This is a genomic window from Kitasatospora sp. NPDC056531, from assembly GCF_042794375.1.
Lineage (GTDB): Bacteria > Actinomycetota > Actinomycetes > Streptomycetales > Streptomycetaceae > Kitasatospora.
Window position 1 is genome coordinate 1 of sequence record NZ_JBHTTU010000037.1, and the last position, 55750, is coordinate 55750.

52 protein-coding genes and 6 pseudogenes (1 of these 58 cut by a window edge) are annotated in these 55750 nt (G+C 71.6%); 39 read left to right on the forward strand and 19 right to left on the reverse strand.

Annotated elements, in window-relative coordinates; translation table 11 throughout:
• The 6 genes from ACFQ87_RS26845 to ACFQ87_RS26870 form a co-directional block, all read right to left on the reverse strand.
• Positions 1 to 474 (reverse strand): transposase (locus ACFQ87_RS26845; protein ID WP_380613385.1); only part of this gene is annotated, 474 nt, incomplete at its 3' end.
• On the reverse strand, positions 452 to 1411 hold the full coding sequence (locus ACFQ87_RS26850) for a sigma-70 family RNA polymerase sigma factor (RefSeq protein WP_380613386.1): 960 nt from the start codon (positions 1409 to 1411) through the stop codon (positions 452 to 454). The genes ACFQ87_RS26850 and ACFQ87_RS26845, both read right to left, overlap by 23 nt.
• 109 nt (positions 1412 to 1520) lie before the next feature.
• Positions 1521 to 2069, reverse strand: a complete 549-nt coding sequence (locus tag ACFQ87_RS26855; RefSeq protein ID WP_380613387.1) for a CAP domain-containing protein — start codon at positions 2067 to 2069, stop codon at positions 1521 to 1523.
• A 1036-nt stretch (positions 2070 to 3105) separates the two neighbouring features.
• Positions 3106 to 3651: a CAP domain-containing protein gene (locus ACFQ87_RS26860; RefSeq protein WP_380613388.1), complete on the reverse strand. Its 546-nt coding sequence runs from the start codon at positions 3649 to 3651 to the stop codon at positions 3106 to 3108.
• A 321-nt stretch (positions 3652 to 3972) separates the two neighbouring features.
• Positions 3973 to 4881 carry an ABC transporter substrate-binding protein gene (locus ACFQ87_RS26865; protein ID WP_380613389.1) on the reverse strand — a complete coding sequence of 303 codons (909 nt, stop codon included), beginning with the start codon at positions 4879 to 4881 and terminating at the stop codon, positions 3973 to 3975.
• A gap of 91 nt (positions 4882 to 4972) precedes the next feature.
• On the reverse strand, positions 4973 to 7111 hold the full coding sequence (locus ACFQ87_RS26870; protein WP_380613390.1) for a hypothetical protein: 2139 nt from the start codon (positions 7109 to 7111) through the stop codon (positions 4973 to 4975).
• Between the two features lie 394 nt (positions 7112 to 7505).
• On the opposite strand from ACFQ87_RS26870, the gene ACFQ87_RS26875 reads away from it, so the two are divergent.
• A complete protein-coding gene (locus ACFQ87_RS26875) occupies positions 7506 to 8291 on the forward strand; it encodes an HAD family acid phosphatase (protein WP_380613391.1) in 786 nt (261 codons plus the stop codon).
• An 80-nt stretch (positions 8292 to 8371) separates the two neighbouring features.
• Here the strand turns inward: ACFQ87_RS26875 and ACFQ87_RS26880 are convergent, their stop codons facing one another.
• Positions 8372 to 8926 (reverse strand): hypothetical protein, encoded by a 555-nt coding sequence (locus ACFQ87_RS26880; RefSeq protein ID WP_380613392.1) that lies wholly within the window; start codon positions 8924 to 8926, stop codon positions 8372 to 8374.
• Between the two features lie 35 nt (positions 8927 to 8961).
• On the opposite strand from ACFQ87_RS26880, the gene ACFQ87_RS26885 reads away from it, so the two are divergent.
• The 8 genes and pseudogenes from ACFQ87_RS26885 to ACFQ87_RS26920 all read left to right on the forward strand — a co-directional run bounded on the left by ACFQ87_RS26885 (position 8962) and on the right by ACFQ87_RS26920 (position 18834).
• Positions 8962 to 9717, forward strand: a complete 756-nt coding sequence (locus tag ACFQ87_RS26885; RefSeq protein ID WP_380613393.1) for a response regulator transcription factor — start codon at positions 8962 to 8964, stop codon at positions 9715 to 9717.
• Entirely contained in the window at positions 9714 to 11120 is a 1407-nt protein-coding gene (locus ACFQ87_RS26890; RefSeq protein WP_380613394.1) for an ATP-binding protein, read from the forward strand. Before ACFQ87_RS26885 ends, ACFQ87_RS26890 begins: the two co-directional genes overlap by 4 nt.
• Positions 11121 to 11359: 239 nt before the next feature.
• Positions 11360 to 12043 (forward strand): ferric reductase-like transmembrane domain-containing protein, encoded by a 684-nt coding sequence (locus tag ACFQ87_RS26895; RefSeq protein ID WP_380613395.1) that lies wholly within the window; start codon positions 11360 to 11362, stop codon positions 12041 to 12043.
• 77 nt (positions 12044 to 12120) lie between these two features.
• Positions 12121 to 13635, forward strand: coding sequence for an FAD-dependent oxidoreductase (locus ACFQ87_RS26900; protein ID WP_380613396.1), 1515 nt, complete (start codon positions 12121 to 12123; stop codon positions 13633 to 13635).
• The gene (locus tag ACFQ87_RS26905) at positions 13632 to 13847 is read left to right on the forward strand and encodes a hypothetical protein (RefSeq protein WP_380613397.1); all 216 of its coding nucleotides are present in this window, start codon (positions 13632 to 13634) and stop codon (positions 13845 to 13847) included. Before ACFQ87_RS26900 ends, ACFQ87_RS26905 begins: the two co-directional genes overlap by 4 nt.
• A gap of 398 nt (positions 13848 to 14245) precedes the next feature.
• Positions 14246 to 15874, forward strand: coding sequence for a CAP domain-containing protein (locus tag ACFQ87_RS26910; protein ID WP_380613398.1), 1629 nt, complete (start codon positions 14246 to 14248; stop codon positions 15872 to 15874).
• Between the two features lie 496 nt (positions 15875 to 16370).
• A complete protein-coding gene (locus ACFQ87_RS26915; protein WP_380613399.1) occupies positions 16371 to 17855 on the forward strand; it encodes a nucleobase:cation symporter-2 family protein in 1485 nt (494 codons plus the stop codon).
• Between the two features lie 509 nt (positions 17856 to 18364).
• Positions 18365 to 18834 (forward strand): annotated as a pseudogene (locus ACFQ87_RS26920) (restriction endonuclease).
• Between the two features lie 176 nt (positions 18835 to 19010).
• Here the strand turns inward: ACFQ87_RS26920 and ACFQ87_RS26925 are convergent.
• A complete protein-coding gene (locus ACFQ87_RS26925; RefSeq protein WP_380613400.1) occupies positions 19011 to 20957 on the reverse strand; it encodes a hypothetical protein in 1947 nt (648 codons plus the stop codon).
• Positions 20958 to 21148: 191 nt separating this feature from the next.
• Between ACFQ87_RS26925 and ACFQ87_RS26930 the strand changes: the two are divergent.
• A pseudogene (locus ACFQ87_RS26930) lies at positions 21149 to 21316 on the forward strand (urate oxidase); the annotation flags it as partial.
• A gap of 20 nt (positions 21317 to 21336) precedes the next feature.
• On the opposite strand, the gene ACFQ87_RS26935 reads toward ACFQ87_RS26930, so the two are convergent.
• Positions 21337 to 21705 carry a hypothetical protein gene (locus ACFQ87_RS26935; RefSeq protein ID WP_380613401.1) on the reverse strand — a complete coding sequence of 123 codons (369 nt, stop codon included), beginning with the start codon at positions 21703 to 21705 and terminating at the stop codon, positions 21337 to 21339.
• A 219-nt stretch (positions 21706 to 21924) separates the two neighbouring features.
• Between ACFQ87_RS26935 and ACFQ87_RS26940 the strand changes: the two genes are divergently transcribed.
• The 7 genes from ACFQ87_RS26940 to ACFQ87_RS26970 all read left to right on the forward strand — a co-directional run bounded on the left by ACFQ87_RS26940 (position 21925) and on the right by ACFQ87_RS26970 (position 25833).
• Complete coding sequence (locus tag ACFQ87_RS26940; RefSeq protein ID WP_380613402.1) at positions 21925 to 22116, forward strand: hypothetical protein; 192 nt, start codon at positions 21925 to 21927, stop codon at positions 22114 to 22116.
• A gap of 2 nt (positions 22117 to 22118) precedes the next feature.
• Positions 22119 to 22475 carry an ArsR/SmtB family transcription factor gene (locus tag ACFQ87_RS26945; RefSeq protein ID WP_380613403.1) on the forward strand — a complete coding sequence of 119 codons (357 nt, stop codon included), beginning with the start codon at positions 22119 to 22121 and terminating at the stop codon, positions 22473 to 22475.
• 80 nt (positions 22476 to 22555) lie between these two features.
• Positions 22556 to 24181, forward strand: coding sequence for a SulP family inorganic anion transporter (locus ACFQ87_RS26950; protein WP_380613468.1), 1626 nt, complete (start codon positions 22556 to 22558; stop codon positions 24179 to 24181).
• 40 nt (positions 24182 to 24221) lie between these two features.
• Positions 24222 to 24704, forward strand: coding sequence for an ATP-binding protein (locus ACFQ87_RS26955; protein WP_380613404.1), 483 nt, complete (start codon positions 24222 to 24224; stop codon positions 24702 to 24704).
• Positions 24705 to 24725: 21 nt separating this feature from the next.
• Positions 24726 to 24905, forward strand: a complete 180-nt coding sequence (locus ACFQ87_RS26960) for a hypothetical protein (RefSeq protein WP_380613405.1) — start codon at positions 24726 to 24728, stop codon at positions 24903 to 24905.
• Positions 24902 to 25033 carry a DUF6126 family protein gene (locus ACFQ87_RS26965; RefSeq protein ID WP_380613406.1) on the forward strand — a complete coding sequence of 44 codons (132 nt, stop codon included), beginning with the start codon at positions 24902 to 24904 and terminating at the stop codon, positions 25031 to 25033. Before ACFQ87_RS26960 ends, ACFQ87_RS26965 begins: the two co-directional genes overlap by 4 nt.
• Before the next feature lie 35 nt (positions 25034 to 25068).
• Positions 25069 to 25833, forward strand: a complete 765-nt coding sequence (locus ACFQ87_RS26970) for an IclR family transcriptional regulator (protein ID WP_380613407.1) — start codon at positions 25069 to 25071, stop codon at positions 25831 to 25833.
• Positions 25834 to 25949: 116 nt separating this feature from the next.
• Here ACFQ87_RS26970 and ACFQ87_RS26975 read toward each other — a convergent pair.
• Positions 25950 to 26603, reverse strand: a pseudogene (locus tag ACFQ87_RS26975) (UDP-N-acetylmuramate dehydrogenase); the annotation flags it as partial.
• 56 nt (positions 26604 to 26659) lie between these two features.
• Positions 26660 to 27244, reverse strand: coding sequence for a DinB family protein (locus ACFQ87_RS26980; RefSeq protein ID WP_380613408.1), 585 nt, complete (start codon positions 27242 to 27244; stop codon positions 26660 to 26662).
• A gap of 5 nt (positions 27245 to 27249) precedes the next feature.
• Here ACFQ87_RS26980 and ACFQ87_RS26985 point away from each other — a divergent pair, with 5 nt between their 5' ends.
• Positions 27250 to 27378 (forward strand): hypothetical protein, encoded by a 129-nt coding sequence (locus tag ACFQ87_RS26985; RefSeq protein ID WP_380613409.1) that lies wholly within the window; start codon positions 27250 to 27252, stop codon positions 27376 to 27378.
• Positions 27379 to 27388: 10 nt separating this feature from the next.
• Here ACFQ87_RS26985 and ACFQ87_RS26990 read toward each other — a convergent pair.
• Positions 27389 to 28094, reverse strand: a pseudogene (locus tag ACFQ87_RS26990) (hypothetical protein).
• Between the two features lie 182 nt (positions 28095 to 28276).
• Between ACFQ87_RS26990 and ACFQ87_RS26995 the strand changes: the two are divergent.
• On the forward strand, positions 28277 to 28909 hold the full coding sequence (locus ACFQ87_RS26995) for a M15 family metallopeptidase (RefSeq protein ID WP_380613410.1): 633 nt from the start codon (positions 28277 to 28279) through the stop codon (positions 28907 to 28909).
• Positions 28910 to 28966: 57 nt separating this feature from the next.
• On the opposite strand, the pseudogene ACFQ87_RS27000 reads toward ACFQ87_RS26995, so the two are convergent.
• Positions 28967 to 29182: pseudogene (locus ACFQ87_RS27000) on the reverse strand (FAD-binding protein); the annotation flags it as partial.
• Positions 29183 to 29391: 209 nt separating this feature from the next.
• Positions 29392 to 29583 (reverse strand): hypothetical protein, encoded by a 192-nt coding sequence (locus ACFQ87_RS27005; protein ID WP_380613411.1) that lies wholly within the window; start codon positions 29581 to 29583, stop codon positions 29392 to 29394.
• Between the two features lie 347 nt (positions 29584 to 29930).
• Between ACFQ87_RS27005 and ACFQ87_RS27010 the strand changes: the two genes are divergently transcribed.
• The 11 genes from ACFQ87_RS27010 to ACFQ87_RS27060 all read left to right on the forward strand — a co-directional run bounded on the left by ACFQ87_RS27010 (position 29931) and on the right by ACFQ87_RS27060 (position 39466).
• The gene (locus tag ACFQ87_RS27010; RefSeq protein WP_380613469.1) at positions 29931 to 30293 is read left to right on the forward strand and encodes an STAS domain-containing protein; all 363 of its coding nucleotides are present in this window, start codon (positions 29931 to 29933) and stop codon (positions 30291 to 30293) included.
• Between the two features lie 124 nt (positions 30294 to 30417).
• Positions 30418 to 31035: a GNAT family N-acetyltransferase gene (locus tag ACFQ87_RS27015; RefSeq protein WP_380613412.1), complete on the forward strand. Its 618-nt coding sequence runs from the start codon at positions 30418 to 30420 to the stop codon at positions 31033 to 31035.
• Positions 31036 to 31190: 155 nt separating this feature from the next.
• A complete protein-coding gene (locus tag ACFQ87_RS27020; protein ID WP_380613470.1) occupies positions 31191 to 31520 on the forward strand; it encodes an ArsR/SmtB family transcription factor in 330 nt (109 codons plus the stop codon).
• A 27-nt stretch (positions 31521 to 31547) separates the two neighbouring features.
• A complete protein-coding gene (locus ACFQ87_RS27025) occupies positions 31548 to 31880 on the forward strand; it encodes an NIPSNAP family protein (RefSeq protein WP_380613413.1) in 333 nt (110 codons plus the stop codon).
• Positions 31881 to 32061: 181 nt separating this feature from the next.
• Positions 32062 to 32547 (forward strand): NADH-quinone oxidoreductase subunit B family protein, encoded by a 486-nt coding sequence (locus ACFQ87_RS27030; protein ID WP_380613414.1) that lies wholly within the window; start codon positions 32062 to 32064, stop codon positions 32545 to 32547.
• Positions 32544 to 34565, forward strand: coding sequence for a proton-conducting transporter membrane subunit (locus ACFQ87_RS27035; protein WP_380613416.1), 2022 nt, complete (start codon positions 32544 to 32546; stop codon positions 34563 to 34565). Before ACFQ87_RS27030 ends, ACFQ87_RS27035 begins: the two co-directional genes overlap by 4 nt.
• 49 nt (positions 34566 to 34614) lie before the next feature.
• Positions 34615 to 35568, forward strand: a complete 954-nt coding sequence (locus tag ACFQ87_RS27040) for a respiratory chain complex I subunit 1 family protein (protein WP_380613417.1) — start codon at positions 34615 to 34617, stop codon at positions 35566 to 35568.
• 31 nt (positions 35569 to 35599) lie between these two features.
• Entirely contained in the window at positions 35600 to 36259 is a 660-nt protein-coding gene (locus ACFQ87_RS27045) for a hypothetical protein (protein WP_380613419.1), read from the forward strand.
• On the forward strand, positions 36259 to 37746 hold the full coding sequence (locus tag ACFQ87_RS27050; RefSeq protein ID WP_380613420.1) for a proton-conducting transporter membrane subunit: 1488 nt from the start codon (positions 36259 to 36261) through the stop codon (positions 37744 to 37746). The genes ACFQ87_RS27045 and ACFQ87_RS27050 overlap by 1 nt, the downstream gene beginning before the upstream one ends.
• A 2-nt stretch (positions 37747 to 37748) precedes the next feature.
• The gene (locus ACFQ87_RS27055) at positions 37749 to 39242 is read left to right on the forward strand and encodes an NADH-quinone oxidoreductase subunit C (RefSeq protein WP_380613421.1); all 1494 of its coding nucleotides are present in this window, start codon (positions 37749 to 37751) and stop codon (positions 39240 to 39242) included.
• On the forward strand, positions 39239 to 39466 hold the full coding sequence (locus ACFQ87_RS27060; protein WP_380613422.1) for a hypothetical protein: 228 nt from the start codon (positions 39239 to 39241) through the stop codon (positions 39464 to 39466). Before ACFQ87_RS27055 ends, ACFQ87_RS27060 begins: the two co-directional genes overlap by 4 nt.
• Here ACFQ87_RS27060 and ACFQ87_RS27065 read toward each other — a convergent pair.
• Positions 39451 to 39726, reverse strand: coding sequence for a hypothetical protein (locus ACFQ87_RS27065; RefSeq protein WP_380613423.1), 276 nt, complete (start codon positions 39724 to 39726; stop codon positions 39451 to 39453). The genes ACFQ87_RS27060 and ACFQ87_RS27065 overlap by 16 nt on opposite strands.
• A gap of 203 nt (positions 39727 to 39929) precedes the next feature.
• Between ACFQ87_RS27065 and tcmP the strand changes: the two genes are divergently transcribed.
• The gene (gene tcmP, locus ACFQ87_RS27070) at positions 39930 to 41081 is read left to right on the forward strand and encodes a three-Cys-motif partner protein TcmP (protein WP_380613425.1); all 1152 of its coding nucleotides are present in this window, start codon (positions 39930 to 39932) and stop codon (positions 41079 to 41081) included.
• Here the strand turns inward: tcmP and ACFQ87_RS27075 are convergent.
• The 3 genes and pseudogenes from ACFQ87_RS27075 to ACFQ87_RS27085 form a co-directional block, all read right to left on the reverse strand.
• The gene (locus tag ACFQ87_RS27075) at positions 41071 to 41817 is read right to left on the reverse strand and encodes a DUF5131 family protein (RefSeq protein WP_380613426.1); all 747 of its coding nucleotides are present in this window, start codon (positions 41815 to 41817) and stop codon (positions 41071 to 41073) included. The genes tcmP and ACFQ87_RS27075 overlap by 11 nt on opposite strands.
• A gap of 137 nt (positions 41818 to 41954) precedes the next feature.
• On the reverse strand, positions 41955 to 43106 hold the full coding sequence (locus ACFQ87_RS27080) for a hypothetical protein (protein WP_380613428.1): 1152 nt from the start codon (positions 43104 to 43106) through the stop codon (positions 41955 to 41957).
• 221 nt (positions 43107 to 43327) lie between these two features.
• Positions 43328 to 44179 (reverse strand): annotated as a pseudogene (locus tag ACFQ87_RS27085) (tyrosine-type recombinase/integrase); the annotation flags it as partial.
• A 1231-nt stretch (positions 44180 to 45410) separates the two neighbouring features.
• Here ACFQ87_RS27085 and ACFQ87_RS27090 point away from each other — a divergent pair.
• The 8 genes from ACFQ87_RS27090 to ACFQ87_RS27125 all read left to right on the forward strand — a co-directional run bounded on the left by ACFQ87_RS27090 (position 45411) and on the right by ACFQ87_RS27125 (position 55501).
• Positions 45411 to 48131, forward strand: a complete 2721-nt coding sequence (locus ACFQ87_RS27090; RefSeq protein ID WP_380613429.1) for a BTAD domain-containing putative transcriptional regulator — start codon at positions 45411 to 45413, stop codon at positions 48129 to 48131.
• Between the two features lie 127 nt (positions 48132 to 48258).
• Positions 48259 to 48966: a DUF4232 domain-containing protein gene (locus ACFQ87_RS27095; protein WP_380613430.1), complete on the forward strand. Its 708-nt coding sequence runs from the start codon at positions 48259 to 48261 to the stop codon at positions 48964 to 48966.
• A gap of 236 nt (positions 48967 to 49202) precedes the next feature.
• On the forward strand, positions 49203 to 49940 hold the full coding sequence (locus ACFQ87_RS27100; RefSeq protein WP_380613431.1) for a helix-turn-helix domain-containing protein: 738 nt from the start codon (positions 49203 to 49205) through the stop codon (positions 49938 to 49940).
• Positions 49941 to 50009: 69 nt separating this feature from the next.
• On the forward strand, positions 50010 to 51455 hold the full coding sequence (locus ACFQ87_RS27105) for a CoA transferase (protein WP_380613432.1): 1446 nt from the start codon (positions 50010 to 50012) through the stop codon (positions 51453 to 51455).
• Between the two features lie 162 nt (positions 51456 to 51617).
• On the forward strand, positions 51618 to 52811 hold the full coding sequence (locus ACFQ87_RS27110) for a CaiB/BaiF CoA transferase family protein (protein ID WP_380613433.1): 1194 nt from the start codon (positions 51618 to 51620) through the stop codon (positions 52809 to 52811).
• 79 nt (positions 52812 to 52890) lie between these two features.
• On the forward strand, positions 52891 to 54039 hold the full coding sequence (locus ACFQ87_RS27115) for an acyl-CoA dehydrogenase family protein (RefSeq protein ID WP_380613434.1): 1149 nt from the start codon (positions 52891 to 52893) through the stop codon (positions 54037 to 54039).
• Positions 54036 to 55106 carry an acyl-CoA dehydrogenase family protein gene (locus ACFQ87_RS27120; protein WP_380613435.1) on the forward strand — a complete coding sequence of 357 codons (1071 nt, stop codon included), beginning with the start codon at positions 54036 to 54038 and terminating at the stop codon, positions 55104 to 55106. The genes ACFQ87_RS27115 and ACFQ87_RS27120 overlap by 4 nt, the downstream gene beginning before the upstream one ends.
• A gap of 224 nt (positions 55107 to 55330) precedes the next feature.
• Entirely contained in the window at positions 55331 to 55501 is a 171-nt protein-coding gene (locus ACFQ87_RS27125; RefSeq protein ID WP_380613436.1) for a hypothetical protein, read from the forward strand.
• 83 nt (positions 55502 to 55584) lie between these two features.
• Here ACFQ87_RS27125 and ACFQ87_RS27130 read toward each other — a convergent pair whose 3' ends face one another.
• On the reverse strand, positions 55585 to 55750 hold the final stretch of the coding sequence (locus ACFQ87_RS27130) for an NAD(P)/FAD-dependent oxidoreductase (protein WP_380613437.1). The gene runs 1133 nt beyond the window's last position; only the last 166 of its 1299 coding nucleotides appear in the window; the start codon falls outside the window, past its right edge; its stop codon occupies positions 55585 to 55587.

The following is a 55750-nucleotide window of genomic DNA, read 5'->3' on the forward strand; positions in this document are numbered from 1 at the left end:
CCCGTCCCGGGCGTACGTGATCGCCAGCTGGTCACGCTTGACCTGCGAGGACGGCATGCGGAAGGAGTCGATACGGGTGTCGTAGCGGCGCGACCAGCCCGGCACGTCCAGCACGGCCGCGACCCAGTGCGGGGCTGCCGCGGTCAGGGCCTGGACCGCGGCACGCACCGATTCCCCAGCCAGCTCCAGCCGGTTCAGGTCCCGCACCGCGCTGACCACGTGCGTGGAGTCGGTGCGCTGCTTGCCGCCCTCCTTGAGCAGGCCCAACTCCTTCAGCCGGGCCAGCAGCAGGTCCAGAACCCTCTCCTCCAGGCCGTGTGCGAGCACCCGGTCCCGGAACTGGGTGAGCACGGTGTGATCGAACCCGGTGTCGGCCAGGTCCAGGCCCAGCGCGTACATCCACGACAACCGGTCCCGCACCGCGTCCGCGGCCTGCCGGTCCGTCAGGTCCTCAGCGAGCTGGAACACCGTCACCAGCGCGAGTCGACCCGGGGACCAGCCCGCCGGACCGGTCTTCCCGAACGCCTGCGCGTACTCCGCATCCGGGAACAGCTCCCCGAGCCGGTCGCGCACCGCCACCGGCAACGGGACCTTCCGCCCGTAGTTCTTCGCACGCACCGCCCGCGCGACCTCGGACGCCGGCTCCGGCCACGGCTGTGGCTCCATCGACACGATCACTCCCGTCCCACGGCCGGGGAACGGAAGACAACCGGCCGCACCAGCAACCCTGCCACCCAACCCGCCCAAGATCAGCCGAATGGGCAACAGGGTCCAGTACGGCCGGCTTCCCGTCCCAGGCCGTGGTGAGTGTCGACAGTTCGGCGCATGGCGGGTCGGCGGCGAGTGCTCGCACCACCAGGCGGCCGATCTCCAGTTGTTCCTTCATCCGCTGGACCCGTACGGCGGTGTGCTGCGGTGTGAGGCTGAGGGCTGTCGCCAGTTCGGCCCGGGTGAGCTCGCCGCCGGTCTCCAGCCACCAGAGGGAGAGCAGGTCGCGCTCGTGCTCGTCCAGCCAGCGGGTGGCTTCGGCGACCTCCTTGCGCTGGCCCGTCAGGCCGAGCCGCAGGATGGTCAGGTCCACGAAGTCGGCGGCTGGATCGCCGACATGCGTCAGCTCCTGCAGACCGGGCACGGGTGCTGCCTTCCGGGCCGTCCAGCGCCGGCGGACCTCGTTCATCGCCACCGCCACCAGCCAGGACCGGAAGGAGGAGGGGTCGCGCAGCGTGTCCAGGGAGTTGACGACGCGGAGCATGGTCTCCTGCACCACGTCGTCCACGTCGGCATGGCCGTCCAGCGCGCGGCTGACGACGTTGTAGATCAGCGGCAGGTGGTCGGCTATCAACCGGTCCCGGGCCGCCGTGTCCCCTGCCTGCGCCGCGGCGACCGTCTCGCTGCCGCTTCTCTTGTTCATCAGCGTCCGACGTCCTCACCTGGGTGATCGTTCCTCCCGTGCCATGTGAGATCCCGGTGGGAGGGTGGGAATGACAGAAATCGAGCTGGCGGTGGGGCTCACCGTCCGTTCACTGGGGACGGGCGAAGTCCTCGGTCCACCAGGGCCCGTTGGCGCTGAGGTTCACGCCGACGCCGGTCTCCGTGAAGACGCAGTTCAGGATGTTGTCGCGGTGTGCGGGGCTGTTCATCCAGCCGTCCATGGCTGTGGCGGGGTCTTTCGGGCTCTCGTAGATGTTCTCGCCCCAGTTGTGCCAGCCGTATCCGGCGTTGGTTATCCGGGTTCCGGGGTCGACGCCTTCCGGGGTGTCGTGCTCGTAGTAGTTGCGGGCGGCCATGTCGTCGGAGTGTTCCTGCGCTACGGCCTGCAGCTTCGCGTTCACGGTGAGCGGCTTGCAGCCGGCCTTGGCACGTTCGGCGTTGACGGCGTCGACGATCTGCTGGGCGAACTGGGCAGCGGTACCGGTCGCCGGTGTCCCCGCGACCGGCGCGCTGTGCGTGGCGGAACTGGTGGGCTTGGGGCCCGCCGGGATCGCCGGGGCACTGCTCGCCGGGATCGCCGGAGCACTGCTCGTCGGCCTTGCCTGAGCCTTCCGAACGGTAGGCGTACTGGTCGGCATACCGGTGGGCATGCTGGTCGTCGGCGCATTCGCCGTCGGGGTCGCCGCGGCACTCGCGGTCGCAGTGACCGCCCAGCTCGGCGTACTGGTCGGCTGGGCCGAGGAAACGGACGTGACACCGGGCCCCGGCGTCAACACCCCGGCCGCGGCGGACGGCGAAGCGGACCCGCCCCCCGAGGACGCCGCAGCAGCGAGCACCCCACCCGTGACCGCGACCAACCCCACCACCCCGGCAACCGCCGCCTTCCCACGCGGCCGCCCCGCAGCCCGCCGCCGACCACGCCCACGCCCGTGCCGAGACACCCCCGACCGGCCACCTCCCGCAGCGTCCGACTCGGACACCACCGCATCGATCACCACGGTCTCGAACTCACTGCTCATGGATCCGCCTTCGCTCCTCGCCGACGCGTCGTTCACGCCGACCCCCAGGAGACCGACGAACCGGGTCCCGATAACAAAATCCGAAAAGCGGTTCTCGCACCCCAGCCCCGCCTGCTGGTCCGTCCACCGGGACCTCGTTCCACTGGCAGATCCGCGGTGACGCACCCGGCCAGGGCGACAAGGAGCGGACTGCGGCATGGAGGCGCACGGTCTGCCCCGGCCACACCTCGTGGCAGCGGTCGGGCAGACGTGCGGCGGCGGGTGGGGGATCTCCCTATGGCTGCGGCGACAAGGCCGGTGCCGGTGGCGGCAGCGTTGCGCGGCGGAACAAGACGCAGTGCCGGCGGACCAGCCCTCGCCGCCCTCTGTGATCACGACCTGCTGGTTGCGGATCAACGCCCGGCAGCACGCTGTCGGTGCCGGCCACCGCCCGCGCCCACAGCTGGCACGTGGAAGGTGCCTGGTCGTCGGGGCGGGCCGCGTGATGCGGCCGCCCCGACGGTGTGCGGCCGGCCTGGACTCAGTCGGACACCTGGTTGTGGGCCTGGGCAGGCTCCGGCTGCGACAACCTCCACCCGCCCTGTGGCTACCGTCCCTGGAGGGCTCGACGCGTAGTGACGCGCCTGGGCAGAGGCGCCGAGGCCACGGTCTCGGCCTATCGGCCGTCGGAGAAGTTGTGGACTCCCCACCAGCCGGTTTCGTCGTGGTAGATGCCGACGCCGACCTCGGTGAACGAGGGGTTGGTCTGGGCCTTGTAGTGGCCGGGGCTGTGGCGCCACATCGACTGGAACTTCTCCGCCGCCTCCTGGGCGGTCATCGAGGGGTCGCTCCACCAGACGATGTTCTCGCCGATCCAGGTCCGGGAGCCGGTCACCAGGTACTGGGAGTTGGCGCTGCTGGAGTGGCCGAATCCGTTGTCGCGCATGTGGTGGGCCCAGTTGCGGGCGTAGTCGCTCAGGTCGGACTTGAGGGTCAGGGGAGGGAGCCCGACCGTGGCGCACTCGCCGTTGAGCAGTTGCAGGGACTCGGCCTCGGCGTCGCTGACGGACTGGGAGGACGACCGTGGGCCCGGGAGCACCGGGTCCGGTCCGACCGGTCCGGAGGCGGGATCGGCGGGGACCTGCGCGGTGGCTGCGGGCTTCGGGGCCGGTGCGGCGGTGTTGGCTGCCGAGGGGTGAGCGGCTCGCGCGGGCGTCGGCACCGGCGTGGGCGTGGGCGTGGGCTTGAGGGGGGAGGTGGTGCTGGTGGGCGACGGGGTCGCCGAAGGGGACGGGGCCGCGGGAGCGGCGGGGGGAGGCCGGCGTGGCGGTCGGAAGTATGGTGACCGGAGTGGCGAGGCCGGTCCCGGTCGGTGCGACCGCCGTGTTGATCGGGGCGTCGTGGCTGCCGGCCGTGTTCGACGTCGGGTCCGTCGTGTTGACCAGGGCGACGCCGGCGAAGGACAGTCCGGTGGCGCCGATGACGGCGTGCCCGGGGGCGCACCCCGGGCCCGCTGTGCCCGGCCGTTGGTGTGGGGCCGGGGTCAGAGCCCGGCGTTCACGGTGGCGCTGACAACGGCACCGTTGCCCACGTTCCACTTGTCGAGGATCTTCTGGTAGGTACCGTTGCTGATCAGTTGGTCGACTGCGCGGGACAGCACGTCGGACAGGTCCTGCCGGTCCCGGCCGACCACGATCCCATAGAGGCTTGACTCCTGGTATTTGCCGACCAGTTGGAACATGCCTTTGTGGTTCGGCGCGGTGGTGTTGTAGGCGGCGGCGGGGTAGTCGTTGAGGTCGGCGGCGGCGGTTCCGGAGGAGACCTCGGCCACGGCCTGGGCGTCGGTGTCCGTGGAGTCGATCCGGAGCGGCTTGCCGGTTCTGCTGCAGGCGGCGGACTGGGCATTGGCGACTTTGATCTGGACGGAGTTGGTCTGTACGGCGATGGTGCGGCCGCACAGGCTGTCCAGGGTGGTGAGGCCCAGCGGGTTGCCCGCCTTGACCAGGATCGATGTGCCGGTGAGGAAGTAGTCGACGAAGTCCACGCCCGGGTTGGTGACGTGGCCGGTGGCGTCCTTGCCCTGCTGGCGGTCGCGGGAGTCGATGACGGCCGACATCGCCAGGTCGAGCTTCCCGGACTGGACGGCCGGGATGAGGTCCTTGAAGGGCATGTCGAGGATCCTCACGCGCAGGCCGAGGTAGGAGCCGAGGGCTGCGGCGAGATCCGGGTCGAGGCCGATGGGTGCGCCGCCGCCGTCCTTGAACTCGACCGGGACGTAGTTGAGGTAGGAGCCGATGCGCAGCTCACCGGCGGTGCGGATCGACTGCGGCAACCGGGACCGCAGGGCGGAGGGCGAGTCGGACGGGGCCGGGGCGGCGGCGCAGCTGGTTGCCAGCAGGCCGCAGAGGCCCGTGGCGGCCAGTGCTGTCCGGCGGGCGGGTGTTCGGGGCATGGGTAAGTCCTGGGCGCGGGTGACGTGGGGTGGTGGGTGGACACGCTGGGGCGGTGGGCGGGGAGGTCCCGCCCACCGCCGAGTGGCGGGGTCAGCCGCGGGCGAGCCGGTCGGCCTGGTGGATCAGGTCCTCGGCCTGGCGGGCGAGGTCCCTGGCCGTTGCCGGGGTGAGCCGGCCGGAGCGGGGGGTGGTGGTGTCGAGGAGGTCGCCGATCTGCCGGGCGAGGCGGTCGCGCTGTTCGCCGAGGGTGGCGAGCTTGGCCTCGGTGTCCTTGTAGCGGCTGTCGTCGGGGGTGTCGGAGGCGGCGGCCGCGGTGGCGGCGGCGAGTGTGGCGGAGGCGAACTCGCCGACTCCGGCGTTGAGTTGCTTGTAGTCGGCGGCCAGCCGGCGGTAGTCGGCCTGGTCGGCAGCGCGCAGGCTCCTCGGGAGTGTGCGGGGGGAGAGGAACTCGGTCAGGACGCGGCCGTCGTGGGCGTAGACGTCGTGCAGGCCGAGCAGGGCGAGCATGGTGGGGCGGATGTCGGTGTGGTCGGACCAGACGGCGCCGGTCGCGCCGAGGTGCTTGACGCCCGGGCCGGCCAGGCCGAGCCAGGTGGTGTTGATGTCGGGTGCGAAGTCGCCGTGGTTCCAGGCCTCTTCCGCGTTCAGGCCCACGCAGGGGGTCGCGCAGTTCGCGGCGCCGGCGACGGCGAGGTAGTTCGGGTCGAGGAAGTCGGTGAAGGTGGCGGTGCGCAGGGGGTCGCCGGTGACCATGTGGAGGATGTTCATCTCGGTGCGGTCGGCGAGTCGGTGGCTGATTGCGTCGGTGGTGCCGGTGAGCGGATTGACCGCGGTCAGCTTGGAGACGGCGCGTTCGAAGGAGCGGGTGGTGGAGGAGTCGGGGGCGGGGTTGCCGTCGAGGTAGAAGCTCGGGGCGGACTCGGACTTCAGCTGGAAGGGGGTGGTGAGGTGTTGCTGGGTGGCGAGCAGTCCGCGGACGTTAGCGTTGATTTCGCCGATCTGCTGGTAGCTGCAGGGGGTGGTGACGCCGTCGCAGCCGGCTGGGCTGGGCTTGCCGCCCACGAAGTGGTCGTTCTCGTCGGAGGTGACGACGAAGAGGCTGTTGGCGGGAGTGATGCCGTCCTTGGCCAGGCGCTGGAAGAACCCGTCGAAGGCCTGGTCGTAGGCTTTGAGTTGGGCGACGTATCCGGCTTCGCCAGGGCCGTAGGCGCTGCCGCCGGGGTAGCGGTCGTGAGCGTCGGAGATGTAGCCGTAGGTGACGGGGACGCCGGCTTCCTGCATGGTGGCGAGGTAGCCGAGGGTGTTGTCGGCGGACATCGAGTCGAAGCCTGGGAAGCCGGGATTGCCGGCCTTGTCCGTGACGGGGACTCCGCCGATCGCGCGGACCGGGCGGTCGGGGGAGATCACGGCGTCGACGCTGTGGGCGCCGTAGAGGGCCTGGTATCCGTGGTAGCCGCCGGGTTCGTCGGGCAGCAGGTCAGGCCGGGCGGAGGGGTTGGCACAGCGTGCGGAGCCCTGCGCGCAGTGGACGCCGATGCCGACGATGTCGGCCTGGGCCCGGACGGGGTCGGCCTTGGCCTCGGCGGCCTCGGGCGAGTTGGGGCCGAAGACCTTGGCGACGTCGGAGGTGGTGTTCTCCAGCACGGTGTTGGCTGTCGAGACGGAGCCGAAGTCGCAGCCCGCCCGGGTGTAGGCGGTCCAGGGGGCGGGGGTGTTCCGGCCCTCCGGGGTGACCATCGTCGGCGCGGTGTCGCTGGGGGCGGGGGTGGCCGGGTCGGCGATGCCGTCGGTCCAGTAGGCGAAGGTCCGGGCGGAGGCGCTGGTCCCGTCAGGCTTGTAGTAGCGGTAGGAGTTGGAAACCGGCTGTCCGTGGTTACCGCCGTACAGGCCGGTGAGCTGGGTGAGGATGTCGTTGCCGGTGTGCGCGATCAGCGGGGTGTGGTGGGAGGTGTCGACCGTCCCGTTGTGCTCCAGGAAGTCGAGCAGGTGGGGCATCTGCTCCAGGTCGGAGGGCACGTTCGGGTTGTCGCGGGTGAAGTGCACGTTGTCGAACGTCAGGTAGATGACGTGGTCGACCCGGTGGTCTCCGGCCCGCATGACGCATCCGCTCTCGCGATGGCGGGCGTCGGGGCGCTCGCCGGCGGCGAAGGCCTGCGGGACGGCGAGCAGGCCTGCGCCGAGGGCCGCGGCTGCGGCCAGGGCGACGACGGTGGGGCGTCGGGTGCCCATGCTGACTCCTTGTGGGGCGGGGATGAGGATTGGGGCGCGCGTGAACAGCGGCGCACGGGCATGGTGATGTGCGGGCACGACGATGTGCGGGCACGGCGGCGCGCAGGAAGGACAGCGCGCGGGGACAGTGCGCGTCGACCGGGTGACGATCCGGCGAAGTGGACGAAAGGTTGCCACAGTCTGAACTCGCCGCAACAGTCTGTAGAAGGCAATCGGCTCGATATTCCATCTGCTGAGACGCCGTTCGTTCGGCGTCGCGCGTAGACCATGCGCGTAGACGTTCCTTGACCTGCCTGGTTCACCGACCCTACGGTGCGGGGCAGCACGGAGCCGCCGCGCCGCTCGACGGGCGACTCGCGCCCCTCGTGGCGCGCGGCAGAAGGAGCCAACCCTCATGCGCAGAAGTACCTTGACGTCACCTGCCCGCGGCCTGGCCACCCTTGCCGTCGGCGTGGTCGCCGGCGCGGCGGTGGCCGGCGGAGGACTCGCGTCGGCGGACGCCAAAGCCCCCAGGACCGACCGTCAGATCACGAACATGACCGACGAAGTGGCCAAGATCAAGGCGTACTACGGTGACACCGTCGACGCCAAGGGCGAGCACTGGCCGTCCCCCGACAGCAACTACGCCGTCCAGGTGCGCGGCATCGAGAACCGGGCCGAGAAGTACCTGGCCCAGCGCGCGAAGCGCGATCACGGCGACCGCAAGGCCATCGTCCTCGACGTGGACGACACCTCGCTGTCCACGTACAACTACGAGCTGGAGACGACCTTCGTCTACAACCCCGTCAGCAACGCCCAGTACATCGCCACCAAGACCATGCCGGCCGTCTTCGGCATGAACGACCTGGCGACCCGGGCGCAGCAGCAGGGCTACACGGTCTTCTACGTCACCGGCCGCCCCGAGTCCCAGCGCGCCGCCACCGCGGCCAACCTCGCCGCCGTCGGCTTCCCCGCCGCGGACCCGGCGCACCTGTTCATGAAGGACAAGAGCGCGCCTCCGTCCTACCTGAGCTGCGGCGCGAACTGCTCCGTCGTGGAGTTCAAGTCCGGTACCCGGGCCCACATCGAGAGCCTCGGCTACGACATCGTGGGCAACTTCGGGGACCAGCAGAGCGACCTGTCCGGCGGTCACGCCGACCGGACGTTCAAGCTGCCGAACCCGATGTACTACCTGCCGTAGTCGGGGAGTGCCGCTGAGCCGGCCCGATGCCACCCACCGGCGGCATCGGGCCATCGGCGCCGTCGCTGCCAGTGGCGGGCTCAGCTGCTGGTGACGCTGATCTCGGAGGTCTGCGTGCCGTCGGAGAAGTCCACCACGAGCGAGGCGGGGCCGGGCTGCTTCACCTTCATCGTGTAGCCGGAGGCCGGCACCGCGGACACCAAGCAAACGACGCTCGGGTCCACCGCGACGGTCGCCGTACCGCCGGCGGCCTGGTACGTCCTCATCACGGCTTCCTGGGAGCAGCCGGACGGACCACGGCCGGCCGACGGGTGCCGAGAACGGCCGGCGGTCGGTTCCATGCTGCCCATCGAGATCCTCGGGGTGGCAAGCGCCGGCGAGGGCGTGGAGGGCGCTTGCTCGGACGGAGCGGCGGAGAGGACGGCGCCGGCAGTCGGCGTCGGGCTCGCGGTGGCCGCTGGGGTCGTCGCCACCGGCACGGGGGTCACCGTGACGACGGTGGTGGGGATCGAACGGGCTGCCGGAACACCGGCCGTGGCGGGACGGATCACCACACGTACCGTCAGGGCGACCGCGGTGACGCCGATGGCCGTGCACCCCAGCCAGATGAGCGGATAGCGCAATGCGGGCTTCATGGGGACATCCTGGCCCATCGGTTACGGTGTGCCGCATGACGTCCGTCCTCGTCGTCGAAGACGACCCGATCATTCGAACATCGCTGCTCAACGCACTGACCGCGAGCGGCCACACGGTGCGCGGCGTCGCCGCCGGATTCAGCGCCCTGCAGGAGATCACCCAGTCCCCGCCGGACGCGGTCGTACTGGACCTCGGGCTTCCGGACCTGGACGGCGAGAACGTCCTGCGCATGATCCGCGGCCTGTCCCGTGTCCCGGTGCTGGTGGCCACCGCACGCGACGACGAGCGGGAGATCATCAGGATTCTCGAAGCCGGTGCCGACGACTACCTGGTCAAGCCCTTCTCCGGCGCCCAGTTGGCTGCCCGACTGTCCGCCGTGCTGCGCCGCTGCGCACCCGTGGCGGTCGGGGCGGAAGCTGCGGCCAGGGCGCACGGGCCGTATTCCGCTGCCGTCGGCGGGGCGTCGGACGCGGCCGAGGGGGAGCGGACCCCGGTTGTCGTCGGCGAGCTGCGCGTCGACCCGCTCGCGCGCACCGCGCACCTGGCGGGTCAGGAGATTCGGCTGACGCGCCGTGAGTTCGACCTGCTCGCCTTCCTGGCAGAGAACGCCGGGCGGGTGGTGTCCCGCAAGCGGATCCTCGCCGAGGTGTGGCGCCAGCCCTACGTGGACGAGCAGACCATCGACGTCCATCTCTCCTGCCTGCGGCGCAAACTCGGCGAGCGCGCCGCGAGGCCGCGCTACCTTCACACCGTTCACGGCGTCGGTGTGAAGCTGGTCTCTCCGCTGTGAGAGCCACCCTGGCCATGGTCGCGTTGGCTGTGACCTCCATGGTGGCGCTGTCCTTCCTGATCCCGCTCGGTCTGTTGTTGAGCACCCAGGTGCACAGTCAGGCGACGCAGTCGGCGCAGCAGCGCGCCGCGGTACTGGCACCCGTTCTGGCGGTCTCCACCGATCCGGCGGCGGTGCGCCAGGTGGTGGCGGGCCTCGACGCGTCGGACCGGCTGTGTGTCCATCTGCCGGATGGCACCGCGATCGGTGTCGGCCATGCCTCCGAGCGGCAGCTGAGCGCGGCGGCGGCCGACCGCGAGTCGGCGGGCCGGGACGTGCCCGGCGGCTGGGACTATCTGCAGCCCGTGCTGCTGAGCGGCGACCGGGTCGCCGTGGTCGAGGCGTTCGTGCCGGAGGAGGAGCTGGTCCGGGGGGTGGCCACCGGCTGGACGGTGATGTCCGTGCTGGCCGCGCTGCTGGTGGCCGGTTCGGTGCTGGTCGCCGACCGGCTCGGCTCCAGGGTCGTGCGGTCCTCGCGCGGCCTGTCCCAGGCTGCTAACGCGCTCGGGGCGGGCGATCTGGACGTCCGGGTGGAGCCCGCCGGTCCCAGGGAGCTCCACGAGGCGGGCTCGGCGTTCAACGCGATGGCCGAGCGGATCGTCCAACTGCTGGACAACGAACGGGAGCTGATCGCCGATCTGTCGCACCGGCTGAGGACACCGCTGACCGCACTGCACCTGGCCGACGAACAGGTCGGCGATGTGCCTGGGGCGGAGCGGATGTCCACCGCGATCCGCCAGTTGGAATCCGAAGTGGACTCGATCATCCGCACTGCCCGGACGCGGCCCGCCCGGCACCTGTCCGGGCAGCAGGACGGGGCTTCGAAGGCACGTCCCGCTCGGCGGGACGACGGGGGCTGCGAGGTCTCCACAGTGGTACGTCAACGGGTCGGTTTCTGGTCGGTTCTGGCGGCGCAGCAGGACCGGGAGTGCGTCTTCACGGCCACTGATATTCCGACGACCGTGGCCCTGTCGGCGGATGAGCTCGGCGCGGTCGTGGATTCTCTGATCGGCAACGTCTTCCGGCATACCGCCCGGGGGGCGGCCCTGCGCGTGAGCGTCCTGCCCACAGCGCGGGGTGCCTGCCTGGTGGTCGAGGACGACGGGGACGGGATCCCGGATCCGGACCTGGCCCTGTCGCGGGGCGCCAGCACGGGCGGGTCCACCGGGCTGGGCCTGGACATAGCCCGGCGCGCGGCCTCGTCGACCGGTGGTGAGCTGCGAATTCTGCGCGGTGCGGCGGGTGGCGCCCGGGTGGAGGTCGAGCTCGGTCACGCCACGGCTCAGGACCACCGGGCCGCCGACGCCGGCCGTCCGGGGCGGGGACGGTGGCGATGGCGATGGCGACGCCTGACAGGCGGGTGAGCAGAACCTTAGGGGTTCTTTAGGGCCTTCTGCGAGCGGCGATCCGTGCGTGTCTGAGTTGCCTACGATCGGTCCCGTCGGCGGGCCCTCCCCCGGGGCGGCCGACTCGCTCCGTCGGCGAGGGGCGGCACACTCCCCGCCGTTCCGTCACCGGCCGTCGAGCGCTCGCGGGCGTCCCTGTTGTGGCATGCCGTTCAGGGACGCCCGCCCGGACGAGAAGGCAAGGACCGATCCTGACCATGTTTGCTGAAGCGGCGCCGCACGTGCTGTCCGCGCTCCTTGGGGCGCCCGGGGCCGGAGCGGCCCCGATCCCCGGCTCGCCGCTGGACGCGTACGAGAAGCACGTGACGTACGACCCGGGCGTTCACAAGATCGCCCGGCTGATGGCGTTGATCTCCTACGTGCTCATGGTGGCCGCGGTCGTCCTCGGCGCAATGCTGCGCATGCGCTGGTTCCAGCGGATCGTCAACCGGCCCAGGGTGTCCGGCGCGCACATGACCATTGCCCTCTCCGCCCTGATCTTCGGCGGGGTCCACGGGGTGACCTTCCGCTACCAGCCGGTCTGGGAGATCGGCGTGCACGAGCTCGTCGTACCGTTCGCCGGCAGCCTGCAGAGGATCCCGGTGGGCTTCGGCATCCTGGGCACCGAGCTCGGCATCGCGGTCGGGTGCTCGGTGTGGCTGCAGCGCCGCTTCGGGTACCGGCGCTGGCTGAGGTTCCACCAGCTCGGTTACGCGGCTTTCGCACTCGTCTGGTTGCACATCTTCACCGTGCATCCGGAGCCGCGCCACTTCGACCGAGTGGCGGTGGCGGTCGCCGCCGGCGCGGGCACCTGCCTCTTCGTCTTCATGACCCGGGTGCTGCCGTCGGAGTCCAGGCTCCGACGGGGCGCCTTCGGCAACGACCCGGGCGACGCACGGTGATCGGGACGCCGGGGCCGGTCCTGCCTGCGCCGACGCCGGTCCACGCCGAGCCCGTCCGTCCGACTCGGCCCGAACTCGTGTCCGAGAGCGGGCCGGTGAAGGTCAGCGTGGACAACAGCCGCTGCCATGTCTACGGCATCTGCCAGCAGGAGGCCCCCGAGGTCTTTCGGATCTCGGAGAGCGGCTCCTTGCACTACACGGCGAACCTCTCGGCCCGGCTCGCCGCCCAGGCCCGCCAGGCGGCGCGGTGCTGTCCGATGCAGGCGGTCACCGTCCGGGGCAGTGCGCGCCCCGGTGCGGGGCGCCGCTTCGGTCGGCGCGGTCCGAGCGCATCGTCCGGTGGTCAGCGGATCGTGGTCGCCGGTGGCGGCCTGGCCGGGCTCAGCGCGGCGGCCCGCCTTCGCGAACGCGGCTTCGACGGTGAACTCGTGGTCGTGGGTGAGGAGTTGCACCGGCCGTACAGCAGGCCGCCGCTGTCGAAGCAGTTCCTCTCCGGCGAGCTGGACCGCGCGGACCTCGCGTTCCGGGCCGACGAGCCGCTGGACGCCCACCGGCTGCTCGGCACCCACCTGACCGGGCTCGACCCGGTGAACCGGTACGTGCTCCTCCGGGGCGGTGAACGACTGCGCTACGACGGACTGGTGATCGCCACCGGCGTCGACGCGAAGCGGCTGCCGGAGACCCCGGTCCCCAGCGAACGCATCCGCACCGTGCGGACGCTGGAGGACGCCGATGCCATCCGGCGGGCCGTGTACGTGGCCCGCGCCCGCCGCGTTCTGATCCTCGGTGGTGGCTTCGTGGGCTGCGAGCTGGCGTGCACGTTCCGGGAGATGGGCATGGACGTCACTCTCGTGGTGCACAGCGCGCCGCTGCTGCGGAGGGTGTTGGGCACCCGGCTCGGCCGGGTGGTCGGGCGCATCCAGGCGCGGGCCGGCGTCGACGTCCGGCTGAGCACCCGGATCACCGAGTGGACCGACACCGGTGACGGCCTGCGCCTGCGCCTGGACGACGGCGGGACGGTCGAGGCGGACTTCGCCGTCCTCGGCCTGGGCGGTGTGCCCCGGACGGACTGGCTGACCGGCAGCGGACTGGACGTCGCCGACGGAGTCCTGTGCAGCGCCGGCTGCCACGCCGTGGACCTGGCGGGACGGCCCGTCCCGAACATCGTGGCGGCGGGCGACATCGCCCGCTGGCCCAACCCGAGGTTCGACGCCGTGCCCCGCCGGGTCGAACACCTCATCCACGCCGTCGAGATGGGCCAGCACGCCGCGGACTCGCTGCTGCTGGGGCCCGACCGCGCGGCGCCGTTCACCCCCGTCCCCAGGTTCTGGTCGGAGCAGCACGGCACGCGCCTACAGGCCGTCGGGCTCCCGGCGCTGGGCGAGCGGATCGAGGTCGTGGCGGGCTCGCTGCGCTCCGAGCGCTTCATCGCCACCTACCACCGCCACACCCCGCTGGGTGAACAGACGGTGGCCGCGGTGGCGTTCGACATGCCGAGGGAACTGCTGGACCACCGCGACCGCATCGGCTCGATCCGTCCGCGGTCCTCCCCGCCAGCGCCGACGGCGGCGGGCGGAAGGGGCTCGCGATGAACCATCGGGCACCTCGGCGCCGACGCCGGACCGACCTGCCGCCGGGCGGGCCACTTCGGTTGCTGCTGGGCCTGCCGGCCCGGCTCGGCATCCGCCGACCGTTCATTCTCATCGCGACGGCCGCGGCCATGGGCCTGTACGCGCACGTCCTGCTCGCCGCGCCGCCCATGCCACCGAGCCGGGTACCCGTGCCCGCTGCCACCCCCCGATAGGAGGCCGGTGGACCCGCGGATGCGCGCCCATGCGCCACCCGCTCCACTCCCGTGCCCTGCCAAGAGAGGAGTCCCATGCCTGTCGTCAGACAGCCGAACCGCCACCGCCGTCGCTTTCGGGGCCGCCGGTTCGCCGCGCTGAGCGTCTCGCTCACCGGTGCGCTCGCCGTCGGCGCGGCCATGCTCGGCGTGTCCTACGCGGGCACCCGGCCAGCGACCCCGCCCCGGTGGCGAGCACAGCAGGAACGGGCACGGATGGATGACCTCTCCCGGCGGCCGCCCTGGCGGCCCCGTCCGACCCGGTGGGATGTCCCCCTGTCCTGCCGCGCCCGGTTGACCGGCGACGCCGACCGGCCGGGCGCGGCAAAGGAGAGACCGATGAAGAGAACGGACGACAGATGCTGACTGCGAGCGGGCCCGCGGTGCGGGCGTGGTCCGAGGACGACGAGACGACCGCTCGGCTCCTCACCGAGGCGCTGCTCCTGGCCTACAACATCGTCGGGCGGGCCCTCGATGGGTGTCCGGGCACGGATGAGGCGGTGCGTGCCGCCGTGGCCCGGCCGGCGGTGGTCCGGGCGAGGAAGGCGCACGGTGGTCCCGACGCCCCGGCCCGGTTCCGCGTGCGGCTGATGGCGACTGCGGTGGACGAGGTCCGCCGGCACCGCCTGGCCGTCCGGGCGATGTCAGCGGCCCCAGGCGGTGGTGGGCCGGAGGAACCGGCCCGGCCCACCGTCGACTTCGTCGACCTGACGGTCGTACGCCTGGAGCTGGCCGGCGAACGGCGAGAGATCGCGGAGGCCACCCGGTGGCTCGGCGACACCAGGTGGAACGTGCTGGCCCTGTGGTGGCTGGAGGCCTGCGGCCTCCTGGACCGTCCAGAGCTGGCCGAAGCGCTGGACCTCTCGCGCCAGCAGGCGGCGGTACTGCTGGACCGGTTGACGGCCGGCCTCGCCGCCGCCCGCGTTGCGCAGCGGGCGCTGGCGGCCGTGCCCGGCTGCGGAGAGCTGAGGGCCCTGGTCGAGTCCTGGAGCGGCGTGCCGGACCCCGGCTGGCGCGAGCGGATCGCCGGCCACGCCTCCGGATGCGTGGCCTGCTTCCGGTGCTCCGGTGCCCTGACGCCGGCCGAGGACGTCCTCGGGGGACTGCCGCTGGTACCCCTGCCCGGACTTCTCACGGCCGGGGCGTCGGTGGGCGCGCCGGCGGGCACAGGGCACCGCCGCAACCGCCGTTCGGGCAGGCGGCGGACGGTCATCGCGCTGCCGACCCGTGTGTGGGTCTCGCTGTCGGCAGCAGGAGCGGTGACCGGCGTGTGTGTGCTCGCCGCCCTCTGCGGCGGCCCGGTGCAGGCACCGTCAGCCGTGCTGGTGGGCCCGGTCGACGCGATGGAGACGTCGGCGGCGCGTTCCACGCTGCCCGCGGAGCCCACCGCCGTTCCCGTCGCCGGGCCCGCCTCGGTGGCCTCCGCCGCCGTTCCCGCAGGGGCGCAGAGCCCGTCCGGGGGCCCGTCGGCCATGCCGTCGGTCACCTCGTCGCCCACGCCGTCCGCCACGTCGTCGGTCTGTCCCTCCCCGCGCCCCAGCACAGCCCCGCTGTCGCGCCCGCCCACCGCACCCACGCCGTCGACGATCGGTCCCGACCCGGCCCAGGGGCCGGCCCACCAGATGGTCACGATGGTGAACGCCCAGCGCAGGGACCTTGGGTGTGCTCCCCTCCGCACCGACGCCCGCCTCCAGTCCGCCGCCCAACGGCACGCCGACGACATGGCGGCCCGGCGCCACCTCGGCCGCGACGACTCCGACGGTGCGGGGCCGAACCGGCGGATCGACGACGCCGGCTACCCGTGGACGGCGGCGATCGAAGCCAACGCCCGCGGCCAACAGGACGCCGCCACGGTGATGTCGGACTTGACAGCCGATCCGAGCGCCCGAAGCCGCCTCCTCGACTGCGGCTTCACCGACATCGGGGTCGGCGTCCACCCGGGCGACGGCGGCCCGTGGTGGACGCTCGACCTCGGCACCGCGCGATGAGTGGGGCGCATCAGGCCCTCCTTTCGAGCTCTGTGATACGGACCCGACTTCCGTGTGGACGCGTGGGGACAGGGGCAGGTCGGGGCAGCGGCACGTCGCCGCCGCCTGCTCATGGGAACAGTGTTTTGTTTCCGGCAGTTTGACGAATTGTCACGGCCAGTGGACCGGCTGCCTGGTGCTGGTGGAACCTACACCCGGGTGCGGCTGTTCGATCCGGCCGGATGGCGGATCGCACAGTGGCCCTGGTCACCGGCCGGGCCTCTAGAGTTTTGGCAACCCGATGCCGGCACCCGCGACCCAGGCGGGATCAACGCCCCCGGACGTCTTTTCCTCGCCCTCTCCACCCTGGACACCATCCCCCGTCACCAGGACCGTCGCACCGTCGCGCCCGGTCCGGAACGGCGCTGTCCACGCACCACCGGAGGTACCCATGCACGCGCACGGCGAGTCCGAAAACGCCACACCCGGCCCCGCGCCGGTCCATCCTGTCGATCAGGTGCTGCCCGCACCACGGTTGGCGATCCTCGGTCTCCAGCACGTCTTCATCATGTACGCAGGCGCTGTCGCCGTCCCGTTCATCGTGGGCAGCGCACTCAAGCTCGACCTCCACACCATCGCGCTGCTGGTCAACGCCGACCTGCTGGTCGCCGGGATCGCGACGATCATCCAGGCGGTGGGCGTCTCCCACCTCCTCGGTGTCCGGCTGCCGGTGGTGGCCGGTGCCACCTTCACCGTGGTCAGTCCGATGATCACCATCGCGTCCAGCCACGGACTGCCCACGGTCTACGGCGCGATGCTCGTCTCCGGCGTGTTCGGCCTGCTCATCGCGAAACCGTTCGCCAAGATGATCAAGTTCTTCCCGCCGCTGGTGGCGGGCACGGTCATCGTGATCATCGGGCTCTCGCTGATCGGCCCGGGAGCAGGCATGATCGCCGGACACGACACCTCGGCCGCCGACTACGGGAAGCTGTCGCACGTCGCGCTCGGCTTCGGCGTGATCGCTCTGATCGTGCTGTTCAGCTGGCTGCTGCGCGGCTTCCTGGGCCAGCTCGCGCCGTTGCTGGCGCTGGCCCTCGGCACGCTGGCCTCGATCCCGCTGCACCTGTTCGACCTCAGCGGGGTCCGCTCCGCGGGCTGGTTCGGCATCGCCTCGCCGTTCCACTTCGGCGCGCCGCGGTTCGACGCGGCCGCGATCGTCTCGATGTGCATCGTGATGCTGGTGACCTACACCGAGTCCACCGCGGACATGCTCGCGGTGGCGGAGATGACCGGCAAGGAGCTGACCGACGCGGACATCGCGCGCGGCCTCGCCACCGACGGCCTCTCCGCTGTGCTCGGTGGCTGCATGAACTCCTTCCCCGACACCGCGTACGCGGAGAACGTCGGCCTGGTGCAGATGACCGGGGTGCGCAGCCGCTGGGTGGTCGCGGCGGCGGGCTGCTTCCTGCTGGTGATGGGCCTGGTGCCCAAGGTCGGTGCGGTGATCGCAGCCGTCCCCGAGCCGGTGGTCGGCGGGGCGGCCCTGGTGATGTTCGCGATGGTCACCGCGGTCGGCGTGCAGACGCTGAGGAAGGTCGATTTCAACGGCAATCACAACCTCCTGGTCGTCGCTGTCTCGCTCGGTGTCGGCCTGTTGCCGGCGGTCGCCACCGACCCGTACGGCAACGAGGTGTTCTTCCGGCACTTCCCCGCATGGGCGCAGACCGTCTTCGGCAGCCCGATCACCCTGACGGTGATCCTCGCCTTCACCCTCAACCTGCTCTTCAACCACCTCAAGCTGCCGGCCCTCCGCCCCGCGGCGACCTCGGCCAACTCTCCCGCCGCCACGGAGGAGGACCCGGTGCCAGTGGCGGAGGACTGTTCGGCGTCCTGCCCACGGCGCATCGCCTTGTCATCGAACACCTACTTCTGGGAGTCCCCGTATCCCGGTGTCTCCGCAGCGCGGAGCGGACAGTGTGGATGCGGCCGTCGTTCACGGTGAACTCGCCTTGCCGGGGGCCCGCCGCCGTGGTTGTCGCGGGTCAGGACGGACCTGTCCGCCGGTGCGGCCAGGCAGCTCAGCAGGCCCTGGCCCGCGCGGCCTTCCCCGGCGCAGGCCGCCTCGGCCGCCTCCAGGTCGAAGCCGCCGCGAAAGACCGGCAGATTCAGCCAGGTGCCCGCGGCCAGGCGGCGGCTCGCCGTGGCGGGACTGGCGTTCGAGGCGATGGCTGACCGTACTGGCAAACTCCTCGATTCCACAGGAGAGCTGATCGGCAGTCGGTCGCATCGGCTGAGGACACCGCTGACCGCGCCGCGTCCGGTCGGCGGGCACATGGGCGCAGCGCCCACCCGCGAGCGCGCGGCGACGACCGTCGAGCGTCTGGAGAGCGAGCCCGACTCCCTCACCACTGAGGCCCGCAGGCTGCCGGTTCCCGGACGGATGCCCCCGTCCGGGAACCGGCCGACCTCTCTCGCACCAGTACCACCCTCACCGATCGCGCTGCCGACCGCATGAGGAGTGGGCCCACCGGCCGATGCCCCGGCCGCGCCCGCCGAACCCGTGGCGTCGTATGTACGTCGCCCCTTCGACTCCACCCTGGACGCGTTCAAGGCCGTCACGCCACGCCGCTCCGGTTCGAGGAGATGTGCCGCGGGCTGCTGGAGCGCGACGGGTTCACCAACGTCGAGCGGGTCGGCGGTGCCGGAGACCTCGGTGCTGACGTCGTCGCCACGACCACCTGGGGCGGAGGGTGGTGCTGCAGGGCAAGCGGTACGCGACTCCGGTGACGTCGGAGGCCGTGCAGAGGTTCAACGGCACCGCTCGGCCAGTGCACGGCGCTGCGGTCCCGGTTGTCGTAGCGCTCAACGGCTTCACCGACCCTGCGGCAGCCTCCGCTACCCAGCAGCGCCTCCGCCTCATCGCCCGCGAGCGCCTCGCCCGCTGGGGCACGCCAGTACCTCTACGACGTCCTCGACATTGATCGCGACCGGGAGGGGCCTGCCTGATGGCTTGAGCGCGCCGAAAGGGCCGCACGGCCGCATCGTGCCCGCGCGAGCCGGGGTTCCTCCGGCCGGTTCGTGGCGCCGGGACGGTTCTGCTGCTGGTCGGGGTCGGCGGGTGCAGTGGCCTTCGTGACTACGTGGGTGCGCGGGACTGTCACCGGGAGGCGGGCGGCCTCGGCCACTCAGTACCGTCCGCAGCGGCATTCAGGACGTCCCCGAGGCGGAGCCAGGCGTTGGGGCCGGAGTTGCTGATCGGGCTGTCCGCGAGTCGTTGCCAGGCCTGGTGGTCGTCCCCGAGCGTGCCGACGACCAGGGCGACCACCGCGGGGTGCGTGCTGTCATAGTGGGTTCCCCTCGTCTTGAGTGCCGTCCAGGCCGGTAGGGCGAGGACGGTTTCGCTGGGGCAGCCGGGCAGGGCGAGGATGTGCCGGGCCCACGTTTCCCGGTTGGCGGGGTTGCCGCCGAGCCTGCTGCGGAGTTCGTGGGTGAGGGCGTGGAGGGCCTGCGGCGGGTTCGAGTGACGGGCGAGGACCTCGGAGAAGGACGGCTCGTGCCGGTAGCCGCCGTGCCAGGCGAATGACAGCAGGGCCTTCTCGACGAGTGCGTCGTCGCCGGCATGCCGGTCCAGGTACTCGTCGAGGACTTCCGGGGCGACGGCGGACAGGGTCCGGGGCGTCACCTGTGTGGGATCGCCAAGGGCCGCGCGCCGTACGGCGGGTTCCTGCGGGAGCGGGTCGGCGACGATCCGGGTGATCGCGGCGAGGAGTTCCGTGAACTGTCGCTGGTCCTCCTGCGCCCGATAGTCGTAGGAGCGGGGACGGGTCGGGCTGCGATGGGCGTCGCGGATCATGAGCTGGACCGTCTTCTTGACGGCAGGTGTCACTTCGGAGAGGTGGACCAGCATGGCGTGCACCCAGCGGAGGTCGGCTGCCCGGCTGATTCCGAGGGAGTCCGCCGGCTGCCAGGTCCGCAGCGCCTGCACGGCGGTTTCGGCGAAGCGCCGCCCCAGTTCCGTGAGTTCGTCTGCGGGTGTCAGCCAGGTGTAGGGATCGCCGTACGAGGGCTTGGCCTCGGAGGGGTTCAGCACGAGGCGCCACCGTCCTTCCGCCGCGCCGGCAACCCAGGCGACGGCGGCCCTGGCACCCCACGTGGCCCGGCGTCCGCCATCCTTCAGGTAGAAGTCGATGCTTCTGCGGTCGCTCTCGCCGAAGGAGGCGAGTTCAGCGGCAAAGCGCTCCCGGGCCTCCTCTGCCGAGGACCCTTCACAGAGGAATCGGCATACCCGGGTCACGGTCATGGCACCGGCGAAGCGGTCGAGATCTTCCAGGGCGATCCGCCTGATCAGATTGGGTGCGACCATCCAGGGCAGGCTACCGAGCAGTTGGTCCCGGATCACGTGCTGCGCGTCGGTGCCCTCGGTGCGGCTGATGAGTCGGACGTGCCGGTCAGGGTGGCGCTTGAGGACCAGCGACCACATGGTCTCCCAGGCGGCGAACGCCGTCTTGATGCGGTCGGACCAGGCGTCGGAGCTTTCGTTGTCGTGCTCGCTGTAGTCGGGTTCGTCGGGGAGGAGGGCGACTGCGGTGTCGAACACGTCGTCGTGAAGGTGTTGCGTCCGCAGGACCAGCTGGGCGGACGTCGGCTCCTTGATCAGGTCCGGCGTTATGCGCGGTCGCTGCGGAACCCGCCTGCGCAGCTCGGCGGCAACGAGCTCGCCTAGTACCGGCGGTCGGTTGGCGGCGCCGAGGGAACCGAGTTGACTGTCCGTGCAGCGGTGCAGGGCGTTGGCCCGCAGGGCCTCGCTGCATTCGGGGTGGGCGAGAGCGAGGGCCATCAGCCCGGTTGTCGTCCCGATGAGGTACTCGGACTCGGTCTCGGCCTGCCGCAGTCCGTTCGTCACCGCGGCCTCCAGCAGCCAGGCAGGTGCCGTCTCCCGGTAAGGCCTGGTGAGCAGTGCTTCGAGGAGCTTTCCGTGCTGCCGGTCGTCGGCAGTTGTGCGTGCCTGGTCAGCTGCCATCCGGGCCACAGCGGACCCGGGTTCGGCGCTGGCCGCGATCGCGACCAGGAACTCCATGGGCAGCCGGGAGCCGTTGGTGGTCATTCCTTGCTTTCCTCCCCGGAGACGAAGCGTCGTGCTCATCCTGCTCCATCGCTCTGACACCTCAGGCTGCTGGGTCCGGCATGAGGTAGCCGGTGAGCCTGATCTGTCATTCGCAGAGGACCTGGGTGTAGCCCTCGGGTACGGTGTCTGGCAGCAGCACCCGGTCCGGGCTGCCCACAGCTTCGGCCGACAACCTGCCCAACAAGCACCACTTCCTGGTGGACCTGGAGCCGTTCGGCCTGCAGAACGACAACGAGGTCTGCTACGCAGCCGACCGCATGTACGGCCTGATCGAGGGCACCGTGCACCGTCCCGGTGTTGTCCCGGTCATCCCCGTCGAGGACTGGATCGTCGTTTGATCACGCCCTGACGGAGCGTTTCACACCTCCAGCTCGGCCTCGATCCGCCGGATCTGGTGGCGGGCCATCGCCAGGTTGGCCCGCGCGCGGTCCAGGACGAGGTAGAGGAACAGGCCGCTGCCCCCGGGGCGGGTCAGCGGCCTGATCAGGTGGTACTGGTGGGTGAGCGTGGTCAGGGCGTCCTCGATCTGCTCGCCGTGCAGACCGAGCGCGTCCAAGGAGCGGGAGGCGGCACGGAACATGTCGGTGCTGCCAGCCGCCGCCAGCTCCACGTCCTGGGTGGAGCCGAGCATGCCCAGGGCCATCCCGCTCCCGGCGTCGACCACGGCAGCGCCGAGCGCCCCGTCGATCGTCATTGCATCCTTGAGGGCACTGTCGACGTTCGCCATCTGCTTCTCCTCACCAGGTCGTTGACTTCGCAGGCTACGGATGAGGGCGGCTTCTGTCGGGGCAATGACCGCTGTTGATCACTATCACCCCCGTATCGAGCAATCGGGCACTTGCAATGATCGCAAGTTGAAGAATTCTTCAAGTTCATAGATGATGCTGCCTTGTATCCGGCAGGAGTGTGGCCAGGGGGCGGCAGCGTCCGTGGCGAGGAGGGGCACATGAGCGACGTGTTCGACCAGGAGCTTCGCGAGCAGCTCGCCGAGGCCCGCCGGCAGCGGGCAAGCGCGCAGGCGGCAGGGGACGAGGACGGCGCCCAGGCGTACGCCGGACGCATCACGCAGCTCCTGCGGATCGCCGCCCACCACGGCATCGAGGTCGAGCACACCACCGGGGAACAGGAAGAAGACTGAGCATGGCCGTCCCGCTCTACCAGGCCAAGGCGGAGTTCTTCCGTACGCTCGGCCACCCGGCGCGCATTCGCGTATTGGAACTGCTCCAGGACGGTCCGCGCCCAGTTCGCGAGTTGCTCGCCTCGATCGAGATCGAGCCGTCCAGCCTTTCCCAGCAGCTCGGCGTCCTGCGCCGCAGCAACCTGGTCACCGCCACCCGCGAGGGCAGCACCGTGGTCTACGCGCTGAGCACGCCGGACGTCGCCGAGCTGCTGCGGGCCGCGCGCCGCATCCTCACTGAGATGATCACCGACCAAGGGGCGCTGCTCGCCGAGTTGCGCGGGGCCGACGTGCAGGACGTCCGGGAGAAGACCGCGTGAGTGCCGTACAGCCGACCCTTCTGAACCGTGCTGCCGGACGCGTCCGCGCTGTTCTGCCGAATCGCGCGGTCCTCGCCACCATGGGCCGCTCGCCGCGCAAGGACCTGCTGGCCGGCCTGACGGTGGCGATCGTGGCCCTGCCACTCGCCCTCGGCTTCGGGGTTGCGTCCGGGGCGGGTGCCGAGGCCGGGCTGGCCACCGCTGTGGTCGCCGGGGCGCTGGCCGCGATATTCGGCGGCTCGAACCTCCAGGTCAGCGGCCCGACCGGGGCCATGACCGTGGTCCTGATCCCGATCGTGCACCAGTACGGCACCTCCGGCGTGCTCACCGTCGGTTTGATCAGCGGTGCACTGCTGATCGCTCTCGCCCTGGGTGGCGCCGGCCGCTTCATGGCCTACGTTCCCGCCCCGGTGGTGGAGGGCTTCACCCTTGGCATCGCCGGTGTGATCGGGCTCCAGCAGGTGCCCGCCGCGCTCGGCGTCACGAAGGGCGACGCGGAGAACGTCGTGGTCGTGGCGGCCCAGGCCGTCGCGGACTTCGCCCGCCACCCGCACCCGGCGGCGATTGCGGTGGCGCTCGGCGTCGTCGCCGTAATGCTGGCCGGCGCCCGGTGGCGCCCCGGCATTCCGTTCTCGCTGCTCGCCGTCGCCGCCGCGACCGTGGTGGCCCACTTCGTCCACCTGGACGTGGCGACCATCGGTCACCTTCCGGCCGGCCTGCCGCTGCCGTCCCTGGGGTTCCTGGACCTCGGCGCCGTTCCGCATCTGCTCACCGCCGCCTTCGCGGTCGCGGCGCTGGCGGCGCTGGAGTCGCTGATGTCAGCGACCGCCGCCGACGCGATGAGCGTCTCCGAACGCCACGACAGCGACCGGGAGTTGTTCGGTCAGGGAGTGGCCAACCTGGTCGCCCCGCTGTTCGGCGGCGTCGCCGCCACCGGCGCGATCGCCCGCACCGCCGTCAACGTCCGCTCCGGCGCCGCCTCCCGGCTCGCCGCCCTGGTGCACGCCGCCGTGCTCGCCGTAGTCGTCTTCGCCGCCGCACCCCTCGTGCAGGACATCCCGCTGGCCGCACTCGCCGGCGTGCTGATCGCCACCGCCGTCCGGATGGTCGAGGTCGCCTCGCTGCGCGCGCTGGCCCGCAGCGGACGCGGCGAGGCCGCCGTCCTGGTCCTCACCGCCGCCGCCACGCTGGCCTTCGACCTGGTCACCGCCGTCATCGTCGGCCTGGCCGTCGCCGGGATCCTGGCCCTGCGCCAGGTCGCACAGTCCGCGAGGCTGCAGCAGGTACCCCTGCACGACGGTCTCCCTCCGGCCGACCACCACGAGGAGGAGCAGGCACTGCTCGCCGAGCACATCGCCGCCTACCGGATAGACGGCCCGGTGTTCTTCGCCGCCGCCCACCGCTTCCTGCTCCAGCTCGCCGAGACCGCCGACGTCAAGGCCGTCATCCTGCGCATGTCCCAGGTCACCGCCATCGACTCCACCGGCGCCCTCGTCCTCGGCGACGCGATCAGCAAGCTGGAGCGGCACGGCATCCTGGTCCTGGTCTCCGGCGTCAAGCCCGGCCACCGGCGCACCCTGGACGCGCTCGGCGTCCTGGACGATCTGCACGCGGCGGGCCGGGTCTTCGCCCACACCCCCGACGCCATCGCCCACGCCCGCACCCAACTGCACACCGCCGGCGTCCTGGCCGACGCCACGGCATGAAACGGAGCCGACCGATGACCGCACCCAGCGAGCCCCGGCGGTGAAGCGCCGCTGGGGACGCCGGAACTGGCGCGAATGGGACGACGTTCCGCCCGCCCGCGAGGACCCGCCCATCGCCTCCGGGCGGCACCTCACGCTGTCCCTTCCGACGCTCCCGTCCTCGATTCCGCTGGCCCGGCACACCGCGCAGATCCGCTTCACCGCGTGGGGCCTGCCGCGCGGCGCCGCCGTCCTGGACGCCGCTCTGCTGATCGTCACCGAGCTGGTGACCAACTGCGTGCGCCACGCCGCCGAGCGCTCACCCCAGCTCGGGCTGACCGTGAGCGTGGGCGACAGCTACCTCGAAGTCCTGGTGGCCGACCAGCACCCCCGCGTGCCGGGGGTGTCGGCCGGCGGCGGCCTGCAGGTGATCGCCGAACTCGTCTACGACTTCGGCGGCCACCTCGCCATCGCCCCCTCCACCCTGAGCGCGGGCAAGACCGTCCGCGTCCAACTGCCCCTGCCCGCCAAGCCCGCACCCTGAGCCCCACCCGGAAGGACACCGTTGCGCTTCGAGATCACCCCCTACGATGACCACGGCACCCCCACCACCCCCGACGTCGTCGACCTGCCCGCCCTGCGCGAACGCCTCGCCCGAGCCGCCGTCACCGGCGAGCGCCTGCACATCCGCCCCCGGCCCCGCCACGACCGCCCCGTCACCCGACACCAGGAGCACCGGCCATGAGCGACGCCACCTCGGAGGAGAAGAGCCGGCGCAAGGCCATGCTGATCCGGGCCGGGGTCTACATCCTAGGGACCCACCTGTTCGCCGGCTTCGTCATCCTGCTCTTCGCCCTCGGCAACCGCCACTGAACCCCGTCGCCGAACGAGCATCGAGCAGACGTCCTGTGTCCCGCCCTATCCAGTCGTTGACCCGCGCAACCGCTATCCTGCGCCTGCTCGCCGGCGGTGAACGCCGACTCGGCCTCGCGGAAGTCGCCACTTCCCTGGGACTGGCCAAAGCCACCGCACACGGAATCCTCCGTACCCTGCGCGAGGAAGGGCTCGTCGAACAGGACCCCGGCAGCAGTAAGTACCAGCTCGGAGCCGAACTCCTGCGTCTCGGCCACAGCTACCTCGATGTGCACGAGCTGCGCGCCCGCGCCCGGCCGTGGACGGACGACCTTGCCCATGTGTCGCAGGAGGCCGTCCACCTCGGTGTGCCCCACCAGCACGGGTTGCTGATCGTCGACCACGTCTTCCGGCCCGACGACAGCCGCCAAGCCTTGGACGTGGGCACCATGCAGCCGTTGCACGCCACCGCGCTCGGCAAGGTCCTGCTGGCCCACGACCCGTCGTTGCGCCGGAACCCACCTGGCCGGACCTGTGAGGCATTGACCCTGGGGAGCCCCACGGATGGCGCGGACGTCGCCGCCGAGGACGTGCTGATCCGCGAGCGCGGCTGGGCCGGCTCGATGGATGAGGCATGGGCGGGCACCGCGTCGGTAGCCGCGCCGGTCCACGACCGACCGGGGAACGTGGTCGGGACAGTGGGCGTCAGCGGCCCAGTGGAACGCATCTGCGACGGCGGGACCGTACGGCCCGGCCTGGTGAGCGCCGTTCGGGACACCGCGCGGGCCATCTCCCGTGACCTGGGCGCCGGGTTGCACTGAACCTGAAGGCGCTCGCGCGGCCCGCCGCGCCGGGGCCGATCCATGCCGAAGGGCGAAGCGGAGGCATGAGCGCGGGACGGGTTAGAGCGTCCACCAGTAGAGGAGCCCGAAGGTCCTTAAAGTTCGGCGCCGACGAGCACGGGCTCGTTGACGAGACTCACGCCGAACGCCGTGTGGAACCCGTCACGGACCTCGCGCGCGAGGGCGAGGGTGTGCTTGGTGGACAGGCGGGCTGGGCCGCTGCCGTGGCCCTTGGCGAAGCCAGCCTTTTCGATCAGCCAGGCCGCCGGGACCTTGGTGCTGCCGTCCGCGGCATCGAAGGCTGGGGGTGTCACGTCAGGGCCGAGGCGGTCGTAGACGCGAGTGAGGAAATCCAGGTACTGGACCGAGTCGAGAACAGGGTTGGTGAAGAAGGAACCAGCAGACCAGGTGTCGTGGTGTTCTGGGGCCAGCACCATGCCCTTGCTGGCCCGCAGTGCCCGCACATGCCTCCAGGCCGTGCTCAGGGGCACGCGCTCGTCCTGCTGAACGCCCAGCGACCCCGCCACCTCCGCGTAGCGGACGGGTGTGGACATGCCGCCAGCGTCCTCCAGGGCGAAGCGGACGTGCAGGACGACGTACCGGTTCGGTTGGCGTTTGAAGGTGCTGTGGCGATAGGAGAAGCCACAGGCCGCGTTGTCCAGAGTCACGGTCTTGCGGGCCATGCGGTCGTAGGCGACGACCTCAGTGACGGTATTTGCGACCTCTTCGCCGTAGGCGCTGACGTTCTTGTCCGCGCGGAGTTTGACGGGTCGGCGCCGCCGTGGTCCCCCGCGGGACCGGACCTCTAAGCCTTGATTGGTGCGGCCGACCTGGCGGCCTGCTCGATCTTCGCGCAGTAGGCTGCACGGGCTTCCTCGTCGATCTGCTTCTCGTGTTCGGCGCGCAACCCGGTCCGGCCGTCGAGGCCCTCGCGCAGGATATCGGCGTGCCCGGCATGCCGGATGGACTCGCCGAGGACATGGACCATGACGGCGAACAGGTTCGTGTCGGCATAAGGCTCCGGCCACCACGGCACGTGGCCGGGGGCGTCAAGGGGAAGCTCGTTGATCGTCGCGTCCGAGCGTTCCCACGTGCGCCGGTAGAACCCGATGATCTGATCGCGGGTCTCGTCCTCGGCCGCCCACAGATCGCTGCCGTCGGAGTCCTGCCACCGGGGCAGCGGTTCCGGGGAAGGGCGGTCGAAGACCTCGCCGAAGTACCTGGCCTCGACGGTGGCCACGTGTTTGACCAGGCCGAGGAGGTTGGTCCCGGTCGCTGTCAAAGGTCGGCGGGCGTCGTATTCGGACAAGCCGTCGAGCTTCCACAGCAGCGCCTCGCGGTCCCGCCGCAGTCTCCCGTGCAGGTTGTCTTTCGCGAATCCATCGATCATGCGGCATGAGCCTGCCATGGGCTGCTCGTGATCTCAAGATCCCGTACGTGGTCCGCAACGACTGGCAGAGCCGAGGCCTGGCCATGGCCGCCGCCCTGACCTGCTACAAGAAGCTCGCGAAACTTGCCACGTGAGACAACCTCTTTAGTGGTCGTAGACGGTCAGGGCGCGCATGACGTGCTGGCCGGTGCGGTCGTTGTGCCAGATTGCGGCGGTGAGCGCGAGGACGCGTTGCAGGACCCGGACGGCACTCCGCCGAGGGTGCGGCCGCGGTGTCATTCGAGGTCGAGTTGGCCCTTGAAGGTCTCGTTGATCGATTCGATGACCTGCCGCAGCGGCTCAGCGCGAACGCCACGGGCAGGCCGCCCAGGGTGCAGACCAGGTGCAGCCGAAGGCCCCAGAAGTACCGTGCGTGGCTGGCACAGTAGCCGTACTGGGCCCATCCGGCCAACGGAGCGTTTGACGGTCTCGCGGGAGCGTCCGCATTCGACCGGAGTGGAGTCCACCACCCACACATCGTCGGTCCACAGCGTGGTGTCACGGGCGAGCACGCGGGTGACGCGGCGGATGAGGTCGGCGGCCTTGCGCAGCCGCTTGTTGCAGTCGGGCTGCTTGGGTAGGTAGGGGAACAGGTGCCGGAGGTGGGCGCGTGCGTGCCGCAGCCAGCGGGCCTCGGAGGTGAAGCCGAGCATTGCCTGCATCATCGCCAAGGTGACCAGCTCCGGGTCGCTGAGCTGCGGCGCGATGCCCACGACCGGCCGCCGGGGAGCGAGTTGCGGCGAATCCTTCAGATAGGTCGTCGGTCTTCACATAGAGTGCGGTCGCGGAGGGAGTCCAACTCTGTCTTCACACACCGATGCTGGACTTCCTCGCCGCCTCCGCGCAGGGACCTGCGGGTGATTGCCCGTTCACGGCCGCTTCCGCGATCGACGGCAGGTCCTGGCCTGCAGGCCCGGCGTTGCGGGCTGGCCGTGCCGACAGCACGCGGGGGCCGGATTTCGCCGTAGGCCCCGACGGTTAGGCTCAGGATCCATGATCTTGCTGAGCGATCCCCAGGTGATCAATATCCCGGTGCACGACTGCGGCGAGCCTCTCGCAGAGATCGCCTCCGTCCCGGCGATTGCACTGGACCCCCGGGAGCGTGACCAGGCCGGGGCCTACGGCCGGGTCAGGATCGGCGTGCTCGAGCGTCTGCGCTCAGCATCCGAGAGGCTTCCCGATGGCGTCAGGTTCCTCGTCATAGAAGGGCATCGCAGCAGCACCGAGCAGGCGCGGCGGTTTGCCCTCTACGAGGACCGCCTGCGCCGCTCCGGCATCACCGACCCTGCCGACCTGCGGCGCCAGGCCAGCGCCTTCGTCTCCCCGATCGAGGTGGCGCCACACTGTGCCGGCGCGGCCCTCGACCTGACGCTCATCGATGCCGATGGCGTCGAGCTGGACATGGGTGGTGCCGTGAACGGCCACCGCACCGGAGACGAGAAGTACTGTCCGCTGGACGCCTCAGGACTATCAGACCGAGCGCGCCACAATCGCGACCTCCTGGCCCGAGCCATGGGCGGCGCCGGCTTCATCAACTACCCCACCGAGTGGTGGCACTGGTCCTACGGCGACCGGTACTGGGCGCTGATCACCAAGGCCGACAGCGCCATCTACGGACCAGCCTGACCACCTCGAACCAGCGGGACCTCAGTACACAGTCACCGACATCCCTTGGAATCGATCATCTAGCGTGTAGCCGGTTGTCGCGATGAGCAGCGCGGTCCCCTCGAAGCCCTTGTCGCCAATGATCAGATTGCTGCCGCCGCCGATGATGAGCAGCGGCTCACCGACGGCATCGGCAGCGCGCACTGTCTCGACGATCTCGGCGTCGGTGGTCGCGGCGACCAGTCGGCGGGCCGGTCCGCCGAGGTGGATGGTGGTCAGCGGGGCGAGGGGGATGTGGAGTTCCTGCGCGGCGTCAGACTGGGTGGTCGTTCAAGGAGATGGCAGCAGAGGGCCCGGCTGCGTGATCCCTCTCCCGTGTTCGTGGCCGTCGATGATTTCGAGATGGCCCGCGGCTGGTCCGGGATAGCGGCGTGGAGATTCTGCCGGACGACGTGAACCGGACGGTTCCCGGTAAGTGACCGACCGGGTCGGCCGAACTCCTGTCAGCAGTAGGCCGACCCGCCGGATCCCGCTTCTGATGACAGGTCGAAACCGCGACGCCTGGCGCTGCGTTCAAGGTCCTCAAGGTCCACGCCGGCCAGCGCCCAGGCGTCGCCCTGCTCGGCGGCCCTCGCCTGGGTCCGTCGCAGCTCGACGGCCCGGCGGCGCAGCATCTCCTCGGACCCGTCGTCCATCCGCTTTCCCCTGTCGCGCTTGGCGGGACCTGGTGCGGCGCCGCCGGGTGGCCTCCACCGCAGGAGGCGCTTCCGGGGGCCTCCCGTGCGACGACTTTATCATTTGCTAAGATTCGCAACTGCGAGGACAGTGAAGGGAGCCGGAGTGCGTATCTCACCGGGCCGAAGCGCCGTGGTGTCGTCCGCTCCGTACCTGGTGCCGGACGGGTCGTGCTGCACCGCGCCAGGTGTGCGGCACTACCGCCGATGGCCCGGGCTTCCGCTCCCCCTGCTGGTCGGCGGGGCTGTCCTTGTGCTCACCGCCGCCCTTGCGGTGTGGTGTCTCCGACGGGAGGGCGGCGGTGAGCATGCAGTGGGAGCTTGAAGAGATGGATGGCGTCGGTGTCCTTCGGCTCACGGGGTACCTCGGCGAGCGGGTGGTGCACCGGTTCCACGGTGCGTTCGACTGGGCCCGCGCACGCTGCACGGGCCCGCTGGTGATCGACCTGTCCGGCTTGCTCGGCTGGAGCCAGGAAGGCGAGGCGGCGATCGTCGACGCCGCCGGCCGGCTCGGCACCGACCGTTCCCCACTGATGTTGTGTGGCCTTCGCGACCGGGCGGCGCCGCTGTTCGCGACCGGTGCCGCCCTCGGCCTCATGCGCGTTTGCTCTGACCTGCAGACCGCGCTGGCAGCCCTGGGCGTGACCGCCGACTCGCGGCCCCGACCATGAGCGATCCGCGACCTTCCCGCGGAGCTCGCCTGCTCTGACGATGGACTTCACCCCGGAAGCCGTGAGTTTGCGGGCAGCGATAAGTGACTTGCCCCGGCCGGACTTTCTCTCCAGAATCCGGCCCATGAACGATCTTCCCAGGACGGACTTCTCCGTCAAACCCGTGCTTGTCGGACGAAAGGTGACCCTGCGTCCGTTCCTGCTGGACCAGGACGCTCCGGCCCTGCGTGCGATCCTGCAGGACCCGGAGGTCGGCCGGCTGACCGGCAGCGACCACGGCCCGGTCGAGCCGGAGCCCTGGAACGAGGCCGCCGAGAAGCAGATGCGCGCCTGGTACGGCACCCGGCACGAGCAGTCGGACCGGCTGGACCTCGCCGTCGTCGAACGGGCGAGCGGAGTGTGCGTGGGCGAGGCCGTGCTGAACGAGTGGGACGGCGGCAACCGCAGCTGCAGCTTCCGCATCGCCCTGGCCCCGGCCGGACAGGACCGCGGGCTGGGCACCGAAGCGGTACGGCTGATCGTCGGTTACGGCTTCGAGCGCCTCGGCCTGCACCGGATCTCGCTGGGGGTGTTCGCCTTCAACCCGCGCGCTCGGCGCGCCTACGAGAAGGCGGGGTTCGTCGCGGAGGGCGTCAAGCGCGACGCCCTGCGGTACGACGGAGCCTGGGTGGACCAGATCACGATGTCGATTCTCGGCCCCGAGTGGGAACGGCACCGCGGCCGCCCCGCTGTCGCGCGCTGACCGCCGCAGCCGCACCCGCGAAGGCCGGTCGGGGCGCCCTTGGCGATCACATGAACTGCACAATTGCTAAAGTCGGACCAGATAGAGGTCCGCTTTCGAGCGCTGATGGAGACGGTGACGACGTGAACGCCGAAGCCCCCACCCCGCCTCCGGTGATCAGCGTCCCGCTGTACCAGCTGAAGGCCGAGTTCTTCAAGACGCTCGGCCACCCCGTGCGGATCCGGGTCCTGGAACTGCTGAGCCAGCGAGAGTACGCCGTCGCCCAGATGCTCCCCGAGGTCGGCGTGGAGGCCGCCCACCTGTCCCAGCAACTCGCCGTGCTGCGCCGTGCCCGGCTCGTCTCCTCCCGCCGCGAGGGCTCCACGGTCTACTACCGCCTCACCACCCCCGAGGTCGCCGAACTCCTCACGGTCGCCCGGGGCATCCTCGGCGACGTCATCACCGGCCAGGCCGAACTGCTGGACGATCTGCGGACGACCACCTGAGGCCGCCCTGCCGATAGCCTGCCGGGCATGATCATCGAGATACGCACCTACCGTCTGCACCCCGGCACCCGGGACGAGTTCGTCCGCGTCATGCGCGAGGAGTCCGTGCCGCTGCTGCGCGCGCACGGCATCGACGTCGTGGACTGCGGCCCGTCCCTGGTCGACGAGGACGGCCACGAAGAGGCCTACCTGATCCGGGCGTTCGCCTCCCTCGCGCACCACCGCGAGCGGGAGGACACGTTCTACGGCAGCGACGCCTGGCGCCTGGGGCCGCGCGAGGCCATCGTCTCGCGCATAGCGAGCTGCCACAGCATCGTCGTCGCGGCCTCCGAAGCGGCGATCACGGCGCTGCGCCGCTGAGCCCCGGCCGCCCGTTCCCTCGAAGGGCTGAACCGGCCGCCTGGCATGCTGTTCTATGAAGCCCAGCAGTTGCTAATCTCCGAAAGTCCGCAAGGCAGTCACGTTCCGCGAAGGCCTGCGCACGCAGGCGGACGGAATCGGCTGCGGGGAGAGCCCTTACCGGGGCGGAGAGGTCGGAGACGTGGGTCTGCTGCGCAAGATCCGTGACACCGGACGGATGGCCGAGCCGGCCCCGCCCGCACCCACCGCCGAGGACGTCCCGCCCCAGGCCCGCCCCCTCGCCGGCTCGGTGCAGGTACGGCATGTGGATGCGGGCTCGTGCAACGGCTGCGAGATCGAGATCGGCGGCGCGTTCGGCCCGGTCTATGACGCGGAGCGGTACGGGGCCCGGCTGGTGGCCTCGCCCCGGCACGCGGACGTGCTGCTGGCCACCGGTCCGGTGACCCGCAACATGGCCGAGCCGCTGCGCCGCACCTACGAGGCGGCGCCGGAGCCCAGGCTGGTGGTGGCAGTGGGTGACTGCGCGCTCGACTGCGGCCTGTTCGCCGGTGCTTACGGCGTCGAGGGCGCTGTGAGGGACGTGGTGCCGGTGGACCTGGAGGTGCCGGGCTGCCCGCCCGAGCCGGCCGCGATCGTGGCGGCACTGCGCAGGGTGACCGGCCGGTGACCACGATCGGCCCGGCCCTTGGCGTCGCGACCGCGCTGGCCGCCGCCGGCAGTGCCGCCGCGCTGCTGGTACCCGAGCGCGGGCGTGCAGCGGCTGTCGGCGTGTGCACCGCCGGGGTCGGCGCGGCCGGCGCGGTGGCGGGGGCGGCGGCGCTGGGCGGCGCCCACTGGGCGGCCCGGTTACCGGAGTTGCTCCCACTCGCCGGGGTCGACCTCACCGTCGACGCCCTCTCCGGGCTGTTCATGGCCGTCTCCGGCGGCGTGGTGGCCGCGGTCGCGGTGTACGGGATCGGCTACACCGGCCACGGCCTGACGGCCCGCCCGGTGCAGGCGGTGCTCCCGGTCTTCGCCTGGACCCTGCTCCTGGTGCCGACCGCCGCGAGCGTCGCCACCTTCCTCCTCCTGTGGGAGCTGATGGCGGCGACCTCGCTGCTGCTGGTGCTGGCCGAGCACCGGCACCGGCGCCAGGTCCGCGAGGCCGGGCTCTGGTACGCGGTGATGACCCACCTCGGCCTGATCCTGCTGCTGATCGCCCTGCTGCTGTTCGCGGCCCGCGCGGGCGGGCAGTCCTTCACCGCCCTGCGCGCCGCTGCCGGCGCCCTCTCACCCGCCGTACGGGGCACGGTGTTCGTCCTGGCGCTCGCCGCATTCGGGTCCAAGGCAGGCATGGTGCCACTGCACGCCTGGCTGCCCCGGGCCCACCCGGAGGCCCCCAGCCACGTCTCCGCGCTGATGAGCGCCGCCATGGTCAACCTCGGCGCCTACGGCCTGGTCCGCGTCGGCCTCGACCTCCTCGGCGGCGGGCCCCGCTGGTGGTGGCTGCTGACCATCGCCCTCGGCGCGCTGTCGGCCGTGTACGGGATCGTCCAGGCGGCCGTCGCCACCGACCTGAAGCGCCTGCTGGCGTACTCGACCTGCGAGAACCTCGGCCTGGTCCTGCTCGGCGTGGGCGCGGCCGGGCTGTTCTCCACCGGCGGCGACCAGCCGCTGGCCGCGCTCGCCCTGGCCGCGGCCCTGCTGCACGTGGTCAACCACGCGGCGTTCAAGGCGCTGCTGTTCTGCGCGGCCGGCTCGGTGCTACGGGCCACCGGCACCCGGGACCTGGACGCCCTCGGCGGGCTGCGCGCCCGGATGCCGGTCACCTGCGCGCTGTTCGCAGTCGGCGCCTTGGGCGCGGTGGCGCTGCCGCCGGGCAACGGCTTCATCAGCGAGTGGCTGCTGCTCCAGTCGCTGATCCACGGCCTCGCAGTGCCCGGCGTGGCCACCGCGGTGGTGCTGCCGGTGGCGATCGCCGCGATCGCCCTGTCCGCCGGCCTGGCGGCGGCGGCCTTCGTGAAGGCCCTGGGCGTCGGCTTCTTCGCCCGCCCGCGCAGCACCGCCGCCTCCTCGGCCGTCGAGAGCCCGCGGGCCATGCTGACCGGCCTGGGCCTGCTCACCGCCGCCTGCGCCGCGCTGGCGCTGTTCCCCGGGGTGCTGGCCGACGCTCTGGCCCGGGCCACCGCCGCGTCCGGGCTCGCCGGGGGCCATCCGGTGGACGCGCCCGGACTGCACCTGCGCCTGGCCCAGGTGTCCGGGGTCCTCGCCCCGCTCTGGCTGGCACTCGCGCTGGTCGCCGCCGTCCTCCTGCTCGCCCTGCTGCTGCGGCTGGCGGCCCGCGAGCCCCGGCGCAGGCAGGCCCCGCTCTGGGACTGCGGCGCGGGCGCGCCCACCGCCCGGATGGAATACACCGCGACCTCCTTCGCCGAGCCGCTGCAACGGGTCTTCGACGACGTCCTCGCCCCGGAACAGGACATCGACGTCACCCCGGTGCGCGAGGCCGCGTACCTGGTGGAACGCGTCCGGTACCAGCGGACGGTGCCCGACCGCATCGAACACCGGCTCTACCGCCCGGTGCTGGCGCTGCTCGCCGAGGCGGGCCGGGCAGCCCGCCGGCTGGCCGACGGCAGCGTCCACCGCTACCTGGGCTACGGATTCTTCGGGCTGATCACCCTGCTGGTCGCGCTGGCGGTGACCCGATGAGCGAGCGATGGGGGCACCCCCGTCCGAAGGCTGGGGGAGAGGCGGGCACATGAGCGCCGTCGGGGCGGCGGCGATGGTGGCCCAGACAGCCGTGGTGGCGGGCGGCGCGCCGTGGCTCGCCGGGCTGATGCGCCAGGTCCGGGCCCGCCTGGAGGGCCGCGCCGGGCCCGGCCTCGGCCAGCCCTGGCGCGACCTGCGCAAACTGCTGCGCAAACGACCGGTCACCGCCACCGGCACCGGGTGGGCCTTCCGCACCGCCCCGCTGCTGCTGGTCGCCACCACCGCCGTGGTCGCCACCCTGGTACCGCTGGCCTCGACCGACACCCCGGTCAGCGACTCCGCCGACCTGATCGTCGTGGTCGCGCTGCTCGCTCTGGGCACAGTCTCGCTCGCGCTGGCCGGTCTGGACACCGGGACGGCCTTCGGCGGCATGGGCGCCTCCCGCGAGATGACCGTGGCTGCCCTGGTCGAACCAACCCTGCTGATGGCGGTCTTCGCACTGTCCATCCCGGCCGGCTCCACCAACCTCGCCGCGATCGTCGCCGGTGCCGCCCACGACCCGGCCCGGCTCGCCACCCCCACCGGGCTGCTCGCCGCCTTCGCCCTCGCGGTGGTCGTCCTCGCCGAAACCGGCCGGCTGCCCGTGGACAACCCGTCCACCCATCTCGAACTCACCATGATCCACGAGGCGATGGTGCTGGAGTACGCCGGGCCGGACCTCGCGCTCGTCGAACTCGGCGCCCAGATGCGGCTGACCGTATTGCTCGGCCTGCTCGCCTCGCTCTTCACCCCGTGGGGTATCGCCACCGGCGCCGGGGCGGCAGCCGTCCTGCTCGCGCTGCTGCTGTTCGCCGTCAAGGTCGCGCTGCTCGGGGCACTGCTGGCCGCGGCCGAGGTGTTCTGGGCCAAGGTCCGCCTGTTCCGGGTGCCCGAACTGCTCGCCGGCTCCTTCCTGCTGGCGCTGCTGGCCGTGGCCTCCTCCTACTTCCTCACCGGAGAGTGAGCCCGTCGATGAATCCCTGGACCCGAGGCCGATGAGCGACGGAACCTTCACCCAACTACTCGACCTCGCCTGCGGAATCCTGCTGCTCGCCGCCGTGCTGGTGCTGTGGCGGCGCGAACTCTCCGCCATCGTCCGGGTGTTCGCCGCCCAAGGCGCGGCGCTCGCCGCCATCGCGGCGCTGCTCGCCGTCCATGAGCACCGCTGGGACCTCGTCGGGGTGGCCGCCGGCATCGCCGTCCTACGGGCCGGCGTGCTGCCCCACCTGATGCGCCGCGCGCTCACCGCCAGCGGCGGCACGCAGGAGACCACACCTCTGGTCAACGTCGCCGCCTCGCTGCTGACCGCCGCCGCGCTCACCCTGCTCGCGTACGCCGTCGCCCGCCCGCTCACCGAACTCGCGCCCTCGCCCGCCACCCGAGCGCTGCCGGTCGGGCTGGCCGTCGTCCTCATCGGCTTCTTCGCCCTGGTCACCCGCCGCCACGCGCTCTCCCAGGTGGTCGGCTTCCTGCTGGTCGACAACGGCATCACCGCCGTTGCGTTCCTCGCCACCTCCGGCGTCCCGCTGATCGTCGAACTCGGCGTCTCCTTCGACGTGCTGTTCGCCGTCCTCGTCCTGCAGATCCTCACCACCCGGATGCGCGCCGCCTTCGGCAGCACCGACCTCGACGACCTGCGAAGGCTGCACGACTGATGCCCCCCGATGCCTCCGCGCTCCTGCTCACCCTGCCGATCGCGACGCCCGCCGCCGTCGCGGCCGGCTATGCCGCCACCGGCTGGCGGCCCGCGACCGCGTGGGCCGGGCTGCTCTCCCCGGCCGCGATCCTGGCCTGTGCCGCCGTCCTCGCCACCGACGTGCCCGGTCACGGCCCGCGCTCCGAGTACGGGGGGCTACTGCGCGCCGACGCGCTGGCGGTGTGGATCCTGCTCGGCGTCGGCGCGGTCGGCGCGCTGGCCTGCGCTGCCGCCCCCGCCTACCTGGCCGCCGAGCGCGCCGGCGGGCACGCCGACGAGGGCTCGGCGCAGCGTTTCGGCGCCCTCGTGCACCTGTTCCTCGCGGCCATGGCCCTGGCCACCCTCACCGCCAACCTCGGTGTGCTCTGGGTCGCCGTCGAGGCCACCACCATCGTCACCGCCTTCCTGGTCGGCCACCGCCGCACCCGCGCCGGCGTCGAGGCCGCCTGGAAGTACGTGGTCATCTGCTCGGCCGGCATCGCCCTGGCCTTCCTCGGCACCGTCCTCGTCTACTACGCCGCCCGGCACGCCGGCATCTCCGAGGCCAAGGCCCTGGACTGGCCGACCCTGCTCGCCCACGCCGACCGCCTCGACCAGCGCACCGTCCGCCTCGGCACGGCCCTCGCCCTGCTCGGGTTCGGTGCCAAGGCCGGCCTCGTCCCGCTGCACGCCTGGCTGCCCGACGCCCACAGCCAGGCCCCCGCCCCGGTCTCGGCGCTGATGTCCGGCGTCCTGCTGGCCGTCGCCTTCACCGCCGTCCTGCGCTACAAACTGATCGCCGACGCCGCACTCGGCCCCCACTTCGCCCGCAGCATGCTGCTCTGGACAGCGCTGATCACCCTCGCCCTCGCCACCGCCCTGCTGCTCGGGCAGCGGGACTACAAGCGCCTGCTCGCCTATTCGAGCATGGAACACATGAGCCTTATCGCGCTGGCCGCCGCCGTCGGCAGCCGGCCGGCGCTATCCGCCCTGCTGCTGCACATGGCCGGCCACGGGCTCGCCAAGGGCGTCGCGTTCTGCTCCTCCGGGCACATCCTGCACCTGACCCGCACCACCCGGATCGGCCGGGTGCGCGGCCTGCTCGCCCGTGCCCCCGCGCTCGGCGGCACCTTCGGCCTGGCCGTCCTCGCCCTGCTCGCACTGCCGCCGTTCAGCCTCTTCGCCTCCGAACTCGCCATCGCCCGCGCCGGGTTCGCCTCCCCACTCGGCTGGGCCACCACCGTCGCACTGGCCCTCGTCCTGGCCTCGTTCGCCGCGATCACCGCCCGCACCGCCCGGATGCTGCTCGGCCCCCGACCTGCCGGCGCGGCGGCGGCCCCGGAGCGTGCCGGGTTCGCGGTGTGGGTGCCACTGGCGGGCGGACTCGCCGTCTGCGCGGCCCTCGGCGTCACCATCCACCCGCTGAACGAGCTGCTGACCGCCGCCGCGCAGATCGGAGGCCACTGACCGTGCCACCCGTCCAGCACGCCACGATCGACCTCGGCCCCGCCGAACTCCCCGGTCAGACAGCCGACCTGCTCGCCGCCGGCAACCGGCTCGCCCTGGTCGCCGCGCACCACGACCCGGGCGAGATCCGCGTGGTGTACCTCTTCGTCCAGGGCCCGCCCGACACCCGCACCGAACTGCACGTCCACCTCGACCCGCGGTACCCGGCCGTGCCCAGCCTTGCCGGAATCTCCTTTCCCGCAGGCCGGTTCGAACGGGAGATGCGCGACCTGCACGGCATCGTCCCCCTCGACCACCCACTGCCCCGGCGGCTCGTCCGCCACCCGCACTGGCCGCGCGGCTGGTACCCGATGCGCCCGGACGCCGGACCGCCCCCGCCGTTCGGCGAACCCGAAGGCCCGTTCCCCTTCCTCACCGTCGAGGGGCCGGGCGTGTACGAGATCCCGGTCGGCCCCGTCCACGCCGGCCTCATCGAACCCGGCCACTTCCGCTTCTCCGTCGTCGGCGAGACCATCCTCAAGCTCAAGGCCCGCCTCTGGTACGTCCACAAGGGCATCGAGAAGCACTTCGAGGGCCGGGACCCGGTCGAGGCCGTCGCCCTCGCCGAGCGCGTCAGTGGCGACACCGCCGTCGGCCACGCCCTCGCCTACTGCCTCGCCCTCGAACACGCCACCCAGACAGTCGTGCCTGCCGAGGCCCGGGCCGCCCGCGCTCTGCTGCTCGAACTCGAACGCGTCCACAACCACGTCGCCGACCTCGGCGCCCTGTGCAACGACGTCGGCCACGGCATCCTCAACGCCCACGCCTGGCGCATCCGCGAACAACTCCTGCGCCTCAACCAGGAGATCACCGGCCACCGCCTCCTACGCGGCGGCATCCGGCCCGGCGGCTGCGCCCTGCGCGCCCTGCCGTCGCCGGACCGGCTGCGGGCGGTCGCCGCCGACGTGGCCGACCTGGTCGACCTCGCGCTCAGCCACCGCACCGTCCTCGACCGCTTCACCGGCACCGCCGTCCTCACCCAGGACGCCGCACGGGGCCTGGGCTGCCTCGGCCCCGTCGCCCGCGCCAGCAGCCTGCCCACCGACGCCCGCCACGCCCACCCCGACCACGACCACGGCGAGGCCCTCACCACCCACGTCCTGCCCGGCGGAGACGTCCTCGCCCGCTTCCGCATCCGCGCCCAGGAAGCACAGACCTCACTCACCCTGGCCGAGCGCCTCGCCGACAGATTGCCCCTCGGCGCCACCGCAGACCGGCCGCCTCCGTACGGCAATCACCGGCCAAGCAGCGGCAGCGGCCTCGCCGAGGGCTGGCGCGGCACCATCGCCACCCGGATCGAACTCGCCGCCGACGGCCGCCTGAGCCGCGTCAAGATCGTCGACCCGTCCTTCTTCAACTGGCCCGCCCTGCCGGTCGCCCTCGCGGACACGATCGTCCCCGACTTCCCCCTCACCAACAAGAGCTTCAACCTCTCCTACGCCGGCAACGACCTGTGACCCGCAGCGCCCAGCCGCAGCTCACCTCGGCCTGGCTGGGAGACGGCTACGCCCACCCCACCCGGTCCGGCGACCAGGCCCTCGCCCGAGCCTCGGCCCAGGCCGGCCTGGCCCTGGAGCGCACCTACACCGCCAAGACGCTCGCTGCCCTGCTCGGCCTGGACGCGACCGGCCGCCTGGATGGCGGCCCGGTGGTCTTCCTGCATACTCACGGCCCGAGGTGAGGCGGCGGCTGGGGGAGCGCCTGTCCGGCTGATCCTCCGGGATCGGCCGGTGGCGAACTGCCAAGACACTCTTTCATCTCCTGAGCAGACCTGAACGCTGATGGTGATTGCGCGAAGTCGGTGCTGAATACGGTCTCGCGGACCTTGTCCATGGCGACGCGCTGTTCGAAGGCTTCGGCGACGTAGGCGGAGAACTCGCCGGGGCCGACGTGCACGCGGACCGTCTCGGCGAGGCTCTCGGGCAGGCTGATCGAGTACATGGTGCTGCTGCCTATGGTTCTGATGCGACCCGTGGTGGTAGCGGTCGGCCGGCTTGCGGCAACAACGTCGGCCAGTTGTTTTCATCCGCGCCGCAGGTCTGGAAGCTCACCGTCTGGTTCGAGGCCTTTACGGCGGCGGCGCGGTTCCTTCACGCTTGATCGAGCAGCACCTGACATGTGCCACCGGTATTGAAGGGGGACGGATGTCGAAGGGCACCTCGGGGGAGTACTGGCACGCACCCGCATTGCCGAGCGTCTTCAAGCACACACTGCTCAGCCGTTACATACCGAGGTTCGGGGGGATGACCGGATCGCGGAGCGGCGGCGAGGTCGTGTACCTGGATGGGTATGCGGGTGAGGGCCGCTACGAGAACGGCGAGTCGGGTTCAGCCGGCAAGGTCCTGAAGATCGCGGCTGATCATCAGGCGAAAGGGCTGCTCCGCTGGACCTGCTTCTTCGCCGAGAGATCGGCGCCTTCCTTCTCCAACCTCGAAGCCCTCGTCGCCGAGTACCGTGGCCAAGGCGTCGACGCCCGCGCGTTCCACGGTGACGTCCTCGGCCTGATGGACGAGGTCCTGGCTACCGCGGTCGGCCGACCGCTGTTCCTCTTCCTCGACCCGTGCGGCCTGGGGCTACCGTTCGACACCTTGGTCGACATCCTGGCGCGACGCCGTAAGGAGACCTGGCCCCCGACCGAACTGCTGCTCAACTTCAGCATGATGGCGGTGCGCCGCATCGGCGGGAACTCGCACTCGGACAAGGGGAACGAGCGCACCAACGAGCGCCTGGACGAGGTCTGCGGCGGGCGGTGGTGGCGCGAGTACTTCGCCGAGGGCTACAGCCGGGACGCAGACGATGAGGTCGCCGCCGAGTACAGCGAGCGCCTCGGGGCGGCTACCGGCATGCACATGGTCTCCGTCCCGGTCACCAAGGCGCCCGGTCAGAAGGCGGTCTACAACCTCGTCTTCGGAACCCGGAGCAACCACGGTCTGTGGGCCTTCGGCGATGCCCACTCCCGCGCCCGCGACACGTGGTGGGAGGAGTTGGAACTCAACGAAGAGGCCGAGAGCGACGCGCTGTTCGCCGTGGCGAGTCTCCAGCGGCCTGACCCTACGAAGATCCATCAGACGGCGGTCCCGGCCATGGCCGAGAACATCGCCAACCTGCTGCGGCAGGGCCGGTCCTTCAAACTCGTCGAGTACACGGCCGAGGTGTTCGGTGAGTTCTACGGCCAAGTGCCCGAGAAGGTGGCCCGCCAGGCGGTCAAGCACCTGCGGGCGATGGGCGGGACCCCGAGCGACGGCACCGGCTCGCCGGTCCACAACCTGCAGGTGCTCCCGCCGATCAGGCCGTAAGCGGCAGCGGCATCTGGTCCCACGTCCGGCCGTCCAACAGACGGCCGCCGGCCTTGGGCGTGCGCCCGCCCCACTGCTTGAAGAAGAACGCCACGTTGTCCCGCAGGCAGGCGTCCCGCACGTCCAAGGCCCAGGACTCCTCCATCGGCCGATGACCGGGGCCCGACTCTCCGCCGACGATCACCCAGTCGATGCCCTGAAGGTCCAACCGGTCGAGTGGGCCGAGCAGCGGCTCGCACGACAGGAACCGCACGGCAGCGGGAACCGTGCGCAGGTCGTCGACCCGATCCAGCTCCGCCGAGCTCTCCACGGAGACACCGACCCAGACGTTCGGCGGCCACTCCAGTCGATCCGCGACCCGGCGCAGCCGGCGGGCCCGCTTTGTCAGCACTTGATAGGTGTGCTGCGGGGTGTCAGCCATGACCGCGAAGACGCGACGCACGAAGTCGAGCGGCACCTTCGCGTGGAACAGGTCCGACATCGAGTTCACGAACACCGTGCGCGGCCCCCTCCACCCGTAGGGGACGGACAGGGCATCGGGATGGAGGGCCAACCCGAACCCGGGCCCGGACGTGCGCGGATCACCGTCCGTCTGGTACTTCGCCGCACCCATTGCCTTGAGCCGCTTCGCCAGTGCCAGGGCGTAGCAGTTGCCGCAGCCGGCCGAGACGCGGTCGCAGCCGGTGGTCGGATTCCACGTCGCCTCCGTCCACTCGATCCCGCTCCGATCGCCCACTGCCCGCTCCCTCGCCCTGCTGCCCACGGGCCGGAGCCGCCGACAGTCACCTGACGCTGCCTACCATCCTCTGCTGACACACCTGATGTCGAACCAGCAGGCCAGACCCGCGCCCAGCACTGTCCCCTGCCCGGAGCTCAATCCTCGTCGCTGGCCTCGGGCCGCCAAGCGCGCAGCAGCGCCTCGACGGGAAGCCCTGTGTCCGGCGCCGCCAGTCGGCAGACCGGCATGGAACTCGTCGCGGTATCGAGGAGTTGCTCGGCGATCAGGTGAGGAACGAGCAGAGCGGCGGTGGCCTCGGGCCAGTTCACCGCGACCTGGTACGTGGCAATCACCGCGGACTCCCACATGCTGAGCGAGTCCGCGGCCTTCTCCTCGTTCGGCTCGCGGACGAGGAGCGGGAGCTTGACCGCGATGAGCTGTCGCGGGGCCTCGCTGTACTGCGAGACCCGGGCCCGGGCGTCCGAGACCCAGCCTGCCACGAGACCGTCGAAGGTGGCCTCGGCTTCCGGACGGCCCTTACGCCGCCGCCCGAAAGCATCGCTCACCACCGATGCGACGGCCCAGTCGTGCTCCTCCAGACGACGCCAGGACCACGCGGCCCGGCGCTCCCACGCGTACCAGGCACGCCGCACCACCTTGGGCGCGTCCTCGCCGAGGCCCGCGAACTCCTGACCGGGCGTGAATTCCGGCTCCGACAACAGCCGAACGGCCGCGGCCTCCACCAGGTTGGGCGGCTGGACCAGGGCGGCGAACGCCCATCGCTCCTGCTCGATGACCTCGGTGAGCCGGGCCTGCAACGGCTCGGCCCAGGGGCGAAGGTCAGGGAACGCCAGCAGTGCCTCGTTGCTGCGGATCATGCAGGTGTGCAGGCGCCGCCAGTGCTCCAGCCGTCCCAGCCGGAACTCCCGGGCCCTGGAGAAGCGCTGCCATTCCTCGTCGTCCAAGTCTTCGGCCTCCGACTCCTCCTTCTGGACACCGTCGCCGGCGTGCGCCTCGCTGTATCCCGTCCGCGGGTAATCGCCGGTCGCGAGAGCCAGGGCGGCGTCCGCCTGCGCGGCCTCGTGTTCCGGGTCGGGTTCCCGGTCCAGCCAGACCTTGAGAGAGTCCACGTCGATGACCGCAGCCCCGCGCTTCAGCAGCGGGCTGTCGGTCGGCAGCGACCAGCGGCAGCTGCCGCACAGCCGGCCGGCCGCCTCACGCAGCGGAACCTCGACACGAACGACCGACGAGGCTGAGCGCAGACTCCCGCAGTCCTCCGTGCCGTGGAGCTTTCCCTTGCCCGTCACGGAGGAATGACAGGCAATGACAACGTCCCCGGTGTCGCCGAGCGGGACCTCGGACGTGAACGTGTGGCCGAGCGGAACGACACGGACTGAGGCGGTAGTCAGCGGCATGTGGGAAGGCTGACGGCACCCACTGACAGCCGCCCCGTCTCCGGCAAACCACACACAGCGCAGACATCCGCGACCGATAATGCCGGAGCCACGGCTAGGCCAAGGCCTGCAGGCTACGCCGCCACAGGCATGTCACCCTCGCCGTCGTCCCCGCGGAAGCTCAGCCGGCCGGTTTCAGCGCGGTCGAGGGCCCTTGCCAGTGCACGAACAGCCTCGTCGGCGGAGTCCTTGAAGAGGTGGCCGTAGAGGTTGATGGTGGTGGCGAGGGTGGCGTGGCGCAGGGTCTTGGAGACGATGGCCAGCGGGACGCCTTCGGCGATCATGATGCTGGCCGCCGTGTGCCGCAGGTCGTGCAGGCCGATCCTGGGAAGCCCGAGCTCGGCGGTGCGTTTGCGGAGCTGGTCGAGGATCCACTGCGGCCGCAGCGGCGTACCGCCGGGGCGGGCGAAGACGAGGCCCTCCAACCGGCCGTCGGGGTGGGCGGCCATCTGGATGGCGGCCTGGCGGTGGAGGGCGGCCATGACTCTGGGGGAGAGGCTGGTCCAGGCGCGGCTGGCCTCGGTCTTGGGCTCGCGGAGGTGGATCTTCCCGTTGTCGATGGCGGCGAGGGTCCGGCGGACGAAGAGCTTGCGGTCCATGAGGTGGACGTCCGACCAGTGCAGGGCGAGGATTTCACCGCGGCGCATCCGGGACTCGATCAGTCCGTTGGACAGGCCGGTGATCAGCGCGGAGCGGATGGCGTCGTAGTGGCGTGTGATCGTGCGCTGGAGATCGAAGAAGGCGGGGATCCGGCAGCGGCGGGCCCAGCCGATCCAGGCGTCCAGGGCCTTGAGAGCCGCGGTTGGGCGGCGCTTGGCCAGGACGAAGACGGCCCGTAGGGCTTCCTTCAGCCGCCAGGCGCGGTGGAGCCGGGGGTCGGTGGCCGCGATCCAGGCCAGCTTGGCCGCCTGGCGGTCGATCAGGTCAGCGCACCCACACATGCGGCAGGAGAGCCTGATAACGGGCATCCATGTACGAACCTGAACCTGACGGGGCGTCGCGCTGGTTCGAGCCCTGCCGGCCATGACTGTTCATAGCGAGTGCCAACTCCTAATGATTTCAGTGAAGTTGAGAAACAAAGAAGCCGAGACCTTGAGGTCTCGGCTGCCGACACTACTTGACTGGGGGTCAAGGGGTCGCAGGTTCAAATCCTGTCGTCCCGACAGTATGTCGAAAGGCCGTTGGCTGGGAGAGATCCCAGGTCAGCGCGGCCTTTTGTGTGACATGGCGTCAGAATCGACAAGCAGTTGTTCGCATGCGGTTGGGGACCAGTTGGGGACCAAGTGGTCTCGAAGTGGTCGCGTCCGGAGGTTGGGGGTCTCTCTCTGGCCTCACGCCAGAGGCGTCGCGCGGCACCTTTCGGACGCCTCCGCAGGCCCGTTCGGGAACCTGCCTGCGACCCCTGATCATCTACGCACGGTGACCATCGGTGTGACCGCGTGAGTGGGAGAATCGGCCGACGACCAGGAGCGCGCGGGGGCGCAGGGTGCTGGCAGGCGAATTCCGGTACAAGGGAGCCGGTCCACTGTTGGGCGCCCGACGGCCCGGCGAGCTGGGGCCCTTCGGACCGTACGGATCGGGCGACCAGGCCCGACTCGGCGGCTGGTGGCCCGGCTCCTCGCGCACAGGCAGGAGGGGTGGACGTGACCTCCGCATCGGTTCACGGATATCCGTGAACGCGGGCGCTCGTGCGGTGCGGGGAACGAGCATCCCGGGATGACTTCGAGCACGCTGACCATGGCCGAGCCGATGCCTCGGTCGTCCACCGGCGGGGTAGTCTTCCGGCTGCTGCGCACTCTCGGCGACCCCGGTCCGGCCCGGGGGCCGAGGACGTCACCGTCGTCGGGCGGATCTCCTGGTGCCCTCGGTGCATCGTCTCGCCGATGCCATGTCTGCAGCGATCGGTTGACCTGACGATCCGCTCCGCCTGTCCGCCTCGCCACCACTCGGCTGTGGTCCTGGCGCGACGAAGACAGTGACGACACCTACTGGGTGCGCCACCTGGCCCGGTGCGTCGAATCCACCGCCGGGCCCTGATCCCTCGTGTCATCGGCTCTGCCGGCGACCTGCCCGACCTGGTCGGTGACGGGGCAGCGCGGTATCCGTACGGTTCGACGTCCCGATGCCCAGTAGCCCCCGGAAGATAGGGTTCGGTTCATGGAGTTCCAGGTCCTCGGCCCCGTGTCGGTCAGCGGGAACGACGGGCCGTTGCCGCTCGGGCCCGCCAAGCGGCGCAGCCTGCTCGCGATGCTGTTGCTGCGGGCCAATGTCGCGGTCTCCGTGGACACACTCACCGAGGCGCTGTGGGACGACGAACCCCCGCTGCACGCCCGTACCGTGATCCAAGGCCATGTCTCGCGCCTGCGGGCACTGTTGGCGGCCGTCGACGCATCGGCGTACGGCGTCGAGCTGAGCACGCGCGGCGCCGCGTACCACCTGGAACTGCCGGAGACGCTGCTCGACGCCCACCGCTTCGAGGGTCTGGTGGCGCTCGCCCGCCGCGCCACCGACCCCGGTGACAGGGCCGCGCTGCTCACCGAGGCGCTCGCCCTGTGGCAGGGCCCCGCGCTGGCCGGCGCCTACCCGTCGCCGCTGCTGCGCTCCGCCGCGCACACCTTGGACGAGGCGCGGCTCGCCGCGGTCGAGCTGCTCGCCGACACGTACGTCCTGGGTGGTGAACACGAGCGCGCTGTCCAGCTGTTGCGGCCGGAGACCGGGGCCCATCCGCTGCGCGAGCCGCTGGCCGCCCGGCTGGTCGAGGCGCTGCACCGCGCGGGGCGTTCCTCGGAGGCCCTGGACGCCTACCACCGCGCCCGCCAGGTTCTCGCCGACGAGCTCGGCGTCCGTCCGGGCGCCGAGCTGACCGCCGCCTTCACCCTCGCCCTCGGCCCCGACCGTGTCCCCGCGGTCCGGGCCGATACGCCCCAACCCGCCCCGGACCCGGTGCAGGTCCGGCCCAACCTGCTGCCTCGTACCCCGCGTGGATTCCACGGCCGCACCGCCGAGAGCGCCGCGCTGACCGCGGCCGCGGCCGGACCTGACGGGCCGGTCGTCGTGGTCACCGGGCCCGCCGGGGTCGGCAAGACCGCACTGACCGTGCACTGGGCGGCCGGCCGGCGCTCCGACTTCCCCGACGGGACGCTCTACGCCGATCTGCGCGGGTTCAGCGACACCTCGGACCCCGAACCGGCCGAGCTGCTGCGGGAGTTCCTCGTCGCTCTCGACGTTCCACCGCGCCGGATGCCCGAGTCGGCGGACGCCGCCGGTGCCCTGTTTCGCGAGCTCACCGCCGAACTGCAGCTGCTCGTCGTCCTCGACAACGCCCGTACCTCCGCCCAGGTGCGCCCGCTGCTGCCCACGGGACCCGGCTGCGTCACCGTCGTCACCAGCCGTGCCCGCCTCGCCGGTCTCGTCGCCTCCGACGCCGCCCGCGTCGTCGCCCTCGACGTCCTCGCCACCGACGACAGCGTGGCCCTGCTCACCCGTGTCCTCGGCGAACACCGCACTGCCGCCGAACCCCAAGCGGCCCGCCGTACAGCCGAGTTGTGCGGCGGGCTGCCGCTCGCGCTGCGGGTTGCCGCCGCTCGGCTCGTGGAACTCCCCGCCCTCGGCCTCGCCTCCCTCGCCGACCGGCTCGCCGACGAGCGCCAGCGGCTCGCGCTGCTCGCCGCCGAGGACATCGGCGTCGCCTCCGCGCTGCGGCTCACCACCGCCCACCTCCCCGCCGACGCAGCGCAGCTGTTCACCGCGCTCGGCCATCACCCGGGCACACACGTCGACCGGTTCAGCGCCGCTGCGCTCGCCGGCACGTCCCCGCCGGATGCGGCCCGCGCCCTCGAACGCCTGGTCGCCGCGCACCTGATCACGGAGACCGCCCCCGGCTGCTACGTCCTGCACGATCTGGTCCGGCTCTACGCGCGTGGCCAGAGCCACGACCCGGCCGCCCGCACCGCGGCCCGGCTGCGCCTGTACGACCACTGCGTGGCGACCGCGCTGTCCGCGTCCGAGGCCGCGGAACCTGGCGGGGAGCCCGCCTTCGTACAGCCCGACGACTTTCAACAGCCGCCCGCAGTGCGGGACTTCACCGGCCGCGAGGAGGCGCTCGGCTGGTTCGCCGCCGAACGCGACGACCTCGCCCTGATCGCCGCCGCGGCCCGCGCCGAGGACCGGCCCGAGCGGGCCTGGCGGATCGCCGTGACCCAGTGGCCGTTCGTGGTCTGGCGGGTCCTCGCCGACTGGGCGCCCACCCTGGAGGCCGCCCTCGCCGATGCCCGCGCCTGCGCCGACCCCTATGCGGAGGCCCGCGTCCTGACCCTGCTCGGCTGGGTGCTCGCCGAGGAGGGCCGCACCGCCGAGGCCGTCCGGCACCTGCGCGTCGCACCCGAACTCGCGGCCCGCGCAGGCGACGTACTCGGCGAGGCCACCGCCCTGGTCAACCTCGCCGCGGCCCTCCCCGACGACGAACCCGGCGCCGCCGAAACGGCCTGCACCCGAGCCCTTGCCCTCGCCACCGAGGCCGACGACGCGCACACCCGGATGCTCGCGCTCCAGCACCTGGCCCGCATCCACCTCGGCGCGGGCCGCCACCGGCAGGCGTACGAGGCGGCCGAGGTGGCGCTCGGCCTCGGCCCCGAACACGAGGCGGTCGCCCGGCGCGTGCTCCTGCGTACCTGGCAGGGCGAGGCGCTGGCCGGGCTCGGCGACACCGTGGCCGGGCGGCGCTGCCTCGCGCAGGCCGCGCTCGAGGCCGAGCAGACCGGCTACGACGCGGGCGCCGTCACCGCGCTCGACGCCCTGCTGCACATCGCCGACCAGGACGCACTGCCCGAACTGCGGCGCCGGCACGCGGCGGCACACGCCAGGATCCGGGAGCGTTAGCGGGGCGTTAGCGCCGCCGCCGCGCTCGTTAGTGATCTGCCAGCGCGCCGCAACACCCTCGTTCGTGTAAGGGGAAACGACCTCGTGCAGGATCGCGACCCACGAACGAGAACCGGGGGAACCAGCCATGCGCACCACCACCCGTCCCGCCCTGCTCGCCGTCGGCGCCGTCGCCACGCTCGCCCTGTCCCTGACCGCCTGCAACGACGGCAGCGGCACGCAGGACAGCGGCGCAGCCGGCACCAGCGCATCATCAGCCACCCCGTCGGGTTCCACCTCCACCTCGGCGTCGGCGTCGGCGCCGGCTGCGGCCTCGGCGTCGTCAGGAGGCAGGACGAGCACGAGCGGTGGAGGCAGTTCGTCCTCCGGCACTGGCGGGGGCGGCGTCACCGCGGCCTGCACGACCAAGAACACCTCGGTGACGTTCCTCCAGTCCTCGGGCCATGCCAGTGACGCGCAGCCCGCCGCCGCGACCCTCAAGATCACCAACAGCTCGGGTGCCCCCTGCACCATCGTCGGCCCGACGACCGTGGTCGCCGACGACGACCAGGGCAAGGCGGGCCCGGTCTCGGGGGACAACTCCAAGGACGGCTCGGGAGCGGTCGATGTCCCGGCGGGCGCCGCGGTGGTGGCGGACGTGCTGTACAACGACGTGAACGGCGAGGGCACCAAGTCGGCCCGTTACACCTGCCCGGTGCAGGCGTCCCACGTCAAGGTCGCGCTGCCCAAGGACGCGGGCACCACGGTGAACGTGATGAAGGCGAACGGCTCGCCGGGCGGCGTCTTCAGCGTCTGCGGCACAGACTTCAAGGTCGGAGCCTTCGCGGCACGGTAGAGCTTGGCGCAGGCCCGTCGTTCGCACAATCCTGGACATGACGGCGTGGATCAGGTTCAGGTTCAGGTACTGCCGCCGGCGGTGTGAACGGGCGACATCAGGGTCCGGTGCAGGTGCCGGGCCGATGACGTCGGCAGCGGGCCGGGGTCGGCTTGCTCGTCGGGTGGTGGGGGAGAATCGGCGGGCCGAGTCGGCGTGATCGGCCGGCGACGTACAACAAGGACAAGGCGGGCGGGATGAGCGAGCACGGCCGACGGCGGCGTCACCGTACGGTGGACCGGGTCGTGTGGATCCTGGAGGCCGCCGCGCGGGCGCCGGGCGGGGTGACCGTGGCCGAGTTGGCGCGGATGGTCGGGGCGCCGGCGAGTTCGGTGCAGGATCTGGTCAACGGACTTGTCGCGACGGGGTTTCTGCTGGAACAGCGCCGGCGCTACCGGCTCGGGCCCGCCCCGCACGTCCTCAACCTCATCGCCGGCCGGGTCGTTCCGCGGATCGGCCAGGCCGAGCTCAACGAGCTGAGCCGCGTCGCGGGTACCCCGGTGCTGCTCACCGTACGGGTCGGGCTCGACGCCGTGCACCTCGCGCGCGGCGGCGAGGACGAGATCCCCCGCCTCGTGCCTCTCGCCGACGAGCACATGGCCCGGCCGCTCCTGCGCACCGCCGCGGGCCGTCTGCTGCTGGCTCTCACCGACGAGGCGGAGCGCCGTGGGCTGCTCGACGAGCTCGCCCGCCACGACCCCGAGGCGGTCGCCGAGTTCCGCCGCGCTCTTCCGGGGATCCGTGCGTCGCGGATCAGCCGCAGTGAGGGTCTGGCCGATCCCGAGGTCAGCGCGCTCGCGATCCCCGTCACTGACGGCCCCGTCGTCACGGGTGCCCTCGTTCTGACGCGCCGGCGTCGTGGCCGCTCGGAGCGGCTGAGTCTGGACCGGGCGGCGGCCCGGCTCCTCGCGCACATCCAGGAGGGGTGGACGTGACGTCCGCATCGGTTCACGGATATCCGTGAACGCGGGCGCTCGTGCGGTGCGGGGAACGAGCATCCCGGCATGACTTCGAACACGCTGACCACGGCCGAGCCGACGCCTCCGTCGTCCACCGCCGAGATCGTCTCCCGGTTGCTGCACACTCTCGGCGACCCCGATCCGGCCCGGGGAGCCGAGGACGTCACCGTCGTCGGGGCGGATCCCCTGGTGCCCTCGGTGCATCGCCTCGCCGATGCCATGTCTGCCGCGATCGGTGTCTTCGGGCGGCAGACGGCGGCGGTCGGCGAACAGCGCGGCCACCCGCACCAGAGGGTTCAGGTGCAGGCCGGGGCCGCGATCGACCAGCTCATGGCGACGTATCACACGACGCTCTCGGGACGCCCGCTCGTCTCTCTCCTCGACGATCCGACCCTGCTCGGCAACAGCGACTTCTACCGGGCGCGCGACGGCCGGTGGATCTTCATCATCACCACCTATCCGCATCTGCGGGACGCGGTCCACTCCGTGCTGAGGTGCGGGCTCGACAAGGTGGGGATCGCGCAGGCGGTGGCCGGCTGGGATGCCTTCACGCTGGAGGAGGCCGTCTGCGCGCGGGGCGGCGTCGCCTGCGTGGTGCGCAGCCGGGACGAGTGGCTCGCGCACCCCGCAGGGCGCCATGTCGCGCAGCGCCCGGTCGTCGAGATCGAACGCGTCGGTGACGGACCGGTCCGGCCGCTGGAGCCGATCGGAGCGGCCGATGAGGCGCTTGCGGGCGTACGGGTGCTCGATCTCACCCATGTCATCGCAGGTCCCGTCGCGGCGCGGCTCCTCGCCCAGTTCGGCGCCGACGTGCTGCACCTGTCGCGTCCCGACCGCCCCGACCCGATCCCGATGATCGCGATGACCGGCGGCGGCAAGCGCAACGCCTACTGCGACCTGCGCGACGATCACGACCGTGCGGCCTTCCACGACGCGCTCAAGGACGCGGACGTCTTCGTCCACGCCTACCGGGGACTTGCCCGGCACGGGGCGTCGACCGAGGAACTCGTCCGGCGCCGCCCCGGACTCATCACCCTCGAATACCACGCCTGGGGCGCCGACGGCCCCTGGGGCGAACGCGGCGGGTTCGACCAACTCGCCTGCTCGGCCACCGGATTCGCCGTCGAGGAGTGGACCGACCGGCCGTCGCTGCCGCCGACGTACCTGCTCAACGACTACCTCGCCGCCTACCTCGGGGCTGCCGCCGTCGCAACGGTCCTGCGCCGACGTGCGGCGGAGGGCGGCTCGTGGCGGATCCGCGTGACCTTGGCCGGGGTGTGTCACTGGGTGCAGGAACTCGGTCTGCTCGCGCGGGAGGACGTACTGGGCCTGCCCCGGCCCGGGCGCGCGCCGCTCGCCGCGCTGTCGACCACGGGGACCGACTTCGGCCTGCTCACCGAACCGGCGACACCGTTCGCGTACAGCGGGCGCACGGTCCCCCAGCCTGGCTGGCGGTCCCCGCTCGGGTCTGCTGCGCTCCAGTGGAGCTAGGCCGCTTCCAGGCAACCAGCCCTGGCGACTGAAACCGCTGCCCCAGGCCGGCCGATGCGGCGAGTTCCACCGCATCTGCCCCTTCGGCACCACGTGTCCGCCGCCGCCCGTACCGCACCACCGTTCATCCACCCCACCCGATACCCCAGGAGGCACAGGAAGATGTCCGAGAAGCCGAGCGGCCCGTCCGGCCGAGGACTCCTCGCCGGAGTCCGCGTCATCGAACTGGCCAGCGTGATCATGGCTCCGTACGCCGCCCAGCAACTCGGAGACCTGGGCGCCGACGTGATCAAGGTCGAGCCGCCCACCGGTGACATGACGCGCCACTACCCGCCGCAGCGCCACCCCGGCATGGGCGGCGCGGCACTCAACCTGAACCGCAACAAGCGCAGCGCCGCCATCGACCTCAAGGCCCCGTACGGCCGCGACGCCCTGCTCGCCCTCCTGCGCACCGCCGACGTCCTCATCACCAACCTGCGCCCGCAGGCCCTGGAGAAGCTCCGCCTCGGCTACCACGACGTCGCGGCCGTCAACCCCGGCCTGATCTACGCCAACGCCCAGGGCTTCCGCAGCAACAGCCGCTACGGCACCCACGCCGCGTACGACGACATCATCCAGGCGGCCAGCGGCCTGGTCTGGCTCAACCACCAGGTCTCCGGCCAACCCCACTACGTTCCCACCGTGCTGGCCGACAAGATCTGCGGCATGCAGATCGCCCAGTCGGTACTGGCCGCGCTGCACTACCGGGAGCACGGCGGCACCGGACAACACATCGAGGTCCCGATGGCCGACACCATGCTCGCCTTCAACCTGGTCGAGCACCTGGGCGCGGCCGCCCTGGAGGCCGACGGGGCGTTCGGCTCGCCGCGCTCGCTCAGCCCGCAGCGCCGCGCCCTGCGCACCGCCGACGGCTGGATGTGCATCCTGCCGCAGAGCGACCGCAACTGGCGGGACTTCACCGCCTTCGTGGGCCGCCCCGAACTGGCCGCCGACCCGCGCTTCGCCACCGGCCCCGACCGGGCCCGCAACGCCGACGCGTTCTATCCGCTGCTCACGGAGCTGTCACCGCGTCACACCAGTGCCGAGTGGCAGGAGTTCTGCGACCGGGTGGGCATCGCCGCCGCCCCCGTGCTCGACCTGGCCTCGGCCGCCACCACCGCCTACGCCCGCGAGGGCGGCCTGCTGCGCGAGGCCGACCACCCCACCGAGGGCCGCTACCAGGCCATCGGCCTCCCGGTGCGCTACTCGGCAGACCCGGAGCCGGAGCTACGGCCCTGCCCGGCCATCGGCCAGCACACCGAGGAGGTCCTCCGCGAAGCCGGCTTCGACCCCTCCCTGCTGCAGCCGACAGGCTGACCGAACTTCCGTACCGAAGAGAACGCTCACTCACCAGCCCAGGAGCGAACGATCCATGTCGCCTTCAACGCTTTCACCGATGGCATTCCCCGACGTCGTCCTGCCCGAATCGGCCTGCCGACTCCGTGCCGAGGTCCGCGCCTTTCTCGACGAGGAGCGCGCCCGCGGCACCGTACTCGGCCGTCCCGACTCCTGGTTGGCCGGCTGGGACCCCGACTTCAGCCGCCGCCTCGCGGAGCGCGGCTGGGTCGGCATGGCCCTGCCCGTCGATTACGGCGGCGCCGGCCGCGGCTTCCTGGAGCGCTACGTGGTGATCGAGGAACTGCTCGCCGCCGGCGCCCCGGTCAGCGCCCACTGGGTCTCCGACCGGCAGGCCGGCCCGTCCATCCTCCAGCACGGCACCGAGGAGCAACGCCGCTTCTTCCTGCCCCGGATCGCCGCCGGGCAGTACTTCTTCTCCATCGGCATGAGCGAGAAGAGCAGCGGCTCCGATCTCGCCTCGGTCGCCACCCGCGCCGAACGGACCGCCGACGGCTGGCGGTTGACCGGCACCAAGATGTGGACCGGCGGCGCTCACGTCAACGACTACGCCATCGTCCTCGCCCGCACCGATGAGGCCGAGGACAGGCACGCCGGCCTCAGCCAGTTCATCGTCGACCTGCGTGCCCCGGGCGTGCGGGTCGAGCCGATCCGGCTGATGAGCGGCGAGCACCGCTTCAACGCCGTCCACCTCGAAGGCGTCGACGTCCCCGACGGCATGCTGCTCGGGCAGCGGGGCGACGGCTGGAAACAGGTCACCGGCGAACTCGCCTTCGAACGCAGCGGCCCCGAACGCTATCTGTCCACCTTCCCCCTGCTGGTCTCCCTGCTCCGCGAACTGGAGCAGCGCTCCGCGACAGCCGAACAACTCACCCAGGTGGGCATTCTGGTGGCACGTCTGCACGGCATCCGCCGGCTGTCCCTCGGTGTGGCCGCCGCCCTGGACACCGAAGCCTCGCCCGACACCCAGGCCGCCCTGGTCAAAGACCTCGGCACCCGCCTGGAGGGCACCCTGGTCGACACCGTCCGCAGCGTCCTACCGACCCCCGCCGACCCGCACGCCACCCCCGGTACCCACCCGGAACTGCTCGCCTTCGCCCTGCTGCACAGCCCCGGCTACACGCTGCGCGGCGGCACCAACGAGATCCTTCGCGGCATCATCACTCGCGGTCTGGAGCAGCACCGATGAACACCCACACGATCGACACCAGCGCCCCCGTCATCTCCGCCGACGCCTACGACACCACCGCCTTCTACGCCGATGCGGACTCCATCGCCGTCGTCACCAACACGACGGCCCCGGACGCCGTGGCCCTCCCCTCCCTGGACGCCTCGACCGCCGAACTCCTCGCCGCCGCCCGGGAGGCAGGACGCCGCGCCGTCCCCACCCCTCTCGCCGAGACCGCCCTGGTCGCCCGCCCGCTGCTGCACCGCGTCGGCCTCCCCGTCCCCGACGGCCCGCTCAGCTACGCCATCGCCCCCGAGCTGACGGTCCGTTACGCCCGTCCGGCCGTCGCCTCCGCCGTCGGTTCGGCCGGCTGCCTGGGCGACGACGACACCCTGCTGGTCACCGGCACCCTGCGCCGCGTCCCCTGGGCCCGCACCGCCACCGCCGTCATCGTCCTGGCCACCGCCCCCTCCGGTCCTGTCCTGTTCACCCTCACCCCGGACCAGGCCGTCCTCACCCCCGGCGGCAACCTCGCCGAGGAACCCCGCGACAACCTGCACCTCGCCGCCCTCAAGATCCCCGCCTCGCAGGTCCGCCGGATCTCCCCGGAACTGCTCGACGAGGCCCGGCTCCGCGCAGCCCTGGCCCGGGCCGCCCTGATCGCCGGAGCCGCCGAACGCTGCGTAGAACTGACGGTCGCCCACACCACGGCCCGCACCCAGTTCGGCCGTCCGCTCAGCCGCTTCCAGGCCGTCAAGCAGGAGGAGGCACGGCTCATCGAGGAGGCCGCCCTGGTACGCGCCGCCGTCCAAGCCGCCGCCACCCCCCTGGACACCGGCGGGGCGGCCGCCCACTTCGCCGTCGCCGCCGCCAAGACCCAGGCATCCGCCTCGGCCGCCGAGATCGCCCGCATCGCCCACCAACTCCACGGCGCCATAGGCATCACCCAGCTCAACCCGCTCCACCTCGCCACCACCCGCCTGTGGTCCTGGCGGGACGAGGACGGTAACGAAGCCACCTGGGCGCCTGCCCTGGCCCGGTCCGTCACCGCCGCCACCCTCTGGCCCGCCCTCACCACCACACCCTGACCCCTCGCCCCCGCGCCTGTCGTCAATCGACCGAATGACGGCAGGCGCCGCGCATCCGCTGGGGCGCCGTTACCGCCGCCCACAGATCGAGCGGGCGGTGGACGAGGATGGCCGCTGGCCGCACGTGAGGGACGGACTCGTCCCGGTGCTGGCTGGGCCTCGCCCCCCGCCGCTACTCCTGGAGTCCGTCGAGGTCTCGGCCGAGTGACGGGGGAGGGCTCGGGATGGGCCTGGCCGTTCTGGAGACGCTCGCCGTCGGCTACCCGGCCCCGATCCACGATCGCTGGCCGGGTGAGCCGTGCGGCTACGACGCGGAGGACCCCGTAGTCCGGCGGCCGGACGAGGAGGCGAAGACGTCCCTCCTCGCCAAGGGTGTGTACGCCCGCCGGATGTAGCCCTGACCACCGAACCGGTCCCGTTCGTGCGGCCTGCAGCGGTGATCGGTTGGCAGCTCGCCGGCCAGGGCTCTTGTCGTGTCTCAGATCTCGCCGAGGGGGACGTTCGGGTCCGCCAGGCGGTCGGCGTCCACCACGCGCTTGGAGACGATCAGTTCGCGGATCGGGTCGGTGACGTCCCAGAGGTTCATGTTCATACCGGCGAGGACCCGGCCGTCCTTGAGCCAGAACGCGATGAACTCGTTGGCC

Excerpts from the sequence above, each read along its gene's own strand:
- ACFQ87_RS26850 (WP_380613386.1), bottom strand. The coding sequence starts at position 1,411 with ATGAACAAGAGAAGCGGCAGCGAGACGGTCGCCGCGGCGCAGGCAGGG.
- ACFQ87_RS26855 (WP_380613387.1), bottom strand. The coding sequence starts at position 2,069 with ATGCCGACCAGTACGCCTACCGTTCGGAAGGCTCAGGCAAGGCCGACG.
- ACFQ87_RS26865 (WP_380613389.1), bottom strand. The coding sequence starts at position 4,881 with ATGCCCCGAACACCCGCCCGCCGGACAGCACTGGCCGCCACGGGCCTC.
- ACFQ87_RS26870 (WP_380613390.1), bottom strand. The coding sequence starts at position 7,111 with ATGGGCACCCGACGCCCCACCGTCGTCGCCCTGGCCGCAGCCGCGGCC.
- ACFQ87_RS26875 (WP_380613391.1), top strand. The coding sequence starts at position 7,506 with ATGCGCAGAAGTACCTTGACGTCACCTGCCCGCGGCCTGGCCACCCTT.
- ACFQ87_RS26880 (WP_380613392.1), bottom strand. The coding sequence starts at position 8,926 with ATGAAGCCCGCATTGCGCTATCCGCTCATCTGGCTGGGGTGCACGGCC.
- ACFQ87_RS26885 (WP_380613393.1), top strand. The coding sequence starts at position 8,962 with ATGACGTCCGTCCTCGTCGTCGAAGACGACCCGATCATTCGAACATCG.
- ACFQ87_RS26895 (WP_380613395.1), top strand. The coding sequence starts at position 11,360 with ATGTTTGCTGAAGCGGCGCCGCACGTGCTGTCCGCGCTCCTTGGGGCG.
- ACFQ87_RS26905 (WP_380613397.1), top strand. The coding sequence starts at position 13,632 with ATGAACCATCGGGCACCTCGGCGCCGACGCCGGACCGACCTGCCGCCG.
- ACFQ87_RS26910 (WP_380613398.1), top strand. The coding sequence starts at position 14,246 with ATGCTGACTGCGAGCGGGCCCGCGGTGCGGGCGTGGTCCGAGGACGAC.
- ACFQ87_RS26925 (WP_380613400.1), bottom strand. The coding sequence starts at position 20,957 with ATGACCACCAACGGCTCCCGGCTGCCCATGGAGTTCCTGGTCGCGATC.
- ACFQ87_RS26935 (WP_380613401.1), bottom strand. The coding sequence starts at position 21,705 with ATGGCGAACGTCGACAGTGCCCTCAAGGATGCAATGACGATCGACGGG.
- ACFQ87_RS26940 (WP_380613402.1), top strand. The coding sequence starts at position 21,925 with ATGAGCGACGTGTTCGACCAGGAGCTTCGCGAGCAGCTCGCCGAGGCC.
- ACFQ87_RS26945 (WP_380613403.1), top strand. The coding sequence starts at position 22,119 with ATGGCCGTCCCGCTCTACCAGGCCAAGGCGGAGTTCTTCCGTACGCTC.
- ACFQ87_RS26950 (WP_380613468.1), top strand. The coding sequence starts at position 22,556 with ATGGGCCGCTCGCCGCGCAAGGACCTGCTGGCCGGCCTGACGGTGGCG.
- ACFQ87_RS26965 (WP_380613406.1), top strand. The coding sequence starts at position 24,902 with ATGAGCGACGCCACCTCGGAGGAGAAGAGCCGGCGCAAGGCCATGCTG.
- ACFQ87_RS26980 (WP_380613408.1), bottom strand. The coding sequence starts at position 27,244 with ATGATCGATGGATTCGCGAAAGACAACCTGCACGGGAGACTGCGGCGG.
- ACFQ87_RS26985 (WP_380613409.1), top strand. The coding sequence starts at position 27,250 with ATGAGCCTGCCATGGGCTGCTCGTGATCTCAAGATCCCGTACGTGGTC.
- ACFQ87_RS26995 (WP_380613410.1), top strand. The coding sequence starts at position 28,277 with ATGATCTTGCTGAGCGATCCCCAGGTGATCAATATCCCGGTGCACGAC.
- ACFQ87_RS27005 (WP_380613411.1), bottom strand. The coding sequence starts at position 29,583 with ATGGACGACGGGTCCGAGGAGATGCTGCGCCGCCGGGCCGTCGAGCTG.
- ACFQ87_RS27010 (WP_380613469.1), top strand. The coding sequence starts at position 29,931 with ATGCAGTGGGAGCTTGAAGAGATGGATGGCGTCGGTGTCCTTCGGCTC.
- ACFQ87_RS27015 (WP_380613412.1), top strand. The coding sequence starts at position 30,418 with ATGAACGATCTTCCCAGGACGGACTTCTCCGTCAAACCCGTGCTTGTC.
- ACFQ87_RS27025 (WP_380613413.1), top strand. The coding sequence starts at position 31,548 with ATGATCATCGAGATACGCACCTACCGTCTGCACCCCGGCACCCGGGAC.
- ACFQ87_RS27040 (WP_380613417.1), top strand. The coding sequence starts at position 34,615 with ATGAGCGCCGTCGGGGCGGCGGCGATGGTGGCCCAGACAGCCGTGGTG.
- ACFQ87_RS27045 (WP_380613419.1), top strand. The coding sequence starts at position 35,600 with ATGAGCGACGGAACCTTCACCCAACTACTCGACCTCGCCTGCGGAATC.
- ACFQ87_RS27050 (WP_380613420.1), top strand. The coding sequence starts at position 36,259 with ATGCCCCCCGATGCCTCCGCGCTCCTGCTCACCCTGCCGATCGCGACG.
- ACFQ87_RS27065 (WP_380613423.1), bottom strand. The coding sequence starts at position 39,726 with ATGTACTCGATCAGCCTGCCCGAGAGCCTCGCCGAGACGGTCCGCGTG.
- tcmP (WP_380613425.1), top strand. The coding sequence starts at position 39,930 with ATGTCGAAGGGCACCTCGGGGGAGTACTGGCACGCACCCGCATTGCCG.
- ACFQ87_RS27090 (WP_380613429.1), top strand. The coding sequence starts at position 45,411 with ATGGAGTTCCAGGTCCTCGGCCCCGTGTCGGTCAGCGGGAACGACGGG.
- ACFQ87_RS27095 (WP_380613430.1), top strand. The coding sequence starts at position 48,259 with ATGCGCACCACCACCCGTCCCGCCCTGCTCGCCGTCGGCGCCGTCGCC.
- ACFQ87_RS27100 (WP_380613431.1), top strand. The coding sequence starts at position 49,203 with ATGAGCGAGCACGGCCGACGGCGGCGTCACCGTACGGTGGACCGGGTC.
- ACFQ87_RS27105 (WP_380613432.1), top strand. The coding sequence starts at position 50,010 with ATGACTTCGAACACGCTGACCACGGCCGAGCCGACGCCTCCGTCGTCC.
- ACFQ87_RS27110 (WP_380613433.1), top strand. The coding sequence starts at position 51,618 with ATGTCCGAGAAGCCGAGCGGCCCGTCCGGCCGAGGACTCCTCGCCGGA.
- ACFQ87_RS27115 (WP_380613434.1), top strand. The coding sequence starts at position 52,891 with ATGGCATTCCCCGACGTCGTCCTGCCCGAATCGGCCTGCCGACTCCGT.
- ACFQ87_RS27120 (WP_380613435.1), top strand. The coding sequence starts at position 54,036 with ATGAACACCCACACGATCGACACCAGCGCCCCCGTCATCTCCGCCGAC.
- ACFQ87_RS27125 (WP_380613436.1), top strand. The coding sequence starts at position 55,331 with ATGGGCCTGGCCGTTCTGGAGACGCTCGCCGTCGGCTACCCGGCCCCG.